61 protein-coding genes (2 of these 61 only partly in view) are annotated in these 53,031 nt (G+C 69.2%); 23 read left to right on the top strand and 38 right to left on the bottom strand.

Going from position 1 to position 53,031, the window contains the following annotated elements; translation table 11 throughout:
* Positions 1–1,843, bottom strand: partial view of an ATP-dependent protease LonB gene (gene lonB / locus NO978_RS07545; protein ID WP_257298937.1) — the 5' portion only. 329 nt of this gene lie to the left of the window's left edge; 1,843 of the gene's 2,172 nt are visible here — the first part of the coding sequence; its start codon is at positions 1,841–1,843; its stop codon lies beyond the left edge, outside the window.
* 166 nt (positions 1,844–2,009) lie between these two features.
* Between lonB and NO978_RS07540 the strand changes: the two genes are divergently transcribed.
* Positions 2,010–2,528: a nicotinamide-nucleotide adenylyltransferase gene (locus NO978_RS07540; RefSeq protein WP_257298936.1), complete on the top strand. Its 519-nt coding sequence runs from the start codon at positions 2,010–2,012 to the stop codon at positions 2,526–2,528.
* Positions 2,529–2,534: 6 nt separating this feature from the next.
* Here the strand turns inward: NO978_RS07540 and NO978_RS07535 are convergent, their stop codons facing one another.
* The gene (locus tag NO978_RS07535) at positions 2,535–3,017 is read right to left on the bottom strand and encodes a hypothetical protein (protein ID WP_257298935.1); all 483 of its coding nucleotides are present in this window, start codon (positions 3,015–3,017) and stop codon (positions 2,535–2,537) included.
* A 115-nt stretch (positions 3,018–3,132) separates the two neighbouring features.
* Between NO978_RS07535 and NO978_RS07530 the strand changes: the two genes are divergently transcribed.
* Together NO978_RS07530 and NO978_RS07525 are read left to right on the top strand one after the other, a co-directional pair.
* Positions 3,133–3,930 carry an S-adenosyl-l-methionine hydroxide adenosyltransferase family protein gene (locus tag NO978_RS07530; protein ID WP_257298933.1) on the top strand — a complete coding sequence of 266 codons (798 nt, stop codon included), beginning with the start codon at positions 3,133–3,135 and terminating at the stop codon, positions 3,928–3,930.
* Positions 3,924–4,535, top strand: coding sequence for a trimeric intracellular cation channel family protein (locus tag NO978_RS07525; protein ID WP_257298932.1), 612 nt, complete (start codon positions 3,924–3,926; stop codon positions 4,533–4,535). The genes NO978_RS07530 and NO978_RS07525 overlap by 7 nt, the downstream gene beginning before the upstream one ends.
* 16 nt (positions 4,536–4,551) lie before the next feature.
* Here NO978_RS07525 and NO978_RS07520 read toward each other — a convergent pair whose 3' ends face one another.
* Positions 4,552–5,889 carry an APC family permease gene (locus tag NO978_RS07520; protein ID WP_257298931.1) on the bottom strand — a complete coding sequence of 446 codons (1,338 nt, stop codon included), beginning with the start codon at positions 5,887–5,889 and terminating at the stop codon, positions 4,552–4,554.
* Positions 5,890–5,987: 98 nt separating this feature from the next.
* On the opposite strand from NO978_RS07520, the gene NO978_RS07515 reads away from it, so the two are divergent.
* The gene (locus NO978_RS07515) at positions 5,988–6,572 is read left to right on the top strand and encodes a TIGR02587 family membrane protein (RefSeq protein WP_257298930.1); all 585 of its coding nucleotides are present in this window, start codon (positions 5,988–5,990) and stop codon (positions 6,570–6,572) included.
* A gap of 78 nt (positions 6,573–6,650) precedes the next feature.
* Here NO978_RS07515 and thsA read toward each other — a convergent pair whose 3' ends face one another.
* Complete coding sequence (thsA, locus tag NO978_RS07510) at positions 6,651–8,213, bottom strand: thermosome subunit alpha (RefSeq protein WP_257299145.1); 1,563 nt, start codon at positions 8,211–8,213, stop codon at positions 6,651–6,653.
* Between the two features lie 281 nt (positions 8,214–8,494).
* Between thsA and NO978_RS07505 the strand changes: the two genes are divergently transcribed.
* Positions 8,495–9,319, top strand: coding sequence for an amidohydrolase family protein (locus tag NO978_RS07505; RefSeq protein ID WP_257298929.1), 825 nt, complete (start codon positions 8,495–8,497; stop codon positions 9,317–9,319).
* Here NO978_RS07505 and NO978_RS07500 read toward each other — a convergent pair.
* Entirely contained in the window at positions 9,316–10,233 is a 918-nt protein-coding gene (locus NO978_RS07500) for a glycosyltransferase family A protein (RefSeq protein ID WP_257298928.1), read from the bottom strand. The genes NO978_RS07505 and NO978_RS07500 overlap by 4 nt on opposite strands.
* Positions 10,234–10,292: 59 nt before the next feature.
* Complete coding sequence (locus NO978_RS07495) at positions 10,293–11,000, bottom strand: class I SAM-dependent methyltransferase (RefSeq protein ID WP_257298927.1); 708 nt, start codon at positions 10,998–11,000, stop codon at positions 10,293–10,295.
* Positions 11,001–11,092: 92 nt separating this feature from the next.
* On the opposite strand from NO978_RS07495, the gene NO978_RS07490 reads away from it, so the two are divergent.
* Positions 11,093–11,236 carry a DUF6510 family protein gene (locus tag NO978_RS07490; protein WP_257298926.1) on the top strand — a complete coding sequence of 48 codons (144 nt, stop codon included), beginning with the start codon at positions 11,093–11,095 and terminating at the stop codon, positions 11,234–11,236.
* A gap of 45 nt (positions 11,237–11,281) precedes the next feature.
* Here NO978_RS07490 and NO978_RS07485 read toward each other — a convergent pair whose 3' ends face one another.
* Positions 11,282–11,683, bottom strand: coding sequence for a PPOX class F420-dependent oxidoreductase (locus NO978_RS07485; RefSeq protein WP_257298925.1), 402 nt, complete (start codon positions 11,681–11,683; stop codon positions 11,282–11,284).
* Between the two features lie 135 nt (positions 11,684–11,818).
* On the opposite strand from NO978_RS07485, the gene NO978_RS07480 reads away from it, so the two are divergent.
* Genes NO978_RS07480 through NO978_RS07465 form a run of 4 tightly spaced genes read left to right on the top strand, consistent with a single transcriptional unit; the run spans position 11,819 to position 13,921 of the window.
* Positions 11,819–12,100: a helix-turn-helix domain-containing protein gene (locus NO978_RS07480; protein WP_089731466.1), complete on the top strand. Its 282-nt coding sequence runs from the start codon at positions 11,819–11,821 to the stop codon at positions 12,098–12,100.
* Between the two features lie 40 nt (positions 12,101–12,140).
* A complete protein-coding gene (locus NO978_RS07475) occupies positions 12,141–12,920 on the top strand; it encodes an MBL fold metallo-hydrolase (RefSeq protein ID WP_369684119.1) in 780 nt (259 codons plus the stop codon).
* Complete coding sequence (locus tag NO978_RS07470; RefSeq protein ID WP_257298924.1) at positions 12,884–13,207, top strand: hypothetical protein; 324 nt, start codon at positions 12,884–12,886, stop codon at positions 13,205–13,207. The genes NO978_RS07475 and NO978_RS07470 overlap by 37 nt, the downstream gene beginning before the upstream one ends.
* Before the next feature lie 51 nt (positions 13,208–13,258).
* Positions 13,259–13,921, top strand: coding sequence for a YkgJ family cysteine cluster protein (locus NO978_RS07465; RefSeq protein ID WP_257298923.1), 663 nt, complete (start codon positions 13,259–13,261; stop codon positions 13,919–13,921).
* Here NO978_RS07465 and NO978_RS07460 read toward each other — a convergent pair.
* The 3 genes from NO978_RS07460 to NO978_RS07450 form a co-directional block, all read right to left on the bottom strand.
* Positions 13,918–14,319 (bottom strand): TRAM domain-containing protein, encoded by a 402-nt coding sequence (locus NO978_RS07460; RefSeq protein ID WP_257298922.1) that lies wholly within the window; start codon positions 14,317–14,319, stop codon positions 13,918–13,920. The two genes, NO978_RS07465 and NO978_RS07460, sit on opposite strands and share 4 nt — an antisense overlap.
* Before the next feature lie 81 nt (positions 14,320–14,400).
* Positions 14,401–16,122: a radical SAM protein gene (locus NO978_RS07455; RefSeq protein WP_257298921.1), complete on the bottom strand. Its 1,722-nt coding sequence runs from the start codon at positions 16,120–16,122 to the stop codon at positions 14,401–14,403.
* A 51-nt stretch (positions 16,123–16,173) separates the two neighbouring features.
* Positions 16,174–17,061, bottom strand: a complete 888-nt coding sequence (locus NO978_RS07450) for a DUF429 domain-containing protein (RefSeq protein WP_257298920.1) — start codon at positions 17,059–17,061, stop codon at positions 16,174–16,176.
* Between the two features lie 150 nt (positions 17,062–17,211).
* On the opposite strand from NO978_RS07450, the gene NO978_RS07445 reads away from it, so the two are divergent.
* From NO978_RS07445 to NO978_RS07430, 4 genes are read left to right on the top strand one after another with little or no spacing between them, the layout of a single operon-like run.
* On the top strand, positions 17,212–17,370 hold the full coding sequence (locus tag NO978_RS07445; RefSeq protein WP_257298919.1) for a hypothetical protein: 159 nt from the start codon (positions 17,212–17,214) through the stop codon (positions 17,368–17,370).
* On the top strand, positions 17,367–17,873 hold the full coding sequence (locus tag NO978_RS07440) for an Hsp20/alpha crystallin family protein (RefSeq protein WP_257298918.1): 507 nt from the start codon (positions 17,367–17,369) through the stop codon (positions 17,871–17,873). The genes NO978_RS07445 and NO978_RS07440 overlap by 4 nt, the downstream gene beginning before the upstream one ends.
* A gap of 59 nt (positions 17,874–17,932) precedes the next feature.
* Positions 17,933–18,799, top strand: coding sequence for a hypothetical protein (locus NO978_RS07435; protein ID WP_257298917.1), 867 nt, complete (start codon positions 17,933–17,935; stop codon positions 18,797–18,799).
* Between the two features lie 54 nt (positions 18,800–18,853).
* Positions 18,854–19,723, top strand: coding sequence for a hypothetical protein (locus NO978_RS07430; RefSeq protein WP_257298916.1), 870 nt, complete (start codon positions 18,854–18,856; stop codon positions 19,721–19,723).
* A gap of 3 nt (positions 19,724–19,726) precedes the next feature.
* Here the strand turns inward: NO978_RS07430 and NO978_RS07425 are convergent, their stop codons facing one another.
* From NO978_RS07425 to NO978_RS07415, 3 genes are read right to left on the bottom strand one after another with little or no spacing between them, the layout of a single operon-like run.
* Positions 19,727–20,902: an FAD-binding oxidoreductase gene (locus NO978_RS07425; protein WP_257298915.1), complete on the bottom strand. Its 1,176-nt coding sequence runs from the start codon at positions 20,900–20,902 to the stop codon at positions 19,727–19,729.
* Entirely contained in the window at positions 20,899–21,654 is a 756-nt protein-coding gene (locus tag NO978_RS07420) for a creatininase family protein (RefSeq protein ID WP_257298914.1), read from the bottom strand. Before NO978_RS07420 ends, NO978_RS07425 begins: the two co-directional genes overlap by 4 nt.
* 21 nt (positions 21,655–21,675) lie before the next feature.
* The gene (locus NO978_RS07415) at positions 21,676–22,458 is read right to left on the bottom strand and encodes a luciferase (RefSeq protein WP_257298913.1); all 783 of its coding nucleotides are present in this window, start codon (positions 22,456–22,458) and stop codon (positions 21,676–21,678) included.
* Between the two features lie 200 nt (positions 22,459–22,658).
* On the opposite strand from NO978_RS07415, the gene NO978_RS07410 reads away from it, so the two are divergent.
* Positions 22,659–23,417, top strand: coding sequence for a creatininase family protein (locus NO978_RS07410; protein ID WP_369684118.1), 759 nt, complete (start codon positions 22,659–22,661; stop codon positions 23,415–23,417).
* A gap of 106 nt (positions 23,418–23,523) precedes the next feature.
* Here NO978_RS07410 and NO978_RS07405 read toward each other — a convergent pair whose 3' ends face one another.
* The 6 genes from NO978_RS07405 to NO978_RS07380 form a co-directional block, all read right to left on the bottom strand.
* Positions 23,524–23,697 carry a hypothetical protein gene (locus NO978_RS07405; protein ID WP_257298911.1) on the bottom strand — a complete coding sequence of 58 codons (174 nt, stop codon included), beginning with the start codon at positions 23,695–23,697 and terminating at the stop codon, positions 23,524–23,526.
* A 42-nt stretch (positions 23,698–23,739) separates the two neighbouring features.
* Positions 23,740–24,315 carry a CoA pyrophosphatase gene (locus NO978_RS07400; protein WP_257298910.1) on the bottom strand — a complete coding sequence of 192 codons (576 nt, stop codon included), beginning with the start codon at positions 24,313–24,315 and terminating at the stop codon, positions 23,740–23,742.
* A gap of 75 nt (positions 24,316–24,390) precedes the next feature.
* Positions 24,391–24,561 (bottom strand): hypothetical protein, encoded by a 171-nt coding sequence (locus tag NO978_RS07395; protein WP_257298909.1) that lies wholly within the window; start codon positions 24,559–24,561, stop codon positions 24,391–24,393.
* A 66-nt stretch (positions 24,562–24,627) separates the two neighbouring features.
* On the bottom strand, positions 24,628–25,089 hold the full coding sequence (locus tag NO978_RS07390) for a hypothetical protein (RefSeq protein ID WP_257298908.1): 462 nt from the start codon (positions 25,087–25,089) through the stop codon (positions 24,628–24,630).
* A 30-nt stretch (positions 25,090–25,119) separates the two neighbouring features.
* Positions 25,120–26,217: a glycosyl transferase family 2 gene (locus NO978_RS07385; RefSeq protein ID WP_257298907.1), complete on the bottom strand. Its 1,098-nt coding sequence runs from the start codon at positions 26,215–26,217 to the stop codon at positions 25,120–25,122.
* A 66-nt stretch (positions 26,218–26,283) separates the two neighbouring features.
* Positions 26,284–27,534, bottom strand: coding sequence for an MFS transporter (locus NO978_RS07380; protein ID WP_369684117.1), 1,251 nt, complete (start codon positions 27,532–27,534; stop codon positions 26,284–26,286).
* Positions 27,535–27,716: 182 nt separating this feature from the next.
* Between NO978_RS07380 and NO978_RS07375 the strand changes: the two genes are divergently transcribed.
* Positions 27,717–27,887 (top strand): HVO_0758 family zinc finger protein, encoded by a 171-nt coding sequence (locus tag NO978_RS07375; RefSeq protein WP_257298906.1) that lies wholly within the window; start codon positions 27,717–27,719, stop codon positions 27,885–27,887.
* Here NO978_RS07375 and NO978_RS07370 read toward each other — a convergent pair whose 3' ends face one another.
* The 11 genes from NO978_RS07370 to NO978_RS07320 form a co-directional block, all read right to left on the bottom strand.
* Positions 27,888–28,976 carry an aldo/keto reductase gene (locus NO978_RS07370; protein ID WP_257298905.1) on the bottom strand — a complete coding sequence of 363 codons (1,089 nt, stop codon included), beginning with the start codon at positions 28,974–28,976 and terminating at the stop codon, positions 27,888–27,890. It lies immediately after the preceding gene.
* A 94-nt stretch (positions 28,977–29,070) separates the two neighbouring features.
* Positions 29,071–30,231, bottom strand: coding sequence for a bifunctional oligoribonuclease/PAP phosphatase NrnA (locus NO978_RS07365; protein WP_257298904.1), 1,161 nt, complete (start codon positions 30,229–30,231; stop codon positions 29,071–29,073).
* Positions 30,232–30,274: 43 nt separating this feature from the next.
* Positions 30,275–31,165 (bottom strand): SDR family oxidoreductase, encoded by an 891-nt coding sequence (locus NO978_RS07360; protein WP_257298903.1) that lies wholly within the window; start codon positions 31,163–31,165, stop codon positions 30,275–30,277.
* A gap of 69 nt (positions 31,166–31,234) precedes the next feature.
* On the bottom strand, positions 31,235–31,666 hold the full coding sequence (locus NO978_RS19935; protein ID WP_369684126.1) for a DUF5791 family protein: 432 nt from the start codon (positions 31,664–31,666) through the stop codon (positions 31,235–31,237).
* Positions 31,667–34,831: 3,165 nt separating this feature from the next.
* Complete coding sequence (locus NO978_RS07350; protein WP_257298901.1) at positions 34,832–35,740, bottom strand: hypothetical protein; 909 nt, start codon at positions 35,738–35,740, stop codon at positions 34,832–34,834.
* The gene (locus NO978_RS07345) at positions 35,737–36,129 is read right to left on the bottom strand and encodes a hypothetical protein (RefSeq protein WP_257298900.1); all 393 of its coding nucleotides are present in this window, start codon (positions 36,127–36,129) and stop codon (positions 35,737–35,739) included. Before NO978_RS07345 ends, NO978_RS07350 begins: the two co-directional genes overlap by 4 nt.
* Complete coding sequence (locus NO978_RS07340) at positions 36,107–36,583, bottom strand: hypothetical protein (protein WP_257298899.1); 477 nt, start codon at positions 36,581–36,583, stop codon at positions 36,107–36,109. Before NO978_RS07340 ends, NO978_RS07345 begins: the two co-directional genes overlap by 23 nt.
* 33 nt (positions 36,584–36,616) lie before the next feature.
* Positions 36,617–38,377 (bottom strand): type II secretion system protein, encoded by a 1,761-nt coding sequence (locus tag NO978_RS07335; protein WP_257298898.1) that lies wholly within the window; start codon positions 38,375–38,377, stop codon positions 36,617–36,619.
* Positions 38,374–40,293: an ATPase, T2SS/T4P/T4SS family gene (locus tag NO978_RS07330; RefSeq protein ID WP_257298897.1), complete on the bottom strand. Its 1,920-nt coding sequence runs from the start codon at positions 40,291–40,293 to the stop codon at positions 38,374–38,376. The genes NO978_RS07335 and NO978_RS07330 overlap by 4 nt, the downstream gene beginning before the upstream one ends.
* Positions 40,294–40,318: 25 nt before the next feature.
* A complete protein-coding gene (locus tag NO978_RS07325; protein ID WP_257298896.1) occupies positions 40,319–40,774 on the bottom strand; it encodes an ABC transporter in 456 nt (151 codons plus the stop codon).
* The gene (locus tag NO978_RS07320; protein WP_257298895.1) at positions 40,771–41,331 is read right to left on the bottom strand and encodes a hypothetical protein; all 561 of its coding nucleotides are present in this window, start codon (positions 41,329–41,331) and stop codon (positions 40,771–40,773) included. The genes NO978_RS07325 and NO978_RS07320 overlap by 4 nt, the downstream gene beginning before the upstream one ends.
* A gap of 76 nt (positions 41,332–41,407) precedes the next feature.
* Here NO978_RS07320 and NO978_RS07315 point away from each other — a divergent pair, with 76 nt between their 5' ends.
* Positions 41,408–42,481 carry a tubulin/FtsZ family protein gene (locus NO978_RS07315; protein WP_257298894.1) on the top strand — a complete coding sequence of 358 codons (1,074 nt, stop codon included), beginning with the start codon at positions 41,408–41,410 and terminating at the stop codon, positions 42,479–42,481.
* 1 nt (position 42,482) lies between these two features.
* On the opposite strand, the gene NO978_RS07310 is transcribed toward NO978_RS07315, so the two are convergent.
* From NO978_RS07310 to NO978_RS07300, 3 genes are all read right to left on the bottom strand, one after another.
* Positions 42,483–42,920 (bottom strand): SHOCT domain-containing protein, encoded by a 438-nt coding sequence (locus tag NO978_RS07310; RefSeq protein ID WP_257298893.1) that lies wholly within the window; start codon positions 42,918–42,920, stop codon positions 42,483–42,485.
* 44 nt (positions 42,921–42,964) lie between these two features.
* Positions 42,965–44,311: an alkaline phosphatase family protein gene (locus NO978_RS07305; RefSeq protein WP_257298892.1), complete on the bottom strand. Its 1,347-nt coding sequence runs from the start codon at positions 44,309–44,311 to the stop codon at positions 42,965–42,967.
* A 362-nt stretch (positions 44,312–44,673) separates the two neighbouring features.
* On the bottom strand, positions 44,674–45,207 hold the full coding sequence (locus tag NO978_RS07300) for an inorganic diphosphatase (RefSeq protein WP_257298891.1): 534 nt from the start codon (positions 45,205–45,207) through the stop codon (positions 44,674–44,676).
* 234 nt (positions 45,208–45,441) lie between these two features.
* Between NO978_RS07300 and NO978_RS07295 the strand changes: the two genes are divergently transcribed.
* A complete protein-coding gene (locus NO978_RS07295) occupies positions 45,442–45,792 on the top strand; it encodes a PadR family transcriptional regulator (protein WP_089731436.1) in 351 nt (116 codons plus the stop codon).
* Positions 45,793–45,832: 40 nt separating this feature from the next.
* Here NO978_RS07295 and NO978_RS07290 read toward each other — a convergent pair whose 3' ends face one another.
* Positions 45,833–46,438: a rnhA operon protein gene (locus NO978_RS07290; RefSeq protein ID WP_257298890.1), complete on the bottom strand. Its 606-nt coding sequence runs from the start codon at positions 46,436–46,438 to the stop codon at positions 45,833–45,835.
* 12 nt (positions 46,439–46,450) lie between these two features.
* Complete coding sequence (rnhA, locus tag NO978_RS07285) at positions 46,451–47,044, bottom strand: ribonuclease HI (protein ID WP_257298889.1); 594 nt, start codon at positions 47,042–47,044, stop codon at positions 46,451–46,453.
* A 175-nt stretch (positions 47,045–47,219) separates the two neighbouring features.
* Here rnhA and NO978_RS07280 point away from each other — a divergent pair, with 175 nt between their 5' ends.
* From NO978_RS07280 to nreA, 4 genes are all read left to right on the top strand, one after another.
* Positions 47,220–48,182, top strand: coding sequence for a transcription initiation factor IIB family protein (locus NO978_RS07280; protein ID WP_257298888.1), 963 nt, complete (start codon positions 47,220–47,222; stop codon positions 48,180–48,182).
* A gap of 106 nt (positions 48,183–48,288) precedes the next feature.
* Positions 48,289–48,720 carry a hypothetical protein gene (locus tag NO978_RS07275; RefSeq protein WP_257298887.1) on the top strand — a complete coding sequence of 144 codons (432 nt, stop codon included), beginning with the start codon at positions 48,289–48,291 and terminating at the stop codon, positions 48,718–48,720.
* Entirely contained in the window at positions 48,654–49,214 is a 561-nt protein-coding gene (locus NO978_RS07270) for a hypothetical protein (protein ID WP_257298886.1), read from the top strand. The genes NO978_RS07275 and NO978_RS07270 overlap by 67 nt, the downstream gene beginning before the upstream one ends.
* A gap of 140 nt (positions 49,215–49,354) precedes the next feature.
* Positions 49,355–50,659 (top strand): DNA repair protein NreA, encoded by a 1,305-nt coding sequence (gene nreA, locus NO978_RS07265; protein ID WP_257298885.1) that lies wholly within the window; start codon positions 49,355–49,357, stop codon positions 50,657–50,659.
* Positions 50,660–50,683: 24 nt separating this feature from the next.
* Here nreA and NO978_RS07260 read toward each other — a convergent pair whose 3' ends face one another.
* From NO978_RS07260 to NO978_RS07250, 3 genes are all read right to left on the bottom strand, one after another.
* Complete coding sequence (locus NO978_RS07260; protein ID WP_257298884.1) at positions 50,684–51,148, bottom strand: DUF302 domain-containing protein; 465 nt, start codon at positions 51,146–51,148, stop codon at positions 50,684–50,686.
* 36 nt (positions 51,149–51,184) lie between these two features.
* Positions 51,185–51,784, bottom strand: a complete 600-nt coding sequence (locus NO978_RS07255; protein WP_369684125.1) for a CPBP family intramembrane glutamic endopeptidase — start codon at positions 51,782–51,784, stop codon at positions 51,185–51,187.
* 139 nt (positions 51,785–51,923) lie between these two features.
* On the bottom strand, positions 51,924–52,214 hold the full coding sequence (locus NO978_RS07250) for a DUF5789 family protein (protein WP_257298882.1): 291 nt from the start codon (positions 52,212–52,214) through the stop codon (positions 51,924–51,926).
* Between the two features lie 93 nt (positions 52,215–52,307).
* On the opposite strand from NO978_RS07250, the gene NO978_RS07245 reads away from it, so the two are divergent.
* Positions 52,308–53,031: the 5' portion of a hypothetical protein gene (locus NO978_RS07245; RefSeq protein ID WP_257298881.1), read on the top strand. The gene runs 239 nt beyond the window's last position; only the first 724 of its 963 coding nucleotides appear in the window; the start codon lies at positions 52,308–52,310; the stop codon falls past the right edge of the window.

Raw genomic sequence — 53,031 nt, 5'->3', positions numbered from 1 at the left:
GCATGTCCTCCAGCGCGGAGATGACGGCGGTCGCGACCGTGATGGACGCGGAGTCGCCGTCGACGCCCTGCTGGCCCGCCTGCACGAACTGGATGTGGATGTCCTTCTCAGAGATGTCCTCGTCGGAGAACTTCTTGATGATGGCGGAGACGTTCTGGACTGCCTCCTCGGCCATCTCCTGCAGCTTCCCGGTGGCGATGACCTGTCCGGGGCCCTGCGAGGGTGCGACCTCGGCCATGACGGGGAGGACGATACCGGAGTCCTCGCCCATGACCGCGAGACCGTTGACGCGGCCGACCACGTCGCCCTCGGAGACGGTCATCTCGTAGTCCTTGCGGCGCTCGATGTAGTTGTCGGCGAGCTGCTGCTCGATGCCACGGGAGCGACGCTTGGCCTGGATGACGTCGTCGCGCGTGGTCTCCTCGCGGTTCTCGCCGCGGGCGATGTCGCCGGCGACGCGGACGAGTCCGCCGAGGCTGCGGAGTTCGAGCGTGAGGTGGCCCTTCCGGCCCGAGCGACGCTTCGCTTCGAGGATGACCTCCTCTGCCGCGTCGCGGGTGAAGTGCGGGAGCCGCCCGTCGTTCTCGACCTCCTGTGCGATGAACCGGGTGTACTTCCGGCGCATCTCGGGGGTGTCCTCGATGGTGTCGTCCATGTACACCTCGTACCCGTAACCCTTGATACGGCTGCGGAGCGCGGGGTGCATGTTCTCCATCGCGTCGAGGTTCCCGGCCGCGACCATCACGAAGTCACAGGGGACCGGCTCGGTCTGGACCATCGCGCCCGAGGAGCGCTCGGACTGGCCGGTGATGCCGAACTCGCCCTCCTGGATGGCCGTCATCAGCTTCTGCTGGCTGCGGACGTCGAGCGTGTTGATCTCGTCGACGAACAGCACGCCCTTGTTGGCCTTGTGGATGGCACCGGGCTCGACGCGGTCGTGGCTCGGCGTCTCCATCCCACCGGACTGGAACGGGTCGTGCCGAACGTCGCCCAGCAGCGCGCCGGCGTGTGCGCCCGTCGCGTCCTCGAACCGCGCGGTCTGCTGCTCGGCGTTGTTCACGATGAGGTTCGGAATCATCGAGTCCGTCGAGCGGCCGGAGTAGCGGAACGCGAGGTATACCACACCGGCCGCGAGGATACCCAGCAGGAGGCTGCGGGTGACCACGGCGTAGACGAGGACCACTGCCATGATGATGAGCATCAGGAACGAGCGCATCTGGTTGCGCTTCCTGGCCTCGTCCTTGTACGCCTCGATGATCTGGTCGCCCTTGCCCGCGGGGACCGTGCGGACCTTCGGCTCGTTGCCGTCGTCCGGGTTGTGGTAGACGAGGATGTCCTGAAGGTCCTCCTTCGGGAGGAGCTGCGACATCGCCTTCGCGAGCATCGACTTCCCGGTACCCGGGGAGCCGATCATCATCACGTGACGGCGCTGCTTGGCCGCCTTCTTGACGATGTCGCGGGCGTCGTCCTGCCCGATGACCTGGTCGACGAGGCGGTCGGGCACTTCGATCCCGTCCGTGGAGTCGACTTTCAGGCCGCCGAGGAGGTCGTCTTCGGCGATATCCTCGTCGATTTCTGCTCCCAGGTCGACCTCGACGTCGCTACCGAGGCGGTCGATGTCGGGACCCTCGTCGTCGAGTGTCCCGTCGTCGTCGGTGCCATCCTCGATGGTCACGTCGTGGAGGCCACCGTCGTCCGGCGACCCATCGTCCTGCGGAGCCACCGGCTCGAACCCCTCTTCGTCGTCGGGGGCGTGGGAATCGTCACTTTCGGGCTCCCGCTCGCCGACTGTCTCTTCGACCGTCGGCGGGGGGCCGTCGTTGGGGTCACTATCGTTACTCATGAAACGAGTTGCTACCTGAATTCTGGTGTTTTGTACTGATATACTTTCCCCCTTCTGAAGTCGTCGACGCACGACCGAAAACAGCAGACTCAGCCCTCGAGAAGCGCTGATACGGCGTCGGGGATGTCTCGCCACCCTTATAAACAAACGGGCCGACGGGTTCGCCATGAGGCGGGGATTCTACATCGGCCGGTTCCAGCCGTACCACAACGGCCACCACAGCATGGTCGAGACCATCGCCGACGAGGTCGACGAGCTCGTCCTCGGCATCGGGAGCGCGGGCGACTCCCACTCCGAGCACGACCCGTTCACCGCTGGCGAGCGCATCATGATGCTCAGGAAGTCGCTCGTCGACTCGGACCTCGTCACCTACGCCGTCCCAATCGAGGACCTGGAGCGCAACTCCGTCTGGGTGAGCCACGTCCAGAGCATGTCCCCGACGTTCGACGTGGCGTACTCGAACAACCCGCTCGTCATCAGACTGTTCGAGGAGGCCGGTATCGAGGTGCGCCAGTCGCCGATGTTCAACCGTGACGTGCTGGAGGGCTCGGAGGTCCGCGAACGCATGGTCGAGGGCGACGACTGGGAGTCGCTCGTCCCCGACGCCTGCGAGGAGGTCATCCGCGAGATCGACGGCGTCGGTCGTATCCAGATGGTCGCCGACTCGGACACGAACGGGGAGTAGTCGCAGTCACGGCGGGCCGAGCCGTTCGGTCGCGTTGCTGAAGTTGAGAACCCGTTCTTCGCTTGCTGTGGTCGGACCCTCATTTCGGCAACGTTCGTCCGTCTCGGGATCGAACTCCCAGTCCTCGTCGACGTCGTCGTAGATCCCGACTCTCACCCTGTGGGTGCCGTTCAGCGTTCTGTCGAGTTCGAAGTCGATATAATCCGCGGCGACGCCGTACTCGTCGGTCGATTCTGGTTGGACAGCGACCGGCGACCCGTCGACGAACAGTACGACGACGACGTCGTTCTCGGGTTGGATAGCGTAGTTGACGAAGACGCTGGACGGGGACCCGTCGTCGGCACCGACGATGCCGATTGGATACAGCCCCTCGGTGCAACCGTCGTCCGTGGTGGTGGGTGTTCGCGTCTCCGTCGCCGACTCGCCCAGCGAACCGCACCCGGCGAGCAGGACGCAGGCGACGAGGACGAGTGCGGGGACCCGGTGCATGGACGGTGATTCTACACCGAGGTACAAAAAATTCGGCTGGGAGATCTCTGTACGGAATTCCTGACCGTCGCCGACACCACCACAGTTATTCTCCCGCGTCGGCCAGAGTTGACCGATGATAACGCTCTCGTCGGACTTCGGCTCGCCGTACCCCGCGGCGATGCGCGGCGTCATCCTCGACCGCTGCGACGCGCGGCTGGTCGACGTGAGCCACGAGTTCCCGCGCCACGACGTGCGCGCGACGGCGTTCTGGCTGCGAGAGACGCTGCCGTACTTCCCGCCGGCGGTCCACTGCGTCGTTGTCGACCCCGGCGTCGGGACGGACCGCGACGCCATCGTGGTCCGTGTAGGGCGACACGCCCTCGTCGCGCCGGACAACGGGGTCGTGCTGCCCGTGGCGCGGGCGCTCGCCGGCCTCGACCCCGGCGAGTCGCTCGCGGACGCGACGCACCAGACGGTCGAGGCGTACATCGTCGACGACGCCGACGCTGCCTCCAGCACGTTCCACGGGCGAGACGTGTTCGCGCCGGCAGTGGCGCGGGTTCACGAGGTCGGCGTCGCCGCAGTCGGCGGGATGGCGGGCGTCGAGACTGCCGACCTCGACGCGCTCGTGGACTGCGAGCTGCCGGCCGCGACCGTCGAGGGTGACCGTGCCGAGGGGGAGGTGCTGGTCGTGGACGACTTCGGTAACGCGGTGACGAACGTCCCCGGCGGCTTCCTCGCGGACGCGGACGCGGTGACAGTGAACGGCGAGCGCGTCCCGGCCGGCGAGACGTTCGCGGCGGTTCCCGAGGGCACACAGCTGGTCACGGTCGGGAGCCACGGCAACGTCGAGTGCGACGTGAACCGCGGGCGGGGCGACGAGGCGTTCGGACTCGCGCCGGGCGACGAGGTGACCGTCGAGCGATGCTGACGCCCTTCGCGGCGATGAACGCCATCGGCACGGTCGCGTTCGGCGTCGCCGGCGCGTCGAAGGGCGTCGACGCCGACCTCGACTACCTCGGCGTGACCGTGCTCGGCGTGGTGACGGCGCTGGGAGGTGGTATTACCCGCGACCTGCTGGTCGGACGCGTCCCCTCGGCGCTGACAGCCGAGACGGACGTGCTGCTCGCGCTCGCCGGCGTCGGATTCGCCATCGCGCTCGTCCGGGCCGAGCGAGGGAGCATCGCGGACTCGCCGCTGCTGACGATTCCGGACGCCATCGGGCTGGCGGCGTTCACCGCGACCGGGGCCATCGTCGGGGTCGAGAGCGGCCTGTCCCCGTTCGGCGTCGTCGTCTGTGCGACGCTGACCGGCGTCGGTGGCGGGGCACTCCGTGACCTGCTCGCCCAGGAGGTCCCGTTCGTCCTCCACGAGGACTTCTACGCGACGTGTGCTATCGCGGGCGGCACCGTGTTCTGGGTGCTCTGGACTGTCGAGGTCGCCCCGCCGTGGCCGACCGCCGCCTGCGTCGCCGTCGCACTCGGGCTCCGACTCGTCGCGATGCGGCGGGGCTGGTCGCTGCCGACGGTCGACTGAACGTCGCCGACGAGCCCTACACGAGCGATTCGACCATTGCGGCCTCCTCCTCGACCAGGTCACGCTCGAAGTACAGCAGTTCGAGCCCCAGCACGACGACCGCGAGCACGAGCACCAGCCAGAACGTCGGTCGTTCCGCCCGGAAGAGGTGATAGAACAGCAGCGGGAGGAAGCTGGCCGCGCCGACCAGCCCGAGCGCGGGCGGAACCGGGTTGACGGCGTCGCGGTCGCGCTCGGAGAATGCGATGGCGGACACCACCCCGAACACCGCGATGAACGCCAGCGAGGCGAACGAGGTGACCGCGCCGAGCCCGCCGGAGGCCGCGAACGCGGCGGTCACCGCGCCGAGGACGAGGACGGTCCGGGTCGGGACGCCGTCGGCGTCGCCGTCGCCGATGCGGTCCGGGAGCAGGTCCTCGCTCAACAGCCCCTTCGCGAAGTGCGCCGAGGAGAACAGCGTCGCGTTGATTGCACTCCCGGTCGACAGCAGCGCCGACAGCGAGATGACGACGTAGCCCACCGCGGAGAGTCCCACGGGGCCGAGCATCCGTTCGGCGGCCTTCGCCAGCGCCACGTGGGGGCTCTGCTGGAGTGCCTGCGGTGCGACGTTGACCGTCACCACGGCGACGAGGACGTAGACCAGCACGGCGACCGGGATGGAGATGTACACCGACTCGCGGACCGTGCTGACGGGGTCCTCGATGCTGTCCTGGTCGTAGAACAGCAGCTGCCAGCCCTGGAACGCGACGAACGAGACGGCGGCCGCCATCACCGGGCCGGTCCCGGCGAGCTCGGCGACGCCCGTTTTGACGGGCTGGGGCTCCCACACGCCGAGGAAGACGAGGCCGACGACCCCGAACGCGAACAGGATGGCGACCTTGGCGGCGACGAGTACGACCTCGGTCGTCCCGGTCGCCTGCGCGCCGAGCAGGTTCAGACCGACGAAGCCGGCGACCGCGAGGACGGCAACGACGGGCCGCAGCGAGAGTCCGACGAGCGAGCCGGGAACGACCGCGAAGCCGACGGTGAACTCCGCGAACGCGGAGGCGTACATCGCCATCGACCCCACGTAGCCGAACAGGAGCGTCCAGCCGACCATCCCCGCCGCGGTGTGGTTCCCGACGAACGCCTGGACGAACGTCACGGAGCCGCCGCTGTCGTCGACAATGCTGTTCAGCGCGTTGAACGAGTACGCAGCACAGGTGGCGACCGCTCCAGCGAGGACGAACGCGGCCCAGGTCGCCGGGCCGGTGAGGCGAGCGACCACGCCGAAGACGGCGTAGATACCGCCACCGATCATGCCACCGAGAGCTATAGCGATCGCTCCGGTGCGTTCGAGTTTGGACGCCGACATACCATCGGGAACTAGGACGACTCGTCGGGTAAAAGCCGGGCGTACACACGTTGGCTCGGGGGCAGAGGCTTAACTCCCAGCACCCGTTCGTCCCGGGTATGGGTACGACGGACGACGGTGGAGGTTCGAACGAGGCGGCCCCTGATCCACCGGAGATAGAGACGGTGTTCGAGGAACTCGAGGAACTGGAGGAGCTCGTCGACACCGAGGCGGAGCGCGACCAGGTCAGACAGACGATGCGCACGCTCCGCCGCGCGCGTCAGCCGCGGGTGTTCGGCCGATTCCGTTCCTCATTCGGCCTCCAGGACGCGGGGGAGGCACTGGTCGGGAGCTTCGTCTTCGGCATCCCCATGATCGTCGAAGAGGGCACCTTCGAGATCGCCCAGTACCTCTCGACGCGGCTGCCAGTGCTCGGCGTGACGCTGCTCGTCGGCGTCGCGCTGGTCCTCGGTGTTCTCTACGCGGCGGGGTTCGAGGAGGTCGAGTCGGACCGGCTGTTCGGGGTCGTTCCGGCCCGACTGTTCGGGGTGCTCGGCATCGCGACGGTGACGTCTGTCGTGCTGATGACGGCCTGGGGACGTGTCGACTGGACGACGCCGTGGGTCGCGACGAGCGCCACGGGGCTCACCGCCGTCGTGATGGCGGTCGGGGCGGCGCTCGGGGACGTGGTCTCCGAACCCTGAGGAAGCTCTGGCCGGGCACGCCCCCCATCGCGCGAGCGCTGGCGGTGGTCGTCGCCGAAAAAACGGGTGGTCCGTCGCTCAGTTCGCGGCGATGACGTCGTCGATGCGGAGGATCATCGTCGCGGCCTCGGTGGCGGACTCGACGGCCTCGCGCTTCACGTCGGCGGGGTCGATGATGCCGTAGGCGAGGGGGTCGTCGACGCGGCCGGTCTCACCTTCGCTGATGAGGCCGACGACGTCGCCGTCCTCGTGGCGGGCGCGCAGCGAGACGAGCGCGTCGATTGGGTCCATACCGGTGTTCTCTGCGAGCGTGCGCGGGATGACGTCGATGGCGTCCGCGAACGCCTCGACGGCGAGCTGCTCGCGGCCCTCGATGCCGGCAGCCGCGTCGCGGACCGCGGCGGCGATGGCGAGTTCGGACGCGCCTGCACCGGGGAGGACTTCGCCGGACTCGACGGCGACGCTGACCACGTCGAGCGCATCCTCGAGTGTGCGTTCGAGCTCGTCGACGACGTGCTCGGTGCCGCCGCGGACGAAGACGGTCACGGAGCTTGCGGCCGCGCCGCCCTCGACGAAGGTGAGCTGATCGTCGCCGACACGGCGCACGTCGATGGCCTCGACGTGCCCGAAGTCGGCGTCCGCGAGGTCGTCGAGCGCGCCGACGCGGCGTGCCCCGGTCGCGGTCGCGATGGCGCGGGCGTCGCTGTTCGAGAGGCCCTCGAAGGCGAGGACACCCTCCTCGGCGAGGAACGAGGCGACGCGGCCGTCGATGTCGTCGGTGGAGAAGACGACGTCGACGTCGGCCTCGGCGATGGTCTTCGCGTATTTCCTGAGTTCGGCCTCCTCGGCGTCCATCGCGGCGGTGAGCTGGTCGACGGAGGTGACCTGGTACTCGGCGTCGATGTCGGCCGTACGGACGTCGAGTTCGAGGTCGAGGACGAGCACGTTCGCGTCGGTGACGTGCGTGGGCATCTCGTCGTGGACCGGCTCCTCGTCGACGATGATACCCTCGACGAGCTCGGTCGCGTTCGAGGACGCGCCGACCTTCGTGGTCACGCGCACGTCGTCGCGGCTCACCGTGCCGTCGTCGTCCTCGACGTGGCGGATGGCCGAGACGACCGTCTCCGCGAGCTGGTCGGCGGTCAGGCCGCCGGTCCCCTTGCCGGTCATGCTGGACTCGGCGACCTTGCGGAGCGTGCCGTCGTCGACCGCCGCATCGAGCACCTCGCCGTCGATGGCCTCGAGGGCGATGCGTGCGGCCTCGTGGTAGCCCTCGACGACGGTGGTCGGGTGCACGTCGTTCTCCAGCAGGTCCTCAGCCTGTGCGAGGAGCCGGCCCGCGAGGACGGCCGCGGTGGTGGTGCCGTCGCCGACGGCCTCCTCCTGGCTCTCGGCGACCTCGACGAGCATCTGCGCCGCCGGATGCTCGATGTCCATCTCGGTCAGGATGGTCGCACCGTCGTTCGTGATGACGACGTCGCCGGTCGAGTCGACGAGCATCTTGTCCATGCCGCGCGGTCCGAGCGTGGTCCGTACGGCCTCGGCGACCGCCTTGCCGGCGGTGATGTTCGAGGACTGGGCGTCCCGGCCCTGTGTACGTTGGGAGTCCTCGGCCAGGATGAACGTCGGTCGGTTGCCCATGCCCCGCTGTGCGAAATCTGCTGATGACATGCTGTGAAACCTCGACAGTAGATTGTTTCTTCTTCTATATAATTGTTGTGTATCTATGGCTACGCCTGCTTGCGATTGGCACAAACCTACCAGACGGTATACCGATACCTCGTCGGGTCGGCTGGGCGTTCGGCGGTTGTCGTCCCCAGTGCAGTCAAACTCTTGGGGGACTCGTTCCGCAGTCCGAACCGCGGCAGCGGCCCACCCGCTGACCGGTATCAAGAAATACGAGGGGCCGCAACGGACGGTAGATGCTGGAGCTGGAGCACCGCTTTCGCGTGGTCGACGTCCACGTCCAGCTGCCGACTGACAAGTACGGCTCGGCGGGCCCACACACCACACCGGAGACCGTCGAGCGCGAGATGCAGCAGGCGGGCGTCGTCCGGTCGGTGACGTTCCCGGAGCCGCGACCGGAGGAGGGGCCGTACCTGACCGCGAACAACGCCGTGGCGCGCCACAGCGTCGAGCGGCCGTTCCTCGCGTTCGCGCGGCTGGCGGGGCCGCGTGACCCGGGGTCGAGCGCGTCCAGCCAGCTGCGGAACCTGATGGCGTCGCGCGAGGAGTACCACGCTGGACCGGAAGACGTCGAGCAGTACGCCTACGACGACCGGTTCCACGGCTTCGTCGTCGACCCGCTGCACGACGGGCTCCCGGACGAGTCGGTCGTCGAGGTGCTCGGCGAGGTCGGACTGCCCGTGCTGGTCCGGGCCGGCACGGAGTTCCCACCGGATGCCGTGGCCCAGACGCTGCTCGGTCGCGGCTTCCCGGTCATCCTCGCACACTTCGGCGGCTACCCGCTGGACCGTGAGGCGACCGACCGAACCATCGAGCTGCTCGCGAGCCACGACGACGTGTACGTCGACACGAGCTTCGTCCGGTTCCGCGAGCCGATGGAGCGCGCGCTACTGGAACACCCCGACCGCGTGCTGTTCGGCTCCGGTGCGCCCGCAGTTCACCCGAACGTGGGCGTGATGGAGCTGCTGACGCTGGACGTCTCGGAGGACAAGATGCGTCGTGCGTTCTCGAAGAACGCGGTCCGCGTGGTCGACGGGCTCGCGCCGGAGGCGACGGATTAGTCGGCGCTGCCGGCGACGTCGTACCGACAGACAGCCCGGTCCGCACGCGTGGAGACGCCGTTCGGGTTCCGCCGGGGCGAACGGTCTGCCTTCCGTGCGGCGAGGCCGTCCTTCCCACCGACGACGAGACCTTTCGCGACGGCCCGGCCGCTGCCCAGCCACTCGGACGGTCGTCGGCCCCCGGTGACGACGTCGCGGAGCGACGAGAACCCGTCACCCAGCGCGTCGGCGAGGGTTCGACGCGCCACCGTGGGTCGGATGCCGTAGTTCTTCACCATGCGATATGCGAGCGCACGGTACTTCCACTGCCAGTCCTCGGGTTCGCGCCCGCCGTCGGTCTCGTACTCGCCGCGGACGCACATGTCGCTGTGCCAGTCCACGTCGTACCGCATCACCGCGATCCGGTGGGCGGCGTCGCGGGCACCCCCGGTCTGCAGGTACTCGTCGAAGCCGTCGAGTGCGGTGAGCGCACCGCGCCGGAACGCGGCGTTGTCGCCGTTGAAGTAGGTGATGGAGCGGCCGGCGATGCTGCGTCGCTCCTCGGTCTCGGTGGTCATGCCGGCGGGGACGGTCCGGTGGGTCGGGCCGGTGACGACGTCGGCACCGTCGTCGAACGCCGCGACGAGCCCGTCGTGCCACGACTCCTCGACAGTGAGGTCGTAGCTGACGAACGCGACGACGTCGCCGGTCGCGACCTCGAAGCCCGCGTTCCGTGCGACGTTGATGTTACGCTCGCTGATCTCGACGAGCGTGTCGACGTCGTTCCGTGCCCTGACCATCCCGGTCGTGCCGTCGGACGAGGGGCCGTTGACGACCACGACCTCGGCCGACGGGGCGACGCTCGAGAGCGCGTCGAGCGAGGTGTGGAGTCGGTCCCGACCGTTCAGGGTCGGAACGACCACCGAGAGGTCCATGTTCGACCCATACCGTACCGATAGTTAAAAACAGGTATGACGCCCAGCCAATCTGTCTTTCATTCGACTCTCGACTTCCAGTACGAAACGGAGGCGAGACGCTCGACACCCGGTACGCCCAGGAGACTCGTGTCGGCGGAACGGAACGCCCTTGCGACGCTGCCGGGGATCTGGCGGTAGAATCCGTACGGGAGCACGAAGTCGTGGTTGTCCTGTGCGAGCCGGAGGCCCGCACCCTCCAGCAGGGACTCGACCTCGCCACGGGAGTAGAGCCGCGACCCCATCGGCAGCGCCCAGTTGTAGATACTCCGCGTCGAGAAGCGGTTGAACGTGTCGAAGAACACCAGATCCTTCGAGACGCGCTGCATCTCGGCGAGGAACGACGCCGGCGTGTCGGCGAGATGGAAGAAACGCATCGCCATCACGGCGTCGAAGTGGTCGTCGGGGAACGGCAGGCGCGCGGCGTCGCCGCGCATGAACTCCAGGTGGTCCGCGACCCCGGCGGCCTGGGCCTTCTTCCGACCCTGCTGTAACATCTCGGCGGAGATATCGAGGCCGACGATGTCGGCCCCGCGTTCGGCCAGCATGACGGTGAACCGACCGGTCCCGCAGGCGATCTCGAGCACGTCTTTCCCATCGACCGGGCCGATAGCTTCGAGGACTGCCCGCTTCTCGCGGCGGTCGATGAGGCGACCACCGCCGGAGAAGCGCTTCTCCTCGTACTCCTCGGCGACCTCGGCGGTCTGGTACCACTCCTGGCCCTTCACACTGTCAATTGCTACTTCCTCGGTGGGATAAAACGATGTTGGAGTCGTCCGACAGCACAACTGTCTTGGTTCTTGTGAACATACCACATTGTATGCCCACCTGTGGACACTGCGGCCAGGAGACGCCGGTCGAATCCCTCGTCAGGCACGAGCACGAGACGGGCGTCGTGGTCCACTGCCCCGACTGTAACTGCGTGCTCGGCCGGTACCGCGACCCGAGCGTGCGCTCGCGCTGAGCACTGCAGCCGTCGACCGGCGGGCTGTCGTCTCTCTTTCCAGGCTCAGTTCGCGATGACCGTGTCCGGCCTGATGCGGATGATCACGCGCTCACCGACCTCCTCGCCGCGATTCGGGTACTCGTCGAGGTCCATGTACCGGCCAGCGAGCTCGTCGGCGTGTGCGTCCGCACCCTCGGTCGAGACCGACGCCACCTCACCCTGTACGGAGAGGTACCGGTACGGGTCGTCCGGGTCGGTCATCTCGATGCCGACCTTCGGATTCCGGACCACGTTCCGCTCCTTCTGCCGACCGCGCGCCGTGTTCACGAGCACGTGGTCCGTCTCGGCGTCGTAGTCGACCCAGACCGGCGTCACCTGCGGTGTGCCTTCGGGCATCAGCGTCGCGAAGTGTGCGAACGTCTCCTTCTCGAACAGGTCACGATGTGAGGACGGTATCTCGGCCATACCTCGCGTTCGTCGTGCCGGTGGAAAAGAAGCCGTGTTACAGGCCACCATGACATATTATCACTTAATATTCTCTCAACAATACCTACCCACCTATAGCCAACCCTTAACACGTGGTTCGCGCCTTCGATGTGTATGAGCATGAGTACCGCCGACGACCGTGCAGACGATTCCGAAGAACTCCTCTCCGACGCGGAGTACCGGGAGCGGCTCCGCGAGCTCCCGCCGAGCGCGAAGCTCGTCTCCAAGGTCCTGGAAACGGAGTCGCCGCTCTCACAGGGACAGCTCGCCGAGGAGTCCCTGCTCCCCGACCGCACGGTCCGGTACGCGCTCAACCGGCTCGAGGAGGCCGGCCTCGTCAGCTCGCGGTACAGCTTCCAGGACGCCCGGAAGCAAGTCTACTTCCTCAACTGCTGAGGCCGACTGCTTTTATCGACTGCGGTCCTTCTCACCCGACGTGAGCGACATCGCAACCATTCCGGTCGAGGTGTCGACGCGCGCGCCATCCGGCCGGACGAACACGTATCTGGTCGGCGACGACCCTGCCGTCCTCGTCGACCCTGCTGCGCGGAGCGACGAACTCGACGCTGCCGTCGCGGAGCGCTCGGTCGGGCACATCGTCGTCACACACACGCACCGCGACCACGTCGGCGGGGTCGCCGAGTACGCCGACGAGACGGATGCGACGGTGTGGGCACGCCACGGTCGCACGGACCGGTTCGTCGAGACGACCGGCGTCACGCCCGACGGCACGCTCCGCGACGAGGAGACGCTCCCGGCAACCGACGTGACCGCGGTCGAGACGCCCGGCCACGCAGCCGAACATCTCGCCTTCGAGACCGGCGCGGGCCTCGTCTGTGGCGACCTCGCGGTCGCCGAGGGCAGCGTCGTCGTCGGGCGACCGGAGGGGGACCTCCGTGCGTACCTCGGGAGCCTCCGGCGGGTGTGTGCGCGCGAACCAGACCGGCTCTTTCCGGGACACGGCCCAGCCATCGACGACCCGCCGGCGACCTGCGAGCGACTCATCCAGCACCGACTCGACCGCGAGGAGCGCGTGCTGGCGGCCGTCGAGAGCGGGGCGACCCGTCTCGAATCCGTCCTCGACGCCGCCTACGACAAGGACCTCACCGGCGTCCGCGACCTCGCGCTCCGGACCGTCGAATGCCACCTCTGGAAGCTCACCGTCGAGGGCCGGATTCGGTGGGACGGACGGGAGATCGAGCCCGCCAGCGACTGACAGGTGGACTGATTCCCTCCACCGTCGCATCAATTGAAACACCAATTGGGCCAGGCGAACGACGGACAACGGCCGCAGAAGCGGTCATCGTCCTGCTCTCGTTCGTCGCCCTGCTGGCAATCGTCATCGTGCCGATGCTCTGGGTCTCCCGCGACGCCAGGGTGAACAGCACCCAGAGTGGCGGGATGTGGGCCGCCGTCGCCTTCTTCGCCTGGCCGCTCGTCGTGCTCGTGCTGTCCCTCGTCTTTGCCCGCGAGAAGGGCACTGGCTACCGGAGCCAGCACTAGTGACCGAGCGGCAGTCTTTTCTCCGCGACGCACCGACCATCCGACGACCGGATGGACTCCCTCGAATCGGAACTCGACCGCGCCCGCGACCTCTCGGTCGCCGACCTCGCCGACGCCATCGCCGAGATCGGCTTCGAGTGCACGCGCTGTGGGGCCTGCTGCACTGCCGAGGACGACGACCCCCACACCGCGACGGTGTTCCCGGACGAGGTTCGCGAGCTTCAGGCCGCCACCGACTACGACTTCCGCGACGTGGCCCGGCCGATGCCGTACGGCCTCTCGGAGACCGACGACGGCGTCGTCGAGGGCGAGACGTTCGAGTGGGCGCTCCAGACGGATTCCTGTGGCGACTGCAGCTTCTACGCGGAGGACGACGACGGCATCGGCGCCTGTACCGTCCACGAGGACCGGCCGCTCGTCTGCCAGACGTACCCGTTCAGCGTCGCACTCGCCGGTACGAGCCAGCCGATGGGCGAGGCCGTCGACGAGGCGGGGCTGGTCCGCGCCCACGAGTGCGAGGGGCTCGGGCGCGACATCTCGCGCGAGGACGCCGAGGCGATGGCGGCGACGCTGAAGGAACGGGCGATTCGAGAGCTGGAAGAAGCCATCGGCGTCCGAGACGAGTACGAACCCGCCCAACCACGCTCTGGCGAGGTGGTCGTCCACGACAGCGAGGGTGCAAAACGGCCGGATGGGTCGGCCTACGAGCGCTAGAAGGTGTCCTCGATGATCTCGCCGACCGCAAAGTTGGACTTGACCTCGGTGACCTCTATCTTCACGCGCTCGCCGACGTCCGCACCCGGGACGATGATGACGTAGCCGCGCTCGACGCGGGCGATGCCGTCGCCCTGCTTGCCGATGTCCTCGATCTCGACGTAGCGCGTCTCGCCGATCTCGACCGGCGGCTGCGGCTCCGAGGGGGCCGAATCATGGCTCTCGGTCTCCTGGGTGCTCTCCTCTCGTTCCCGTTCGATGAGGGCGACGCGATACGTCTCGCCGGGCTCCACCGACCCGGTGTCGACCTCCTGGCGCGGTACTTCGACGACGTAGGAACCGTCCTCGACCTCGACCTCCGCACTGAACAGACACAGTAGCTTATCAGATATTTCCACAGTGAACCTCCACCAGAGTACTGGAACGGGTGGGTATTAGAATTACCGTTGCCGAGCGGAATCAAACGGTACGTACCGCACTCAATCAGCGTCGGAGCCGGACAGGCCGCCCGCGTACTTCCGCAGGTCCACGTCGGCGGACACCTCGTCGGGGGAGCCGTACGGTCGGTCGACGACGATGTCGCCCGCGGTCCCCTTCCCGATGCCGGGGATGGCGGTCAGTTCCTTCAGTGACGCCTCGTTGAAGTCGAGCGGGTACGGCACGCCCGTCACGGACCGGTAGCCGTGGCCCACGACGGCCACGTCGATGGTACGGCCGAGTTCGCGCTCGCCCGGCAGGCCCACGAGCAGCGGGTAGGTGCCGAGCTGTCGCCCGAACGTCGTGCCGTCCTCGTGGTACTCGAGGTGGACGTCCGGAAGCACGGTGCCCGGCGGGGCGAGCCGCTGGAGCATCGGGTTGTCGATCTCCTCGCGCACCTGCTGCTTGTAGCGCTTGAACAGCGACTTGTGCTCGTGGGCGATGTGTGCCCCCTCGCTGTTCATCTCCGTCCCCGCGAACGTCATCACCTGCCGGATGTTCACACGGCGGAGCATCAGCCCCGCGTCGTAGACGCGCTGGAGGAACTGCTGGTTCAGCTCGTACGTCTCCTCGCGCTCGTCTTTCAGCCCGTGCAGGAGGTTGATTCCGGGGAGGAGCTTCGGGAGCCGACGCGGCGCGTCCGGGCCGGTCGACGGGCCGGTGCCGGGCTCGTCGCCCGGTCGCCAGCCACCCTCCTCGTTGACGATGCGGACAGCTTCGAAACACTCCTCCGCGGTGACGTTCAGATTGTTCGCCTCCTGTACGACGGGGTCGGCGGATTCGAGCCCGAACGCCGCCGTGTCCCCCGGTGTGTTGTGCTTCGCGATGACGCGGATCCCCTCCCGCGAGAGCTCCGGCCACTCGACAACCGTGATTGGATTCATGTTGTCGAGGTGGAGCGTGCCCAGGTCGGGCGCGACCTCGCGGATGCCGCCGTACAGCTCGCGGAGGGCGTCCGGCTTCGGCTTCTCGCCGTCGCCGCCGTAGGCGAGTATGTCGGCCTGCCGCCCGAGCCGGAAGTGGCGTGCGCCACGGTCGTACAGCTCTCCGACCTCGCGCACGACGGACTCGGGTGGCCGGAACGACGGGTCGCCGTACAGCGGCTCCGTGCAGAAGGAGCAGCGGTAGGGACAGCCCCGCGAGGTCTCCATCTCGCAGATCAGGTACTCGGGGTGGTTCGGGTGCTGCTCGACGACGAACGCGCCCTTCGACCCCCAGCGGTCGATCTCCCGGTTGTCCCGCATCCGGTTGTTGAACCCCTCCAGCCCCGAATCGACGAGGTCGTACGCCGCGGCCTCCACGTCGCCCTTGGCCACGAAGTCGTAGTCGAGGTCGTCGCGCTCGGTCTCGGTCGCGCCGGCGTTCTCGTCGCCCACGCCGAACTTGACGGGGCCGCCCATCAGCGTCGTCCCGTCTGCGGTCCAGGCGATCTCGCGCACCTCGTCCGGCTCGGCGGGCTTCCCGCCGACGTAGCTCCCCGGGACGGTCATCCCGCCCAGGTAGCAGACGAGGTCGGCGTCGGCCACGTCCGCCCAGAGCATCCGGTCGTCGCGCAGCTCGTCGATGGTGTGGTACGTGATTCGCTCCTCGGGGACCCCAGCGTCGACGAGCGCCCCGGCAGTGTACCGGGGGTACGTCGAGATGTACGGCGGTACCCCGAAATGTGCCGGCTCGTCGACGTAGCCGTCGACGATGGTCACGTCGAGCGTGGCGGGGTCAGTCATGGGCCGAGATTGCGTCTCGACGGGGAAGAAGTTGACTACACGCGGTCGGCGTTAGACGTAGATGTAGCCCTCGACGGGGTCGTACTGCTTCTCGTCGGGCTCAAGTGCATCGGCGGAGCGAGTCGCCCGGTGCGTCGCGACCGCGGCGACGACGGCGTCGAGGGCGTCGCCGCCGGGGTTCTCGACGGCCGAATCTCTGACATCGTCGTCGATCCGTACATCCCCGAACTGTACGAGTCCGTCGAGGTTCCGTTCCCGCCGTCGGTCGGCGTTCGTCCCGTCCTTGTATCCCTCACGGCAGAGCCCGAGGCGGTCCAGTGTTCCAGCCGGGTACGCCTCGAGTACGAGTGGTCCATCCGGGTCCCCGAACTCCTCGACCTGCATCGGTGCGACAGTCACGTCGTCCTCAGCAGCCAGCGGTGCGATGACGTTCCCGAGACCGTGGTACGTGATCGACTTCCCGATGATGCCGTACGGGGGCTGTGCGCCGTGTTCCTCGTCGGTGAGGCGCTTACAGTGGACACAGTCCGCAGCTTCGTCTCTGGCGCGCTGGCTCCCCCATGCGCTCAGGTCGTCCGCGGAGCTGATCTCGTTCGGCAGGTCGTCGTCGTCCCAGTCGGGAACCGTGAGCTTGCTGGGGAAGTCCTCGACGTAGCCGTCCCACCTTTGCTCGTCGAGCACGACGCCGGGTAATCCGAACGGGAAGTCGAGGCCGATTGCCGAACTGGCGTCGAGTTCGGTCTGGACGAACGTCACCAACGCCTCGTGTGCCGAATCGCGATCGCTGTCACAGTCCAGTTTCTCGACTAACCGTTCACACGACTCCACGACGGGTGTGTCGTCCTCGACCGTCGCCGTCGCAATCCACGTCTTCTCACCCGCGGTGTCCGCGGCTGACCCGAAGTCCACCCCGTACACCGTCGACGCTGGCCCAGTCATCGCAGACCTCGCCGGAACAGGCCGAGGCTCGCAACGATGGGCAGTGCGGCGGTCCGTGGCGGCGTCTGAATTGTATTCACTTTCTATCAGCAGTACAAAAGGGTTCCGCCCTCCGAAAACTGTTTTCCCCTGACGGCCCAAGGTCCGCTCATGCCCGCGACGATGGAGGTCAGGTGTACGGATACCGACTGCGAGCTCGACATGTTCGAGCTGCACTACACCTACGACATGCCGGACGACGTGACCGTCGAGGAATTCACCTGCCCGTACTGTGGGACGACCGCCGCTCTGGAGGAGATCGAGCTATGACGATCCGCGAGTTCGGGCGCTCGGTCAGCAACAGCGTCCTGCACCAGATCGGACGGGCGTCCTCGCAAGTACAGGAGAACCGCCCGCTCCCGACGGACCTGCTGGAGAGCGACGACGCCTACCTGGCCGTCTTCGACGCCCCGGGGGCGACACACGCCGACATCCAGGTCCGCTACGACGACGGCGCGGTGAAGGTCCGACTCGACCGCTTCCGGGAGTTCTACGAGGGGTTCGACATGCGCATCCCCGGCCGGGGGATGGCGCTCGACGGCCAGGTCCGGCTCCCGACCGACGCGCTGGTCGACGCCGAGTCCGCCACCGCGACGCTCCGCAAGAACGGCACGCTGGAGGTCGAGGTCCCCAAGGCCGTCCCCGACGGGGACGAGGCCGACGACGGCGGCGACACCGTGACCATCGCCGAACCGGACGACGGGACTGACGACTCGAACGACGACAGCGACGGTGGGCCGGAGACGAGCGCGGACGACGCTGCCGAATCGTGAACTCCGCGGGCGACGACGCTTCGGGGGACCGGCCGTTTCTACGGACGAGACGGGGCACGATGCGACGAGCCGCCGGCACGGCGCTCCTCGGGAGCCTCGCCTCGGTCGCCGGCTGCCTCGGCGGCTCCGGTGGCGGCACGTGGGACGCCGACCGCGACGGGAGCCTCCAGCCCTGGCTCTACGACCCCGCGAGCTACCGCGAGGACGTGACCGACTACGTCGTCGGCTACTGGGAGCCCGCGACGTTCGCGGCCAGCCAGGACTCGCTCGGCGAGAGCGCCAGCAGGGTCCAGCGCTACCACGCCGCAGCCCCCGAGGACGTCGAGTTCACGGTCGAACTCGGCGGCGCTAGCGACTCGGGCGGGCTCCCGTACGTCCTCGTCTCGCGGGGGACGTTCGACGCGGAGACGGTCCGGTCGTCGCTCACGAGCGAGTTCGAACGCGTCGGCAGCGTCGACGACCGGCCGCTCTACGGCGACGGCACGGACGCCTTCGCGGTCGTCGCGGACGGCGAGCTGGTGTTCGTCCGCGGTCTCTCGCGTGCCGACGCCGAGACGTACGTCACGGGCTCGCGCTCGTTCGCCAGCGACGACGAACGCCTCGCGACCTTCTTCGACACTGTCGGGGTCGGCGCGAACGCCGGGTTCCGGCTCAGCACCGACGAGTCGGGGACGCCGACGCTGCACGGCCACGCCTACCGCGTCGACGGCGGGACGACGGACGCCCGGGCGATGCGTGTCCCGGGGGTCAGCGAGACTCGCGGCGAGGAGCTTGAATCCTACCTGGGACAGGTCCAGTCGTCGGTGGACCGACTCCGCTCGACCGCGGTCGAGTACGACGACGAGCGCGTGCTACTCGACCTCGAGTTCGCCACCTCGCAGGCCCCTTTCGGCGTCGACCCGCTGTCGAACTTCGGCGTGCGCTGAACGGCACGGTCGACCCGAAGAGTTTTCATCTCGCTGTAGAGAGTCGAATCCAACATGGCAGGGAGACGGGATGTGTTGCGGCTCGCGGGGGCGGCGACTACCGGTGGTCTCGCGGCGGCACTCGCCGGCTGTAGTGAACGGGTGACCAGCGAAGCGCCGGAAGAGCGGTGGAGTACGTGGGCGTACGACCCAGAGACGTACGGGGAGGACTGGCAGGAGTACCAGCTGCAGTACTTCGAGCCGACGACCATGTCGCGGAACCGGATGTACTTCACCGAGGACCAGCGCAGCCAGCACTTCTTCTCCGTCCCGTGGGCCGACTTCGGCGATCTCGACTACTACCTGGAGCTGGCTGCTGGGGGCGGGAACGACCCCTATCCCACGGTGACCGTGGTCGAGGGGTCGTTCGGCGTCGACGACGTCCGGCGGAACCTCGCAGAACAGTTGACCAGAGAAGGAACAGTTGCCGGGCGCGAACTGTACGGCAGTCAGCGCGAGTACCGCTACGCGATCGACCAGGGTGAACTCGTCGTCATGGCGAACAGCACTCGGAGCGAACTGGAGGCGTACCTGCGCGACTCGGACCGTTCGTTCGTGGGGGACACACCCGCGTTCGGTCAGTTCTTCGACCGCGTCGGCGTCGGCGCGTCCACGAGGATGCGGCTCTCCGGTGACGGTATCGAAGGGTTCAGCTACAACATCGACGGCCCGACGACGACGGTGAAGGCGATGGTCCCGGGGTCGCCCGCGCTGGCGGAACGACGACAGTTCGAACGACGGGTCTCGGAGGTCGGGGCGCGGTTGGGGTATCCGGACGCGGCGACCGTCGAGTTCGAGGACAGGTCTCTGTTTCTGGAGCTCCGGATGGAGACGCGCGAAGCACCCTTCGGCCGAAGTCCGTTCTCGGTGCTCGCCGAGCGGTGACGCCTACCCGTCGACGACCATCCCCTCGACGACCGCGAACGACTCGTCGCCGTCGAACCGTGTGGGCGCGAACGGCTCGATGCCATCGCCACCCAGCATCTCCGCAGCGACCGCCTCGCCCAGCGCCGGCGCGCGCATGAAGCCGTGCCCTTGGAACCCGGTCGCGACGTAGAGCCCGTCGTCGAGTTCGCCCGCGAGCGGGTCGCGGTCGGGCGTCGCCGTGCAGAGCCCGGCCCAGGCGCGCTCGACCGAGGGTTCCCGGCCGGTGCGCTCTGCGACTGCCGTGACCGCGCCGTCGACGAACCAGTCGTCGGCCGCCCGCCGCCAGTCGTCGGGGTCGGCCTCGCGCTCCTCGGTGCCGTCACCGACGAGCAGGCCGTCGGGATGGGGGCGGAGATAGACCCCGGCGGTCGCGTCGTAGCAGACGGGCACGTTCCGGTCGAAGCTGGCGGTCAGTGCCTGCACGCGGTAGGGCTTCATCGCGATGGGAATCCCGGCGTCAGCGAGCAGCCGCTTCGTGTGCGCGCCGGCGGCGACGAGGACGGCGCCGAACGCCTGCCGCTCGCCGTCGTCGTGGAGGACGGCTGGCCCGTGTTGCCCGTCGCCGTCGAGCGCCACCCGGACCGGCGTCGCCTCCCGGACCGTCGCGCCCTCGTCGGCGGCCAGCGACGCGAGCAGCGGCGGGTAGGTCGCGGGGTCGACCACGCCGGCGTCCCGCGCCACGGCGGCGACCGCCACGTCGTCGGTCCGCAGGGTCGGGAACTCCGTCGCGAGGTCATCGGCGTCGAGCAGTGCCACGTCACGGTCGTTGGCGCGCATCCTGGGCACCTGCTCGCGGATGGCGTCGGCGCGGCGGTCGTCGCCCGTGCGGGCCAGCCAGACGTACGGCGTCTCCTCGAAGTCGAAGTCGCCGTGCCCGTCGAACGCGCGGAACCGCTCGACCGCGCGCGCCGCGACCCGGGCGTCCACGTCCTCGGCGAAGGCGTCGTAGCAGATACCCGCCGCGCGGCCGCTGCTCCCGCCCGCGACGTGTCCGGCCTCGAACAGCGTCACATCGACGTCGTGGCGAGCGAGGTCGTAGGCGGCCGTCGCACCGACCGCGCCGCCGCCGACGACGGCGACGGTGTCGGGCCCACCGTCGGTGTGCAGGTCACGGTCAGCCGGAATCCCGTCGCTCATCGGTGGGCCTCCGGCAGCAGCGCCTCGAAGGGCTGGTCGACCAGCCAGTCCACCAGCGCGTCCAGTTCGGCCGTCGCCTGCTCGAACAGCCGAGCGCCCGCCTCGGCCGAGCCGCGGGTCGGCTGGCCCACGGCACCGGAGTCCGAGAAGTCGGCGGTGTCGAAGCCGACGCTCGCGCCGTGGACGGACTTCCCCCACGAGTCGGCAGCGCCCGCCTCGGCCTCCGCCAGCCGCCCCTCGCGGACGAGGTCGGGGGCGACGTGGGCGACCATGCTCGTCTCCAGCTCGTCCGCGTGACCGATGCCGGCCTCGCCGAACAGCTCCTCGTCGAGGCCGTCGAGGTTCGACCACCAGGCCCACGGCGCGGCGAAGGCCAGCTCCTCCTGGCGGAGTCGGCGCGCCGCACGGGTGATCGCGTCCGTGTTCCCGCCGTGGCCGTTGACGACGACGGCCTTCCGGACGCCGTGGCTGGCGACGCTCGCGAGCGTGTCGGCCACGTAGTCCTCGAACGTCTCCGGAGCGGTCCAGAGCGTCCCGTCGAACTGGCGATGGTGCTCGCTCACGCCGACCGGCAGGGTCGGGAGAACGAGCGTATCGTCACGGTCCGCGACGGTGTCGGCCACCGCCTCGGCGGCCATGAAGTCCGTGCCGAGTGGCAGTGCTGGCCCGTGCTGTTCGACGCTGCCGACGGGGAGGACGGCGACCGCTGGTCCGTCACCGAGGCTCGCCGTCGTCTGGTTTGCGAGGCGCATAGCCGGGAGTGCGCCCGGCGTTCAGTTAAAGAACTCGTCCAGCCCACGGGCGGGGTAGCCGACGACGTGGTCGGCGCCGAGCTCGTGGAGCTCGTCGACCCGCTCGCGGACCGTCGCGGCGTCGCCGACGAGCGCGAAGTCGCGGCTCGCCTTCAGCAGGACCTCGCGGGCACGGCCGGTCGCCGAGGCGTCGGTCGCGCAGTCGTCGGGGAGTGCGCGGGCGACGCTGCCACGCCGGCTGATGTAGCCGCCGACCCCGTCGAGGATGGCGTCGTCGTCGCTGGCGAGCACCGTGGGCGCGTAGACGGCTATCTCGCCGTCGTAGCCGGCCGCGCGCAACGACTTCAGGTCGCGGTCGGTCGACCGTGAGAGCAGGTCGAACTGCGTGCCGCCGGCCGCGAGGGCGACGCGTTCGACGCCTTCGGTGCCGACCCAGGCGTCGTCCGCGACCTTCCGAGCGGCCCCGAGTCGGGGTGCGATGGCGCGGCCCGTCTCGCGCTCGGTCAGGTACGCGCCGTGCCCGGCGACCAGCACGCGCCCGATGCCGTCGGGCAGCTCGCGCGCCAGCGAGTCGTCGCCGAGCGGGTCGAACCCGTCGGCGCGGACGGGCGTCGTCACCCGGACCGTCGACGTGTCGGCGAGCTCGCGAAGGACGCTCGCGTCGGGCAGATGTTCTCGACCCTCGTAGTCGACGACGAGCAGGTCGGCGTCGAGGTGGACGGCGTCGGCGATGTCGACCTCGGCGGGCTTGAGTGCGATACCGTCGAGCCCCGTGCGGGCGACGGTCGCGCCGCTGGTCAACATCGGCGATCACCTCGAACGACGTCGATACCGCTCAGGAGAAGTAGGCTATCGGTCGAATGGAACGCGACCCATCGTCTTGTGGACCATGTACTCACTCCCAGGTTTCGACACGGCATAAACGTGTCGGAGGCCGCGAAACAGTGCGGTGGGTCGGCTCAGTGTGAAAGAATTTTAGACTACGGGGGAGCGACACTATCCGTATGCCTTCTCGCGGGTCAGTACGTCTTGAGGAGATGGTATGGCCAGAGGTCGAAGCGGCGCTCGAAGACGGGACACGGACCGCGATCGTCTCCGTCGGTTCGATCGAACAGCACGGTCCCCACCTGCCGTTGAACATGGACACACTGGACGGTGACGAGCTCTCGCGGCGGATAGCGGCGCAGCTGGGAGACGCAGTCGCCGCGCCGACGATCCGACCCGGCTGTTCGGGACATCACATGGCGTTCCCGGGGACGATCAGCATCCCACCGGAGACGCTGATGGACGTAATCCGGGGGTACTGCCGGTCGCTCGACGAACACGGTTTCGAACACGTCGTCCTCGTCCCGACTCACGGCGGGAACTTCGGCCCGGTCAGAACTGTGGCACCCGACGTCGCCCGACAAATCGACGCCACGGTGATTCCTCTCGCCGACCTCGACGAGCACATGCAGTTGCTGAACGAAGGCCTGAACGATGCGGGTATCGACTACGAGCAAGATGTGATCCACGCCGGCGCGGCCGAGACGGCGGTGGTGTTGGCGGTTGACGAGGAGCTCGTCAGACTGGAGGACATCGAGTCCGGTCCTGAAGGGGACATCTCCACTGCTCGCCTTCTGAGTGAGGGATTCAAAACGATCACCGAAAACGGCGTGCTCGGTGACCCGACCGAGGCGACCGCCGAAGCTGGCGAAACGATCATCCAACACGTGGTTGACACCTACGTCGACCACATCGAGCGGGAACGTCGGTCGGTCTGAGCTCGAGCCCTGGCCCGGGGCTGGCTGACGTATACCCTCGTCTGACGGAGCTTGCAGCGCCGGCCGTGTCGGTTGGACGAGGGTTCGACAGGGCCCCGTCCGCAGGTCAGCCGGGGGGCCACTCGCAGCAGGCCCCCGTCGTCAGAGCCGCCTCGTCGATATGGGCTGCGAGGCAGGTGTAGTTGCAGAACGCCCGTTCCTCGTCGTCACCGGCGTCCCGGACGTAGACCGGGTCGTGGCGCTCGACGCGGCTGTCACAGTACACACAGGGAGTCGCCATGACTGTCGGTACGGGTCACAGCGGCAAGAACGGACCCGCTTCTCACACCCGACGGTTCACGCGCTCGGGGGCGCGCCAGTCCGTCGTCAGCTCGAGCAGCTGGACGAGGATGCGGCCGGTCGCGCCCCAGACGGTGTAGCCGTCGACGGTGAAGTAGTGGATGACGATGTCCCCGTAGTACGGGTGGTCGCGGCGCTCGTAGCGGTAGTTCTCGGAGTCGAGCAGCGCGTCGACGGCGAGCATGGCGACCTCGGCGACCTCGCGCTCGTCGGGGTGGTACTCGCGGTCCGGGACGTAGCCGACGAACGGCGTGACGGCGTACTCCGTAATCGTGCGGATGTCGTCGAGGCGACCGACGAGTTCGACCTCTTCGGGGAGCAGGCCGATCTCCTCGTAGGCCTCGCGCAGTGCGGTCTCCTCGATGTCGGCGTCGCCGGGCTCGTAGCCCCCGCCGGGGAAGCTCATCTGTCCGGCGTGCTTGCCGAGGTCCTCGGAGCGCTTGGTGAAGATGAGGAACAGCCGGTCGTCGCGCTCGACGACCGGAATGAGTACGCCGGCGTCCCGCGGCTCGTCGTCGAGGGAACGTGGCGTGAACTCGGCGACACGGCGCAGGTCCATCGTCGACGGCTACGGCCTGTGGCCCTAAAGCGTTCACTCTCCGCGTCGGCCCGCCACCGCGGTCTCACCGCCGCGCTACCACTGGAAGTAGTCGGCCACGAGCAGCACGACGAGCGTCGCCACGAGGACCGCCGCCGACGGAACGATGCCGTCGGTGACGGTTGCGGTGACGACGCCGGCGAGCAGTGCAACGACGAACAGTCCACCCGTCCGCCAGGTGAACAACCGTTCGACCTGAAGGTCCATATCGGAACGACGATGCCGACGCTCAAAAGTGTGCCAGCTACTCCGCGACCCGACCGCCCGCCAGGGCTACAGTCGCGCGTCCAGCCGGCTCCGGACGTCCGTACAGTCGACGGGTGCCCACGCCTCCAGGTCGTAGGTCACGTCGAGCAGCTCGTGGGCGCGTTCCTCGTTCCCCCCGGCGAGTGCGGCGGTCGCTTCCTCGGCCAGCCGCCCGCGGACCTGCTCGCCGAGTGCCGCGCGGTCGACCTGCCGGGGCTCGACGTCCATGATATGCGGGAGGTCCTCGCCGTGGGGAGGTTCCTCGGGGAACGCCCGCGGCCCTGCGACGTACAGGGTGCGCTCGCCGTCGTCGTAGGCGACGATGTGGTACGCTTCGGTCGCGTCGTCGACCCACTCCTGGACGGTCCCGGCGTCGACGTCTTCGCCGGCACGGAACGCGACCTCCTCGACCGCCCGCCGCAGCTCCTCGCGGGTCAGGCCGCCGAAGGTGTCAACGACGCCGGCGAGCTCGTCCTCACTCAGGCGCATGTCGGGTGGCACGGGCGACGGGGTAAAGACTCATTCGACCAGCTCGTCGCTGGCGTCGCGTGCGGTCGCGGCCACGTCTCCCGGCGTGAACGCCACGTCGTCCCAGGCGGGGAGCCGCGTGTCGGTACGCGGAGCCTTGACGGAGTCCGCGTAGGCCGCGACCTGCTCGCGCTCGCCGGCCACGTCGTAGTCGAGACCGTTGAACCGCGCGTCGGCGGCGTACTGTCGGACCAGCGCGTCGGCGGTCTCCCGGTAGCGGCCGGGCAGCGTCTCGAAGTCGGGTTCCAGTCCGTGGTCGTCGAGCGCGTTGAACAGCGCCTGCCCGACCTGGTCGGCCATGTCCGAGAGCCCCGTCGGCCCCGACACCGAGCGGTGGTCGTGCTCGTGTTTCCCGAGGTCGACCTGCGCCGTGCCGCCGAAGCCGGCGTGCTCGTACGCGTCCGAGAGCATCCCGACCTCAAGCCCGAAGGCGCGCTGGGCGCGCACCTTGCGGGCGAGGTCGGCGGTCATCGCGAACTCGCCGGCGAGCGCGTAGCGGAAGGCGTCGAGGTAGTCGAGGAACGGGTGGGCGTGGGCGTCGTCGAGCGCACGCACCAGCGGCGTGAAGAACAGCCGGAACAGCCGGCCGTAGAGCTGGTTGTTCTCGACGCGGGCGTAGTAGCCCTTCGAGAACTCGAACTCGCCGGCGACCGGCCCGAGCAGCCGCGGCACGTGCCGTTCGGAGTAGGTCTTCGCGTCCGCGTCGTGGACGACGACGTACTCGGCCCGCTCGGCAGCGACGCCGAGCGCGAGCCACACGTCCCGGCCCTTGCCGAAGCCGTTGTCGAGCCCGTGGTTCGCCAGCAGCTCGGTCACGCGGTCGGCCGAACACCAGAGCAGCTCCACGTCGAGGTCGAACGAGCCGAGCCACTCGTGGAAGTCCGGGACACGCTCCGGGGGCGCGCGCAACGGCACGACGACCGCGGCGGGGTCCACCTCGGCGAGCGCCGTCAGCACGCGCTCGGCGGCCAGCCCGGCGTACTCCCGTTCGGTCATCGGGACGACGACGGCCGCGCGGTCGGTCGGCGCGTCCGGCGTCGGGTCGGTGAGGTCGTGCAGCGTGGCGACCCGTTCCTGGACGTACTCCATCGGCCGAGAGTCAGGACCACAGTCCTAAAACGGCCCCGACTGGGGAACGAGTTACCGGCGACCGGCTCACGTCTCGGCCCCGGACGGGAGCCGGTCGAGCAGGTAGAGGCCGACGAGCCCGGCCAGCACGAGCACGAGCACCGCCGCGAACCCCTGGAACGCGGCGTCGTACCCGATGCCCGCGTCGACGAGCAGGCCGACGGCGACGCTGCCGGTCGCCTGCACGAGCATCATCGACCCGGAGTAGAGCGCGTACGCCGACGCCCGGTTCTCGTCGGGGAGCGAGTCCAGCATGAACGTGTCCATCGCGGGGAACGTGCTGTGGACGATGTAGCCGAGCACGAGCGTCACCCCGACGAGCGGGAGGAAGCCCCCGACGACCGTGAGTCCGAGCAGCGAGAGGATGAACCCGCCAAGCAGCGCGAGTAGCAGCGGGACGTGGGACACCCGGTCCGCGAGGTCGCCGGTGAGCAGGAACGCCGGCACGCCCGCGAGGAAGACGAGCGTCAGCAGCGTGCGTCCCTGCGCCGCCGACAGGTCCTTGGTGACGGTCATGTACCGCACGTAGAAGTTGAACACGCCGTTCCAGACGAACCCCGTCGCGCCGAGGATGGCGAGCCCGGTGAGGATGATCTTCCACTGCCGCCGGAGCGCCGAGAGCAGGTCGCGGTCCTCCGAGCCCGCCACCGGCATCGTCGTCCGCCGCGCGACGACGTAGAAGGCAGCTGTGGTGACCGCTGTCACAGCGGCGATGGCGACGAAGACGACACGCCAGGCCTCCGTCTGCCCGAGCATCGGCACCCACCACTGGTTCCGGGCGAGCACCAGCCCGACGAACGATGGCGCGGCGACCGCCGCGAGCTGGCTCGACATGCCGTGGACGCCGATTGCGCGGCCGACCCGTCGGGGGAACAGCTCGCTCACCAGCGGGTTCGCCGCGATGAAGTACGCGCCGCTGGCGAGTCCCATACAGAGCGCGCCGACGTACAACATCGTCAGCGAGGTCGCCGCGGCGGTGAACGCGGCCGACCCGGTCAACACGATTCCGGTCCAGCCGACGACGCGGTGCCGGGGGACGCGGGTCAGCACGTAGCCCGTCGGGATGCGTGGGAGCGCGCTGCCGATCCACGCCAGCGTCGCGATGAGCCCGACCGCCCCCTCGGTGCCGATACCGAACTGCAGACGGAAGGTGTCGAGCAACGGCGCGAAGACGACCCGTGCGAAGTTCACGAGGAACACCATCGTGCAGAGCGAGCCGAACACGCCGAGTCGGCCGCCTCGTCGGTGCTCGGACTCGTTCCGTGGCTGTTCCGTCACGAACCGTGCTACTCTCGGGGTCCGTTCAAACTTTTCGAACCGAAACAGAATTGCCGCTCGTTCACGCAGCCGTGCCACCGGTGTCGACCGACCGGTATCCCCGCCGCGTCCCCCTTCTTGCCAGCGATGTGCCCGTGAGGACACCCCGGCCTTTTTGCCGCCCCCCCTCGTATCGTCGGGACATGAAATCGGTCAGGAAGGCCCTCAGGGACGGGACACTGGAGAAGGACACGTACGAGCGGCTCAACTGCACCGAGTGCAAGAAGACGCTCAAGACGAAAAACGACCCGGACGAAGTGGGCACGGTGCGGGTCTGTCCCGACTGCGGCGGCGAGTGGAAGGAGATCGGGTAGTCACTCGAACGTCCCGTCGAACGCGTCCGCACCCAGCGGCTCGAACCGTCCCGCGTCCACGTTCTCGGCGACGTGCTCGGTTCGGCTCGCGCCCACCAGCGAGGAGGTCACGCCTGGCGCCGACCGAGCGAAGTTTATCGCGCGCTGTACCGCAGTCTCGCCAGCGACGCGTGCATTCACGTCCTCGGGGAGTCCGTCTGCGAGGTCCCCCTGCAGGATGGACGCACTCGTGAACACGTCGAGGTCGGCCTCGTGTGCCAGCCGGAGCGTGCTCACTGGGCCGTCCGCGGCGGGCTGTGACTCCACGGTGAACGCGTCTGCCATGTGGACGTTGAACGGGAGCTGTATCGCCCGGAAATGCGTCGCCGCGTTCCCCGCTGCCTTCGCCGCCGACCGTGCCCGAGCGATGACCGCCGCCAGCGAGAGATAGGAGTCGTGGTCCGCCGGCACCCGGAAGCACTCCCACGACGCCACTCCGTAGTGGTCGATGTCGCCCGCCGCCGCTCGCTCCTCCAGCCGCTCGAACGCCGCCTCCAATCGGTCGTACACCGTCTCGCGGTCGTGCTCCGCGAGCTGTGTCTCCGGGTTGTGGACGTAGTAGAGGTCGATCGTATCGAGGTCGAGGTTCGCCAGCGACCGGTCCAGCTGGTCGTCGAGGAACGCCGGCGCCATGCAGTGGCTCCCCCGGACCAGCTCGTCCGGGTCGACGATGCCCGTGTCGACGTACTCAGACTGGATGTACGCGCCCGGGTCCGCCGGCCGCGAGCCGTCGAACGGGACGAATCCGCCCTTCGTCGAGACGAGGACGGCGTCGCGGTCCACGTCCGAGTCGGCGAGCGCCCGCCCGACAACCCGCTCCGAGCGCTGACACCGGTAGTTGATCGCCGTGTCGACGACGTTCACGCCCGTTGCCAGCGCCTCCACGATGGCGTCGTGGTACCGCTCGTCCACCTCGTCGGTCGGGTCGCCGAGGTACGTGCCGACGCCGATGCTCGAGACCAGACCATCACCGAACCGCCGGTAGAACGTCCGCGCGAAGGCGTCGTGGAACTCGTCGCGGTAGGCCCACGACGCATTGCTGGTGACCATGCGTGGGTGTTGTCGTGTGGCGGTGAAAAGGAGCGCGTTCGATCTCGGACGTCGGTGGCCTTCGGTACCCGTCGCTCTGGGGAGGATCAGCCAGCTACCCTCTCGACCCGGCCATCGCGTCGAACAGCCGGCGCTTGAAGTCGTCGCGGGAGACGCCGTCGGAGGGGCCGAGGCCCTCCATGTGCTCCTTCGAGAGCTGACCGCCGCCCATTCGGGCGTGGCCCCCGGCGTCCGCCATCGGGATGTCCGCGACGACCGAGCGCAGCGCCTCGCCCATGTGGATGCGGTCGTCGCGCGACCGACCGGACATGTGGACGGTGCCGTCCTGCTCGCCGAAGACGACGACGGCGCTGACACCTTCCAGATGCATCAGCTCGTCGGCGGCCTGCGGAATGGCGTCGACGTTCGGGATGGGCCCGAGGTCGCAGACGGCGAAGGGGCCGTCGACGTCCTTCTCGACGATGGCCTTCGCCTTCGTCTTGAGCACCTCGTCGGGGACCTGCGGGTTGGCGATGCGGTCGAGCAGGTCCTCGTTGACGGCCGGGTAGAGGTACCCGCTGGCGTCGAACTCGGCGGCCGAGCAGCCCTTCGTCAGGTCGTTCGTGTCGGAGAGGATGCCGTAGACGAGTCCGGTGGCGGTCTTCGACTCGAGCGCGAGGCCCTCGTCGCCGTTGCCGTGGCTAGCGTCGAGATCCTCGAAGTACTCCGCGAAGACGGTCGCACACGCGCCGTAGTCGGTCCGGATGTCGGTGTGGTCGGTGCCGGCGCCGTTGCCGGGATGGTGGTCGACGACGGCGTACGGTTCGACGCTCTGGGCACCCTGGAACCCACGTGCCGTGTTGTGGTCCACGAGAACGACCGTGTCCGATGCGAGGTCGCCAGCGGTCTCGATCTGCTCGAGTTCGAGGTCGAGAACGGTGCGGAACGCGCGGTTCTCCTGATGGCGAATCTCGCCCGGATACTGGAGGGAGGCGTCTGCGCCCGCGTGCTCACAGAGGTCTGCGGCGGCCATCCCGGCAGCCATCGCGTCCGGGTCCGGGTTCGGGTGCAGCAGTATCGACACCTCGTCGACACCACGGATAGCGCGCTCGAATCGCTCGCCGGGCGACCGACGAAGCCGCTGGACGCCGACCAGTCCCGCGCCGGCCCCCAGAACCACCGCGAGCAGCACACCGGCAGCCATCATCGGGTCGTTCGTGGCTGCGTCGACGGCGTTGGCGGCGGTTACCGAGGCCGGGGTGACAGCGAACCCCATATCCCACGTCTCACAACCGATGAGTAAGAAGGTTCCCACTCGTTCACTCTGCCCGATACCCCTCGACAGCAGCGCGATAGCCGTCCCGAAACGTCGGATATCGGAACTCGTAGCCGAGCTCGCGGAGCCGCTCGTTCGCGCAGCGCTTCGACGTCCGGATGCGTCGGCTGGCCGCGTCGGAGAGTCCGGGGTCGGCCAGTCGGTCCGCCTTGGTCTGCTTCGGCGGCTCCGGGACGCTACACTGCGTTGCGAGCCAGTCTGCGAACGCCCACTTCGAGACGGGTTCGTCGTCGACGACCTGCACGACCGAACCACGCGCGAGCTCTTCCTCCAGCAGGAAGCGGACCGAGCCGGCCGCGTCGTCCCGATGTACCATGTTGAGGTAGCCCTCCGTGACCGGGCCGGAAAGGTAGCGCTCCAGCCGGTACCGGTCGGGACCGTACAGCCCGGCGAAGCGCGCGACGGTACCGTCGATGCCGTAGGAATCCGCCGCACCGAGCGCCAGCTCCTCGGCCTCGACCAGCACCTCGGTCTTCGCCGTCGTCGGGTCGAGCGGCGTCGACTCGTCCACCCAGTCGCCGTCGTGGTCGCCGTGGACGCCCGTGCTGGAGGTGTAGACGAGGCGGTCCGGGGGCGACTCGCGGGCAGCGAAGTGGTCGAGGGCGGTCCGCAGCCCGTCGACGTAGATGTGCCGCGCAGCGTCGGCACCACGTCCGCCGGTACTCGCGGCGAACACGACTGCGTCCGCGTCGGGGACGGTCGCAAGGCTCTCGTCGTCGGTGATGTCGGCCTCGACCGCGTCGAACCCTGCCGCGTCGATGGCTGCCAGCCCGTCGGCCGAGCGCCTGACGCCGACCACGTCGTGGCCCGCCGCTGTCAGCTGTCGTCCCAGTTCGATACCGACGTAGCCGCAGCCGAGAATCGCGACGCGCATGCCCGTCGGTAGGGCGGGCGAGCGGTTAGGCGATTCGGTGTCGGGCACTGTCGTCTGCAGCCGGCCCAGCTACGGCTGGTGCGTCGCGATGACGTACTGGATGTGGACGAACTCGCGGAACGTCATCGGGGCGCGGCGCTCGATCTTCTGCTGGACCTCCGTGGCCTCCAGCTTCAGCGGCAGCTCCGCGGTCACGGCGTCGATGTCGAGGACGCCGGTCGTCATCCCGAGCAGGAGGTGCTCGCAGGCCATCTCGTGGACGGTGTCGGCGTCGGCGACGCCGTCGGCCAGCGCCTGGACCGCCGCGGCCTGCTCCAGTGTCAGCTCGTCCGGAATCTCCTTGTGAGCGAGGGACTCGACGAGCGCCCGGTCCAGGTCGGTCTCCTCGACGACGGCGTCCACGCCGTGGTCCTCGACGATGGCGGCGAGGGCGGCCGCGTACTCGGCTTCCAGCTCGGGTGGCGACTGTCCCGACACGTCGGTCCGGTGTTCGTGGAACATGGTGGTCCGTTCGGCCCGGCGTGTACAAGTCAGTGCTGCAATCGGACGCGTTTTCAGCTCCCTCCGTGCCGGTCGCCTCCGGCCAGCGGTCGGGACTGGGACAGGGCCAGCCACCGGTGTGCTCGTCCGCGACGCCGTTCCGGTCCCCGACACCCTGTTTGCCGGGTGGCACCCCGATGACGACGGCGACGCTGTTCTCGAACGCGACGCGGTCGGCGTGGCCGACTCGCTCGGCGGTGCCGTCGCCGTTCACGTCGAACGCGACCGGAGCACCGTCCCGGCTGTAGTCGAACCCGCCCGGCGTCGCTGGCGTCCCCCTATCCGCTCGCACGGCGAACCGCGGGTAGGTCCCGCGGACCTCGACCACCCAGACGTTCGTCGTGACGACCCACGAGTACACTGGGACCAGCGGGACGCCCGAGAACGCGTGTGGCACCTCCTCGTCGCTGCTGCCGTTCAGATACCCCTCGACGCCGTTCTGGAGGGCCGACTGTGCACCGGCCGAGACGAGGCTCCGTTGTCGGTCGCGGAGGAAGCGGCTCGCGTCCCCGACCGGGCCCTGCGGCAGCCGCGCGGCTTCGGACTGCCTGGCGGTACGGAGCGCGGTCCTCGTCCTGAGACGGAGCTCGTCGCGCTGTCGGGCGCTCGGAGCCGCCCCACCGCCGCCGCCGGCCGCTATTCGGTCCGCGGCCTCGCGGGCGATGTGGGGCACCAGCGACCCGTTCACGACTGCCTCCGCTCGCTCTGCGTCCGTCGAATACCGCCCGTACGCGGCGACGACGGCGGCGTCCGCCTCGGGGTACGCGAGCGCGGTACTGGTCGCGAGGTCGGTCGCGACCTGCGCTCGGACGCTCGCCAGCGACCTGCCGACCGCGTCACGGAGCCGCGCCCGGCGCTGACGTGCACTGGCGTTCTCGGCGACACGGCCGGCGTGCTCCATCGCGGCGAGTACCGGACTCCCGGTCGCGAGCGCGACCCGGTCGCCGCTGGCCCCCTCGTCGACCTGTCGAGTCACGGTGTCGGCGGCCTCGCCGTACGGCACTGTGAACAGGTTCAGGTTGCGTGCGGCAAGCGGTGCGGAGCCGTCCGCCCGTACTGCTCGCGCACGGTCGGTGTCGAGCTCGCTCGTGACGAGGTACGACGGGGCAGCAGCCACCTCGAACGAGAGCTGACCCGCCGGCCCGTCGCTCCCCACGGCCGGGGCAGCCCGGTTGCTGGTGTTCGCGCTCGCGTCCATCGTCGCGTCGGCCTCGGCGAGCGAGTGGCCGTGGTCCGAGAGGGCCTCGTCCGCCCCGTCGCGGCTCCGGGCGGTCGCGTCGGCACGCGATTCGAGTTCGTCGTGGAGCCGGTCGAGGTAGGCGACCCGGGCGGCGGTCCGGAGCCGGGCCGAGACACTCCGATACGGGTCGGCCGCCGAGACGAGTTCGGGACGGTCGGCCGCGATGCCGTCGGCCAACGAGGCGGCCGGGGTCGCGGTCGTCACGAGGTCGCCACGCGTCGTCGTCACCGAGCGGTTCCGCGTCCGGTCCCGCAGCGCCGCCGCAGCGAGATACGCCGTCTCGGTAGCGTCTTCAGACGGGGTACCGAAGACCACCGTCTGCGACTCGTCGAGTTGGCCCCTCGCGGCCGCGGCGGCGACGGCGTCCGGGCCGCCGCGGTCGGCGACGACCGACCGCACGCGCTGGCGGACCGCTGACGGTGTCTCCCCGCCGAGCACGCCGCCCGGCTCGAACGCACCCGCGACGCGGCCATCGGAGCCCGGTGCGAGCGCGGCGGGTGCCGCGTCGACGGCGACGCCGATCCGGTACGTCCGGTTCGACGTACGCTCGGTCTCGGTGCGGTTCCCGCCCCGGACCCAGACCGTGGTCGTCGTCTCGGTGACAGTAACGACTCGCTCGAACGTCAGGAACCGCGTCGACCCAGAGGCGCGCGGGGGAACCGGTGCGGAGCCGGTGTCGACCGTCACCGCTCGGGTGCTGCGACGCCCTCGTCGCTCCCAGCCCTGCCCGGGTGGTATCGCGGGTAGCGCTGGCTCCGCGGCTACCTGCCTCGAAGCCGCGTGGACCCGCACCGACGCGCTGTAGGTCCGTCGGACGACCTGTTCGAGGGTCGGCCCGTCCTCGCCGTCGAGCAGCCGGCGGAAGGCCTGTGGCGCACTTTCGTTCACCCCGACCGTCACGGGGTCATCGTGCGTCGTCGGTGGGGTACCCGTCTCGGGGACCGGAGACACGTCGGGGGTTGCGTCGCCGAACGAGCCGTCCGGCTCCCCGAGGACGAGATCGGTCCACTGGGCCGGACTGATGCCGGTCTCGCCCGGTGTCTGATCGAGCGCCTCCTGTGCCAGCAGCCGGCCGCGGGCACGGCCGAGGGCCCGTCGTCCGGCATCGTCGCTCGTGCCGAAGACGCCGCGCTGGGTGGCGAGTGCGGCCTCGTTCGCCGACAGCGAGACGTGCCGGTTCCCCAGGACGTTGTCGACCGGGAGGCCGCCGAACTGTGCGTAGCCGCGGGCCCACGTCCAGGCGTACAGCCGCGAGGCGAACTGCCGTCCGAGCCCACGTCCCTCGGTCGGGCCGCGGTTCAGCCGTTGCTGGTACTCGGTCACCCGGTCGTGGGCGACCAGCACCGGCGTTGAGCCCGTGAACCGGACCGTCCTCGTGCGGCGGTCGACGAAGCGGTCGTGCCGCCAGAGCGACACCGAGACGTTCGCGATGGCCACGGAGACCGTCCCGTTGCCAGTCCGAGCGAGCGAGACACGTTCGATGGCGGCCCGCGCGTCGGCCGGCCCACCGATTGCCGGGAGGTCGGCCGTCACCCGTGCGTCCCCGGCGCTGGCATCGACGCCGGCGAGCGCCCGGCGTGCCTGCAGGTACACCCGGAGTTCGAGCGCGTCACGGAACGCCCGCGACTCGTTCAGCACCCGTCCGTACGTCGTGTTCGCGGGAGTGACGACCGGATCGGCGGCCGCGTTCCGGGCCGCGCGGTCGACCGCCGCCCGGAGGGCCGTCGTCACAGCGGCGTCGGCGCGCTCCATCGCGGCGTCGCCGTCGGCCTCGGCACCGCCGGACGGCCGCGTGAGGAACGTCGTCGCGAGCGTCGCGCTACTCACGAGCAGCAGCACGCCGACGATGGCGAACGGGACGCGTGCCCGTTCGTCGTCCGCGAGTCTCACGCGGACCACGTCCTGACGGTGACCGTGGCAGTCTCGACCGAGACCAGCGCCGTGGCGTCGGCGGGTTCGTCGGTTCTCGCGTCGAGGTCGCCCGCGTATCGTGCTGCGAGCGCCTCGACGAGGATACCGTTCGCCCGCCTGACCGAGCCGTCGCCCACAGCACCGTCGAGTCCGACACCCAGTGTGGCCGCAGTCCGGCGATACCGTCCGGCAGTCCGGCGGTCTGCCGGCGAGCCGGCCACGAGTGCGAGTCGGGTCGGTTCGGGCGGGAACAGGCGTGTGACCGTCGCGCTCGCGGCTCGCCGTGCGACTGCATCGACGGTCCCTGCGTCCCCATCGGCGCGAGCACGGGGGGTCCCCTCCGCAACGGGCACGCGGAGCGTCGCGGTGTGGGCGTCGATGCCCGGTGGCGGGTCGTCGCCGACCGTCACGCGCCCACCGAGCGGTGCGTCGGGGTACGCCCGCCACGTGACGACGACCTGCCAGGCGGCGTGGATTCCCGCGAGGCGATGCCGGGTCGCGTTCCGGATGCCCTGCTCGAACTGGGAGGGGTCCGTGCTCTCGTTGTCGGCCACGTCGGCGACTGCGGCACGGGCGAGGAGGTCCGCGACGGTCCCGTGGGCGGTTCGACAGCCATCGGGCCGCGTCTCGCCGGTGGCCGGTCGACACGCGGCGGTCGCGCGTTCGGGGGTGGTGCCACCACCCCCACTCGTCCCGTAATGCACCGTCGCGGTCGTCGTTCCGAGCAACGAGGCCGCGTGGTCGGCGCTGTTCGAGTCGTCCGGGACCGGTCGGTCGCCCGTCGTGAGGACGCCGACGGCGGCGGTGACGAACAGCAGGCAGACCGCCACGTCGAGCACCGTGCTGACGGCGCGAGCATCGCCGCTGTCGGTGGGGCGACTCACGACCACACCTCCACGCGGAGCCGGCCCGACACGACCACGCCCGCCGCGATACGGACGCTGACCGGGCGCGCGGCGGTCGCAGCGGTCGGCGGGGCTGCCGGGCCCACGCGCCAGCGTTCGCCGTCGGCTGCGAGCGTCACCGCGACGTGGTAGCCGTCCGGGCCGGCCGCGAGCGTATCGGACAGCTCGGCGGGATCGGCGACACCGCTCGCGGTCAGCGACTCGTGGACACGCGAGAGCGTTGGCTCCGCGACCCGGCGCGAGTCCTCGGCGGCAGGGAGTGAGTCGAGCGCGCCGGCGTACAGAGTGAGCCCGACCGCGACGGCGAAGACGGCGACGAGTGCGGCGGTCGGCTCGACCTGCGCCCTACGCGTCGACCAGTGTGACATCCACGTCACCCCATTCGAGATGTCTGACGACGAGTCGGTCGGCCGCAGGACGCCAGCCGGCGGCGCTCCCACGCTCTCTTGCGGTCTCGATGGCCGCCTCGAAGGCGGTCAGCGAGGCGAACGCCCGCCCCGGGGGGACGCCACGCGCGACTCGAGCGAGCGCGGGATCGTCGCCGACGGGGACGACGGGCCCGAACGCGAACGTCGCGTGGCTCGTCTCGCCGTCGGTCCGGAGCGCGAGCCGCTGCGGGCGGAGCCGGACCCGGTCTGCGTCGAGGGGATGCTCGGCGGCGCTCGCGTAGGTCGAGCCGGCGACGGCGTCGACGGTGTTCGCGGCGGCGGCCGCGTCAGGTGCGGGCTGGCTGGGCAGGTCCGTCGCGACGCCGGTGACGGCGACGCTGGCGAGCGCGACGGCGACACAGGTGTACCAGGCGTCGGGTGGTGCGTCGAACATGCCGACTCTGGCCGCGTGTTCGTACTTGAACCCTCAGACGAGGACGCCCGCAGCGACGACGCTTCCGACGTAGACGCAGACGGCGGTCGGGAGCGCGCGGCCGACGTGATGGCCGACGAGGGCGCGGTCGAGACCGTGGCGGAGTCCGGTCGAGAGAACGGTGAGGACGACCGCCAGCAGACAGACGTATATCCCGACGACCAGGCCGAGCTCGGCCGTCGGGAGCGGCGGGACGCCTGTGGCACTGCTCGCTGTTCCTCCACCTCGGCCACCGAGTCCTGCCGCAGCTCCCCCGCCGGCGTCGCCGCCCATCCCCGCCGCCAGGGCGACGGTCGCACCGGCGACGAGCGGGCCGAACGTCGTCGCCGTGCTGGCGAGCGTGCCCGTCACGCGGGCGAGGTCGTGCCGGCACTCGCGTTCGAGCGCCTGCAGGTCGGCGAGGTGGTCGGCCATCGAGACGAGTGCCCGCCCCGCCGGCGCGCCCTCCTCGCTAGCGAGGCCGAGCAGGGTGGCGGTCCCCCTCGCCCGTGGACTCGGTACGTCCGCGAGCGCGCCGTGGTCGCCGAGGAACGCGCGCTCGACGCCGACGCGGAGCTGGCGCTGGCGGTCGGCGGCCGTGGCGAAGGTCGCACCGGTTTCGCCCTCGACCTCCGCGGCGGCCCGTTCGACGGCCGACTCGACGGCGGTCCCCTCGCTCACGCGTCGGCCGACGAGGTAGAGTGCATCGACGAGGCCCGCCTCGACGGCCCGCGCGTGGTCCCTGACCGCCGCGATGGGGCGATAGCGGACGAGGAGTGTGACGCCGGCCCCCATCGCGACGCCGACCAGCGGTGGCGCCCACGCCGGTGCGACGACAGCTGCCAGCGCCGCGCTCGCGAGGCCGGCACCGAGTCCGACGGCGACCGCGCGCCCTGGATGGTCGGGCACGTCGGGGTGCGAGCGCGGCACCGACGGTGGCGGAAACGCCACCGGACGACGGGTGAACAGCCAGCCGCTCGCGGCGAGCAGGCACCCGGGGAGCGCCACGTCGTAAACCAGTACCAGCGCGCCGACGGTGACCGGGACGCCGGCGACCCGTGCTGCGGGGAGCACGGCGACGAGCGCGAGCGGCAGGAGCACGCCGAAAGCGTAGAGCCCGGTCGCTGGCCCCTGGATGCGGGCACCGAACTCGGCCATCCGGTCGCGGGTCCCGCGCGTGACGGCGGTCATCGCCCGGTCGAGGCTCCGTCCTCGCTCCCCCGACGGCGCGTCGGCGGCCGCGTCGACGAGGTGGAGGGCTCGACGGAGCGCGGGGAACTCCTCGCCCCACTCGTCAGCGAAGCTGCCGAGCCCGGAGCCGGGCCCGCCGCGGGCACCTCGAACGTGGGCCGCGAGGCTCCGCGCCAACGGCCCGTCGTCGGTCTCGGCGGCGAAGGCGGCGGCACGCTCGGCGGCCGGTTCGACGTGCATCCGCAGGACGGCACGCCCGACGAGGCCCGGTGCATCGCCGAGAGCTGCCGTCCGGCGAGCCCTGGCCAGTGCTCCCGGGGTAGCGTGGACGACGTGTGTCGCTGCGAGCCCGGAGGCGGCGGCCACCAGCGGGACGGTCATCGACGCGAGCGAGAGCACGACTGCGGCGGCGGTGCCGGCGAGTGCCGCCAGCGTGCCGGCGACGTAGCCCGCCCGGACGACCGTCGCGGCGTCGAGGTCGCTTCCGACAAAGCCGAGTGCTCGAGTGAGGTCGTCGCTCGGCTCGACCGGCCACGGGTAGCCACGGGCCAGCGCTCGAACGGCTGCGGCGACCAGGGTGCTCACGGCCGTCCACCCGCTACAGGTGCCATCGCTTCGGGACCGGTCCGCCCGTCCTCGGCCAGCGAGGCGATGGCGTCGGCGCGCTTTACCACCTGCGTTCGCACGTCTGCGTAGGATTCGCCGGGACGAGCGAGCGTCGCGACGAGTTGGCTCTCGCCACGGTCGATGCGCCCCGTGGATTCGAGCGTGCGGCCGTCGAGTTCGAACAGCGGCGCGAAGGTGACGCCGTCGTCCCCGACGGCGCGGACCTCCTCGATGCGGCAGACGCGCCGAACGCTTCCATCAGGAGTGTCGAGCGGCCGGAGCGTGACGACGAGGTCGGTGACGGCGAACGAGGACACCGGCACGCCGAGGTCCGAGACGACGCGTTCTCGGACGTCCGCGCCGCCGTCGCCGTGGATGGTCCCCAGCACCGCACTCCCGCTCGCGCCGACGCGCATCGCCTCGTACAGCACCTGGGCCTCCTCGCCGCGGACCTCGCCGACGACGAGGGCACCCTCCCCCAGTCGGAGTGCGGTCCGGAGTGCCTCGTCCGGGGCGACGCTCGGCCCGTCGTCAGTCGCGGTCCGGAGTGCCTGCACGTCCCGGCCGTGTGTCTGCAGGCTCGCGACGGGGAGTTCGGGCGTGTCCTCGATGACGACGGTTCTCGTCTCGACGGGCAGCTCCCAGAGCAGCGCGCCGAGGGTCGTGGTCTTGCCAGCGCCGCGGGTCCCGGCGACGAGCGTCGCGGCAGCACGCTCGACGGCCAGCGAGAGCACCGCGGCGGCTCGCGGCGTCACCGAGTCGACCGCGACGAGCCGTGGAAGCGTCCACGCCTCGGTCCCCGAGCGCCGGAATGCGAAGCCGTAGCCGTCGCTCACCGGCTCGGTGACCCCCGCGACCCTGACCTGGGTGCCGGCGACGGTCGCCGTCGCGTCGAGCGTCGGGCTGGCTCTGGAGAACGCGCGGCCGCTCTCGCGACGGAAGCGCGAGGCGAGCGCCGCCGCGCCGTCCGCGGTCAGTCGGACGTTCGTCGGCATCGTGTGGCCGTCGGCCGTGACCCGGAGCGGTGTCCCGGTGACCGGCGCGGAGGCGAACACGTCCGAGACCGCGTCGTCGGCGAAGCAGTCGGTCAGCACGCCGTAGCCACGGGTGTGCTTCCGCAGGACCGCCGAGAGCGTCTCGACCGGGTCGTCGTCCCCTGCGACGGTACGAACGGCCCGTCCCGGTGCCCGCTGGCCGCCTCCGTCCGTCTCCCGGGTGCCCGACGCGAGCCGTTCGTAGGCGGCGTCGAGCGTCCGGAGGCTCGCACCGTCCAGCCGGTGCTCGGCGGGCTCGACGTGGTAGCGACGTCGTCCGGCTGTATCCTCGTACTCGCGGACCGCTGCGTCCGTGTCCGTCTCGCGGGCTCCGAGCAGCGTCGCGCCCGGTGGTGGCGTCGCAGCGACCCTGGCACGGGCCAGTGACGGGCCGACGTACGGCCGGAGGACTGCCTCGTACGGGCTGTGCTCCGAATCTGTCGACGTAAACTCGCGGGCACGCTCTGCGGCGAGTGCGAGGCCCGTCTCGGCGGCCGCATCGGCGACCTGGCCGGTGCGAGCCTCCGCGTCAGCTGCCGCACGGAGGGGGTCCCGTTCCGCCCGTTCGGCCAGGGCCGGGTCGCGGTGGGCGACGGTCTCGGCGAAGCGCCCGGCGGCGACGAGCAGCGCCGCGGCGTCGTCCTCGTAGGCGCGGTCCAGGCCGTCGGCCCGACAGACAACGCGGTCGGCGTCGCGCGAGGCGAGAGCGCCGACGACGGTGGCGCGGCAGTCCTGCTCGGTCGCGAGGTCCCCCCGCCCGTCGCAGTCGCTCGCGTCGACCAGCAGCCGGTCGGGCTCGAACGTGGGCCGGCAGCCACAGCGCTCCTGATCGTCGGTCAGCAGCGAACGGAGTACTTCCATGCCGACTCTGGCCGCCCGTTCCGGTTTAAACTCCAGTTCGCTGGACACGGACCCCGTTCGGCGCGAGCGACAGTCGGAGTTCGTGGTGCCCGCCGCCCTCTAGCACGAGCGGCCCCTCGCCGCCGGTGCGGAGCGGGAACGGGAGCTCGATAGTTCGAGGCTCGCCGCCGGTGACCGCGTACGCGACGAGGTGCGGGTCGGGGGTCGCGGAGCCGGGCCGGCCGCCGAGTGCGACCCAGTCGACGCGCGCCGTCGTCCAGCTCTCGCCCGGCACCCGGAGCGTGACGAATCGGCGTGCGCCGGTCGCTGGGTCCGGCGTCGGGTCCTCCCTGTCGAGCAGTGCCGTCCCGGCGCGTTCGAGGGTCGTCAGCTCCGTGGCGACGACGCGGTCGCTCCGGTACTCGCGGGCCTCGGCTGCGGCGGGGGCGGCGACGGCGAACAGGGCGAGCGTGACGGCGACCGCGAGGACGACTCGCGTCACAGCCGCTCCCGGAGCCGGGCGAGCACCCCCGGGGTCGGGTCGCTGTCGTCCTCGCGTTCGAAGCGCGGTGCGGGCGAGGTCGGCCACCCGGCGTCGAGCGTCCGCTCGCGTCGACCCCCGGCTGGCGGCTCCTCGGCTTGCGGGCCGTCGTCGCGCTGGCCACTACAGTGGGGACAGGGTTCGTCGCGACCGGCGTCCCGGCGTTCTGGCACCGGCGTCGACGCCGACTCCAACTCGTCGACGCGGTTCTCCAACGTCTCGACCGCGGCGAGCGCAGCGTCGGCACGCTCCTCGACCCGCTCGTCGACCGACCGGACCTTGCCGGCGTAGCCACGGAGCGCCTGGACCGCGGCTTCGAGGTCCGCGATGGCCGTCTCGGCTGCGTCGAGGCGCGACTCGAGGTCGTCGAACTGGTCGCCGTCTCTCGCGTGTGGCGGTGCCGACTGCCGAGGGGTGCTCGCCTCGTCAGGCGGTGTCGTCACGCTCGCGGCACGGTCGTCTGAGCCGTCCAGCGCACGTTCGACGGCGCGGAGCCTGTCGTCGAGGGCGTCGGGCATGACCGCTCTGGCCGCGGCATCCCACAAAAACGATTCGTCGGAACGTTTACACCCGTCGTCCACGGAGAGTTCCGACATGAAAGTCGTCCTGATTGGTGTCGGCCAGGCCGGCGGGAAGCTCACACAGGCCCTGGCCGAGTTCGACTACGAGATGGACTTCGACGCCGTCCGCGGTGCGCTCGCGGTGAACACGGCCGAGACGGACCTCCAGACGCTCGACATCGAGACACAGCTCATCGGCCAGGACCGCGTGCGCGGTCACGGCGTCGGCGGTGACAACGAGCTCGGGGCCGAGGTGATGCAGGAGGACGCCATCGAGGTGATGGACGGCCTCGACGGGAAGATCACTGCGGAGGCCGAGGCGATCTTCGTCGTCGCCGGGCTCGGCGGCGGCACCGGGTCCGGCGGCGCGCCCGTGCTCGTCCGCGAGTTGAAACGTGTCTACGACGTCCCCGTCTACACGCTCGGCGTCCTCCCCGGGCGCGGCGAGGGCTCGATGTATCAGGCCAACGCCGGGCGCTCGCTGAAGACCATCGTCCGTGAGGCCGACTCGACCATCCTCGTCGACAACGACGCCTGGCACGACGCCGGTGAGTCCGTCGAGGCCGCCTTCGACACCATCAACCGGAACATCGCCCAGCGCATCGGCCTGCTGTTCGCCTCCGGGGAGAACGTCGAGGGCGTCGGCGAGTCCGTCGTCGACTCCTCGGAGATCATCAACACGCTGCGCGAGGGCGGCATCGCCTGCGTCGGCTACGCCAGCGCGGCCGGCGGCGAGGACGCCGAGGACAACATCAACGCGGTAACGAGCATCACGCGCTCGGCGCTGTTCACCGGGACGAGCCTCCCCGACGCGGTGACGGCGGACGCGGCCCTCCTCGTCGTCGCCGGTCGGCCGGACGCCATCCCCCGCAAGGGCGTCGAGCGCGCCCGGAGCTGGGTCGAGGACCAGACCGGCAGCCTCCAGGTCCGCGGCGGTGACTTCCCGCTCGACTCCGACCGCATCGCCGCGCTGGTGCTGCTCGGCGGCGTCGAACGCTCCCCGCGCATCGACGAGTTCATGGAGCGCGCGAGGGAGGCACAGGAGGAACAGGAGCAGGTCGACCACACCGCAGCCTTCCAGAACGACGAGCTCGACGACCTGTTCTGAGCTACTCGCGTTCGAGCTCGCGGTCGTCGTTCGGTCGCGCCTCGCCAGTGCGGTCGATTCTGGCACGGGCGTCCTCCAGCGTCTCCGTCTCGAGCAGGTTCTCGAGCTTGTTCTCGAACTGCTCCTCGGAGAGTTCGCCCTGCGCGTAGCGCTGCCGGAGCGTCTCGAGCGCGTCGCGCTTCGAGTCGGGCACTCGCTCGTCGGTCCGTCCGTTCGGCGTGTTCGCCGTCCGACGGTCGGTCTCGTCGAGCACCTCGGTCCCGTCGTCCTCGTCGAAGAGGATAGCGACGATGGGGAGGACGACGGTGTAGCCGATGACGAAGATGAGCCACCAGTTCGGCACGCCGAGGAAGAGGCCGAGCAATCCCGCTCCGAGGACGAGCAGCGAGGTTATCGCGGAGGCGTTTCCCTGGGAGTCACTGTCGTCGCCCGGCGCCATGACCGTTCGTTGGTGGAATCGTCGCAAAAACGTTCCGACAGGGCTCAGGCGAGCGAGCCGCCGTCGAACTCGCTGCGCTCGTAGTCGACGTCCATCAGGTCGAGGATGGTCGGGGTGATGTCGTAGAGGTCCGCGTCGGTGATGCTCACGTCGGCGTCGTCGGCGAACAGCGCGGCGTTGTCGAAGCTGTGCATCCCGTTGCGCGCCTCCTTCCCGAACACGTCGTCGTGGCCCTTGAACCCGGCCTTGAGGTCGAAGCCGTGGTTCGGGATGACGACGAGGTCGGGCGCGATGGCGTCGTGGTCGCCGCGGAACGCCTGCTCCTTCTCGACGACGCGCTCGGCGACCGGCTCGCCGTTCGGTCCCTCCAGGGCTTCGAGCTCGGCCTTGAGCTCGTCGCGGACCGCCTCGTACTCCTCTTCGGGGACGCTGCCGCGCGGCTCGCGCCCCTCGAGGTTGAGATAGACGCGGCCGGGGATGAACGAGTAGGCGCGCGTCTCGTCGCTGATGTCGTCGAGCGCTCCGGGCTCGTCGCTGTCGAAGGAGAGCCAGCCCTCGCGGCGGAGCCACTCGTTGAGGTGGACCTCGTGGTCGAGGGTGGTGAAGCCGTGGTCGGACGCGACGAGCATCGTCACGTCGTCGGGGAGCGCGTCGCGGAGCTTCCCGATGTACTCGTCGACCGTGCGGTAGAACTCGAGGAACTCCTCGCTGTACTCGCCGTCGCGTTCGTAGTGCTCGAACAGGAAGTGGTTGATCCGGTCGGTCGTCATGAACACGCCGAAGAAGAGGTCCCAGTCGTCCTTCTGGACGTAGTGTTCGAACGCCTCGAAGCGCTTCTCGAGCGTCTCGTGGGCGTTCTCGACGAACGCGGACTTGTCGTCGTCGTGGCCGAGCTTGGCGTTCACGTCGAGGTTGTAGTCGATGGAGTCGAGGTACTCCTGTAGCTCCTCGGGCTGTGCCGCCTTCGTCATATCGTCGACGGAGAGGAAGCCGGATACCTGCCGCTGGACGTTCCGCTGTGGCGGGAACGTCACGGGGACGTTCAGGACGGTCGCGTCGCGGCCGTCCTCCTGGACGCGATCCCAGAGCCGTTTCGCCTGCACGTCGTCGCCCATCGGCACGTACGTGTCGTAGGTACCGGTCTCGCGGTCCTGGAAGCCGTAGACACCCGTCTCACCGGGGTTGACGCCGGTGGTCAGCGACGGCCAGCACGCACTCGACTCCGGCGGAACGATGCTCTCGATGGCAGCGGCGCTGCCCTCGCGAGCGATCTGGTTGAGGTTCGGGAACACGTCCTCGTTGTCGGCGACGAGGCTGTACGGCACGCCGTCGATACCGAAGAAAGCGACGCGTGGGGCGTCGTCACCGCGCAACCTATCGAAGAGACCCATAGCTCACCGTACTGGTGATGGATACAAGAAGCTTCTTTTCACCTGTAGCGCCGCCGGCGCTCGTCGATGGCGGCAAGAACGGCTACCGGTCGTCCCGCTCGAAGTTCGTGGGAACGACTGTGACGTGCGAGAGCCCGACCGTCGCGTCCTCGTCGTCGTCCTCGTGGTGGTCGGTCGTGGGAGTCGTGGTGTTGGTAGCCATCACGGGTGGAGTTACGGCAGGAACCCGGATAAGATTACCCATGCTCATAATTTATCGTGCGATAGCCTCGCATAACCGGTGTGTATCCCGCGGGGGTCGCGCCGCTTCCTGGTCGTCCGATACACCGGTGAAACCAAGAACTGTGTCGGCCTCGGTGTCGTTACTGGAACTCGTCCTCGTAGAGGTCCATCGCGTGCTCGATGGCCTCCTTCGCGGCGGCCTTGTCCTCCCAGCCCAGCGTCTCGACTTCCTTGCCCTCCTCGAGGTTCTTGTAGGTCGCGAAGAACTCGTCTATCTCGTCGAGCTGCTGCTGCGGGATGTCCTCGAGATCCTCGATGTGGTCGTAGCGCGGGTCCTCCGTCGGGACCGCGATGACCTTGTCGTCCTGCTCGCCGTCGTCGTCCATCTTCATCAGGGCGACCGGGCGCGCCTCGACGATGCAGCCGGGGAACGTCTGGTCCTCCACGAGGACGAGGACGTCGAACGGGTCCTCGTCGTCGTAGTACGACTGCGGGATGAAACCGTAGTCGGAGGGGTAGTGGACGTTGCTGTGGAGGACTCGGTCGAGGACGACGCCAGGGACGTCCTTGTCGTACTCGTACTTGTTCCGCTCGCCCTTCAGACACTCGACGACCGCGTAGATCTCTTCCGGCGGGTTCGGACCCGTCTCGAGGTCTTCCCAGAGGTTCGTCATACGTTCCGGCGTGGGACTGGCCGGGTCAAAGTCCTTTCGTCTCGATATCGTAGGTCCGTTTCGCACGGTTTCGGCCGGAACGTGGGGCTCTCACCGACCCCCTAATCACCGTTCGCACCTTCGATCCGAACTGGACGCTGTCTGATTCTTTACTCACTACAACTAAACGTAAATAGCTGCGAATACAACGAATAGTTGAGAAGTGTTAAATAGCTCGATGACATTAATGTAACCATGTCAGAGGCACAAACAGTCACCGGTCAGCAGGGCATTGCACGCGAACTCACCGCGTTCCAGCACAATATCCTCGTGATTCTGGCGAAGGAGCCCATGTACGGGCTCGCGATCAAGCGGGAGCTGGAGGAGTACTACGGCACCGAGGTCAACCACGGCCGCCTGTACCCCAACCTCGACGAACTCGTCGGGCTCGGGCTCATCGACAAGAGCGAACTGGACAAGCGCACGAACCAGTACGAGCTGACCGAGGACGGCTACGACGCGGTCATGGACCAGGTCGAGTGGACACTCGAGAACATTGCGACCGAAGAAGAGCGTGCGGACGACATCCGGGCCATCCTCGAGTAACGACCGAACTGCGGCTCTTGCGGTCGACGCGGGAGGCGGACTACGACCCGGGCACCCGTTCTCCTGCCGTCTCGTACACCAGTTCGAGCGACCGCTCCACGACTTCTGTCTGTTCCTCGCTGGGCCACGCGTTGCGCGGGAAGTACTCGTCGAGGAACTCCTCCATCTCCGTCTCGGTGAGTGACTCGACGGGCTTCGCGTAGTGGTTCCCGGCGAAGTCGGCGAACGCCGTCGCGTTCCGCCCGTGTACCTCGCCGTGGTCCTCGCGGACCTGCTCGACGAGCTCTCGGTTGTGCCGGTCGACAGCGCGCCACTCGTCGGGGTCTCCGGGCCCGGAGAGTGGAATCTCCACCGCACGGTCGGTGTCCTCGATTCGGTCCATCTGCACGACGCCGTCCTCGAGCCATTCCTGGGGATGGCAGACGAGCGTCGCCTCGTCGTCGTGCCGGACGCGCGCTGCGTAGTCGAACTCGTCCACGAGCTCGGCCCGCCGTTCGCGGTACGCCTCGGCCTCCGCGTCGTCGACGGTCTCTCGCGCGAGGCGGGACAGCCGCTCGGCCTGCTCGACGACCGACCGGGGAAGTTCGGTTCCGTGCTGCTCGTCCGCCGCTATGTCACCACTCGAAGTGTTATCTTTCTCTGACATTGGCACGTCTTCTCAGGCTTCGTCGAGAGCCTCGTTGGCCAGTTCGTCCGCGCGCTCGTTAATCTCACGGGGGACGTGGCTGATGGTCCAGGAGTCGAAATTCGACAGCAGTTCGTGGACCGAGACCCGCTTCTCCCGGAGCGTCGGGTCGTTCGCGTTGTACTCTCCGCGCACCTGCTTGACGATGAGTTCGGAGTCTCCACGGATCTCGACCTCGTCGTAGCCGTAGTCTACGGCGACCTCGAGCACCCGCAGGAGCGCCTCGTACTCGGCCTGGTTGTTCGTCGCGTTCCCGATACGCTCGCCACCCTCGGCGGCGATACCGTCGCTCGTCACGACGACCCAGCCGACGGCGGCCGGACCGGGGTTCCCGCGTGACGCACCGTCGAAGTAGCAGTGGGCGCGGCCGCTCCCGTCAGTGAGGAGGGCCTCGATGTCCGCCGGGCGGCCCCCCTGGATGACGACCTTTTCGTCGTACGCGACGGCGGAGGCATCCCCGTACTCCGCCCGCCAGCGCTCGTGGTCGGTGTTCCCCTCGGTGACCGTGGCCCCGGCAGCCTCCAGGGTCTCGCGGGCCGCCTCGACGTCGCACTCGATGACCGGCATTGACCGAAGGTCACCGAACCTCGGGTATAACGGTTCTGATTCCGATTTTGTGTCAGATAAAACCACATCACGCAGTCGTGCGATTACTTTCGTTCCACCGGGTTGTGTCCCCGTAACAGCCGACAGATATCCACCGAGGGTTTAAGTGTTTGGGATATACTACTATAAAAGTGCGATGACACGGTCCACCCGCCAGCGGGAGCGAGAAACCGAGACCGAGACGTCGGACGAGCAGGAGGGAGTGAGGGAGTGTCCCGAATGCAGTTCCGAGAACCTGGTCAAGAGTTCCGACAGGGGCGAACTCGTCTGCGACGACTGCGGGCTCGTCGTCGAGGAGGAGAAGATCGACCCCGGTCCGGAGTGGCGAGCGTTCAACCACCAGGAGCGCCAGGAGAAGTCTCGCGTCGGAGCCCCGACAACGCAGACGATGCACGACAAGGGGTTGACGACGACCATCGACTGGAAAGACAAGGACGCGTACGGCCGTTCTATCTCCTCGAAGAAGCGGAGCCAGATGCACCGGCTCCGCAAGTGGCAGGAACGCATCAGAACCAAGGACGCGGGGGAGCGGAACCTGCAGTTCGCGCTCAGCGAGATCGACCGGATGGCCAGCGCACTGGGCGTCCCACGCTCGGTCCGCGAGGTCGCGTCGGTCATCTACCGGCGTGCGCTCAACGAGGACCTCATCCGTGGCCGCTCCATCGAAGGCGTCGCGACGAGCGCCCTCTACGCCGCCTGCCGAAAGGAGGGTATCCCGCGCAGTCTCGAGGAGATTTCGGAGGTCTCGCGGGTAGAGCGGAAGGAGATCGGGCGCACGTACCGATACATCTCCCAGGAACTCGGCCTGGAGATGCGCCCCGTCGACCCGAAGAAGTACGTCCCCCGTTTCTGCTCCGAACTCGAACTCTCCGAAGAAGTACAGACCAAGGCCAACGAGATTATCGAGACGACCGCCGAGAAGGGGTTGCTCTCCGGCAAGTCGCCGACCGGCTACGCCGCCGCCGCGATCTACGCGGCCTCGCTGCTGTGCAACGAGAAGAAGACGCAGCGCGAAGTCGCCGACGTGGCACAGGTGACGGAGGTCACGATCCGGAACCGCTACCAGGAGCAGATCGAAGCGATGGGTATCCACAGCTAGGCCCACACCGCCACCTGCCCGTTCTTTCGACCACCACGCCGGCAGCCCCGACTGACCGGACCCTGCGACACAACGCTTACCGAGTGGCCGACCGATGTTCTCCACGATGGTGCTACTCGTCGGAACCTTCGACGGCCTCTTCGCCCTCAACGAGGACGGGACGGGTCCGGAGCGACAGCTGGACGCGACCATCCATCGGCTTCACGCGGTCGAGGACGGCTGTATCGCGGCCACCGAGACCGGGCTCTACCGGACGACGGACGGCCGCACCTGGGACCACGTCGCCGAGTTCCCGGGTGCCGTGGTCGCGACGGCAGTCAGCCCCGACAGTGACCGGTGGTACGTGGGGACCGACCACGCTGCCGTCCACCTCTCCACCGACGATGGTGCGAGCTCGACGCCCTCCAGTCGCTCCCCGACCGCGAGCGCTGGCGCGACCGTGCGCCCGGTGACGACGCGAGCGTCCGGACGATGGCGGTCCATCAGGACGCACCCGAGCGGCTCGCCGTCGGTATCGAGCCCGGCGGCGTCTACCTGAGTGTCGACGGCGGCGAGACTTGGTCTGCCCGCTCCGCGGGCGTCCACGACGACGTCCACCACCTGCTCGCGCTCGGAGCAGACGAGTACGTCGCCGCCTGTGGGAACGGGCTCTATCGGACTGACGACGCCGGTCGCACCTGGCTCAGGCAGGACACCGACTTCCGCGACTTCTGGTTCAACTACTTCCGTGAGAGTCACAGCCACGAGGGGACGCTCTACGCGAGCGCCAACGGGTGGGGCCCCGTGGCCCCGGGTGGCGCGCTGTTCGAGGTGGCCGACGACGGGACCGTCGAGCGGTACCCGTACCCCGGCGAGAACGAGTCGTTCGTCATCTCGTGGGCTGTGCAGGACGGGACAGTGTACGCCGGCACGATGGACGTCCGAGACGGCTTCGGCCAGTACGAGCCGGCCCGCATCCTGCGCCGGGAGGAGCGTGGCTGGTTCGAGTCCGGAACGGTCCCCGCGGGGGCGCGGACCCTCGCGACGGTTTAACTGCGATGGCGGGGTCACCCCCGGCGTGTCCTGATCACGGACCGACTGCGGAAAGCGACTGTGCGACACGTCGCAGTCGGGCGGTTTTCGGTGTCGCCTGTCCGCCAGATTGAAGCGCGTCCTCGCCGTATCTTCCTCGAATGCGGCTCGACGACTACATCGAGGGGATGGAACCCGACGAGTCGGCCCGCCGTCGGCAGCTCGCCGAGGAGAAGTCCTACGCCATCACCGAGTACCTGGAGGACTTCCAGTCGCGGTTCGAGGAGACGGTACAGGGCGACTCGCTGTACGGAGCGACGGCACCCTCCATCTTCGTCGGCCGGACGAACTACCCCAACGTCTCGACCGGACTGCTCTCGCCCGTCGCGGAGGGCGACCCGACCGACTTCGTCACCGACGGTCAGTGGTACCAGCAGGGCCTCGGCGTCGGTGACGTCGTCGAGCGGCGCACCGGCCTGCTCAACTCCCGTCGGCGCGCGAACGTCAACGTCGAGGACGTCTGGGACGGCTTCGTCGGCGTCCAGCGCGAGGTCGCCATCGCGGGCGACCCCGTGGACGTCGAGATCGGCCTCGACGGCAAACTCGACCTCGACCTCGACGTAGGCGAGGGCGTGGCGACGCCGACCGGCCCGAGCGCCAGCGCCACCTCCGTCGACCTCACCGAGAACCCCTACGTCCCCCGTCCGGTGAAGAAGACGCTGGAGGACGACGACTGGCAGGCCCAGGGGGCGATGACGTACCTCTACCGGCGCGGCCTCGACGTGTACGACATCAACCGCGTCCTCTCCGCTGGCGCGCTCGGCCAGGGCGAGAACCGCCGGCTCGTCCCGACGCGCTGGTCCATCACGGCGGTCGACGACACCATCGGCCAGTACCTCCGCGGTCAGCTCCGGCACGCCCCGAGCGTCGACAGCGTCGAGGTCCGGATGAACGAGTACATGGGCAACCGCTTCTGGGTCGTCCTCGCGCCCGGGCAGTGGGAGTTCGAACTCGTCGAGATGAAGGCGCCGGGGAGCGTCTGGAACCCCGACCCGACCGGCGACATCTGGATGGGGAGTGCCTCGGAGGGATACGAGGGCCGCACCGGCTACGTCGACGAGACCGCCGGTGCGTACTACGCCAGCCGCCTCGGCGTCCTCGAACACCTCGCAGAGCGCGGCCGGCAGGCGAAATGCCTCGTGCTCCGGGAGGTCAGCGACGACTACTGGGCGCCCGTCGGCGTCTGGCAGGTGCGCGAGAGCGTCCGGAACGCCTTCGACGGGACGCCGTGGCACAGTGTCGACGAGGACGCCCTGGACGACTCGCTCGCCGGCGAGCACGGCGAGGCGGAGACGTTCCACGGTGCGGTCCGCACCATCGCACAGCGGCTCCCCGTCTCATACAACCGGCTCCGCCGGAAGTCGGACCTCGTCGCCGGCGTCCAGAGTTCGCTGGGTGACTTCTAGAAGAGCGACTCGCGACGACCGCGCTCAGGCGCTGTCGAGGTTCTCGAACGCGGCCTCGACGAGCTCGCCGGTGTCGGCGATCAGCTCCTCCCAGTCTTCGTCCTGTGGCGCCATCCCCAGCAGCGGCGCGATCTTCATGATCGAGACGTGGTAGACGTGCTGTCGACCGGGCTCCGCCTCCCAGACGACGACGTTACACGGCATCAGTCCGCCGAGCTCCGGGCTCATGTCGAGCCCGCGGTCGGCCATCTCCGGGTTGCAGGCCCCGAGGACGTAGTACGGGTCGCGGTCGGCACCGATCTTCTCGGCGAGCATGTCGGAGACGGAGAACTCGACCGCGACGCCGAAACCAGCCTCGGCGAACGCCTCGCGGACGTGCTCGATGGCCTCCTCGTGTCCCATCTCGAGTGTGGCCTGCTTCTTGCCGATCTCGTCGTCGCTCGGAGTCTGGAGTTCGACGTCGCTGTCGTCGTTGGATTCGAGTGCCATAGTTCGACAGGCGGTGCGGACGGACAAAAACGTATGCTACAGCGCGAAGGGCAACCACTCCAGCCAGCTGGACACCGTCTCCGGCGGGATGACCGGGTCGTGGATGACCAGCCAGTCGAGCAGCACCAGCCCGGCCCCGTGGGCGAAGACCGAGGGCAAGATGGAGCCGCTCTTGTAGTCGACCGCGCCGAACAGCACGTCCGTCGGCCCGGAGAGTAGCAGCTCTATCGGGGGTTTGGCGATGTGATGTACCGCGTAGATCACGGGGCTGATGAACGCGGCCTTGATGCCGAATCGTTCGCCGACGCCCACACAGAGCAAGCCACGGTAGTACGTCTCGACGGCGACGACGAGCGCGAACTGCTTGGCGGCGTGGGCGGCAAAGGCCCCGGGCTCGCGGAGTTCGGCGGCCGTCGCCCACATCGGATAGTACGCACGGATCGACGGCAGCGACGAGCCGACGAGGTAGAACGGGAAGACGAACAGCGCGAGCAGTGCGGCGTTTCGCACCGCGGTGCGGTCGATACGGTAGCCGATGTCCTTGCCGTAGTACGCCGCGAGGGCCATCGGCCCGCAGAAGAAGATGAGACCGTCGACGACGAGCCGCTGGTCCAGCCCGGGCTGGTGGAACGTCATCCAGAGTATCGAGAGGGCCGCGCCGACGACGAGCGACTTCGCGGTCCAGGAGAGACGCGACCAGCGCAGGGACGCCAGTCTGGGACGGAGCCAGTCGACGGCCGTGGTGACGATACCGGCGTCCTGGCTCGACACGGCTCTACTCGTCCGCGGTCGCGACGGGGCCGCGACCGACGACGTCGCGGACGGCTTCCTCGAACTCCTGGCGCTTCTCGAAGTACGTGATGTCCACGTCTTCGAGCGCCGCGGAGAGTTCGGTCGGCCCGTCGGGCGTCCGGATGACGGCGTCGCCCTCGAGGGTCTCCAGTCGGCTCTTCTTGATGGGCCAGGTCAGGCGGGACGTGACTCGTGCGAGCGGTGCGCCCTCGACGGGCTGGCCCTCGCCGAGCTCGACGGCGGGTTCTGCGTCTGCTTCCTCCTCGTCAGCCATGGTCGGGGCTTTGCAACCGCGTCGATTCAACCTTTCGCTTCCGACCCCGATGTCTGACGTACTGTTTTGTGGTGGGAGGCCCAACACGGGTCCATGACCAGTCTCGCGGACGTGTACGAAGACAACGTCGGGGAGGTCGACGACCTCCGGCGTTTCTACCTGGGGGTCGCGCTGTTCGCGGCCGGGGCGTTGCTCACGGTGGTGGGCATCCTCGTCGGGGGAACCGACCTGCTCGGTGCGGTCGGCGTGGGCGTCTACGACGCCCGGAAGGTCGCCGGGGTGCTCGGCGGGCTCGGCGTCCCGGCGGTGCTCGTGGGCGTGTTCACCGTCCTGCCGGCGAGCAAACGCATCCGGGCTGCCGCGGCCATCGGGGCGAGCCTCTGCGTGCTCGGCGTCGCGCTGTTCTGGTACGCCTACCCGGCGTACTGGGTGACGGGCCCGCAGGAGCGCACGGGACTCACCCTGCTCGTCGCGGCGGTGTACTCCTTCGGCGTCTTCGCCTCCATCGGCTGCCTGTTCAGTGCCGTCGTGACGTTCAAGACGCGCAACGACCCGGGCGGCACCGTCACGATGGAGGTCACTCGCGAGGGCGAGACCCGCGTCGTCGAGGTACCGGCCGAGCACGCCGAGCAGGCGGCCCGGGGTGGCGTCGGGATGTTCGGCGCGGACCCCGACGGCTCGGTCGAGACGCAGACGAACCAGCCCGCGTCGGGCCCGGCATCGTCGTCAGCGAGTGGGACAGGCGGGGCTCCGAACGCCACGTCCCGAGCGTCTCCCGGTGCTTCCTCGCCCGGACTCGGTGCCGGGGGCACGGCGA

The sequence above is a fragment of the Haloarchaeobius sp. FL176 genome, assembly GCF_024609245.1.
Classification (GTDB): domain Archaea; phylum Halobacteriota; class Halobacteria; order Halobacteriales; family Natrialbaceae; genus Haloarchaeobius.
Note: the sequence above shows the minus strand (reverse complement) of the source record. Positions and strands in the feature narration are given on the sequence as shown.

What these genes read in the sequence shown, in the direction of transcription:
- NO978_RS07540 (WP_257298936.1), top strand. Translation starts at nt 2,010, where the DNA reads ATGAGGCGGGGATTCTACATCGGCCGGTTCCAGCCGTACCACAACGGC.
- NO978_RS07535 (WP_257298935.1), bottom strand. Translation starts at nt 3,017, where the DNA reads ATGCACCGGGTCCCCGCACTCGTCCTCGTCGCCTGCGTCCTGCTCGCC.
- NO978_RS07530 (WP_257298933.1), top strand. Translation starts at nt 3,133, where the DNA reads ATGATAACGCTCTCGTCGGACTTCGGCTCGCCGTACCCCGCGGCGATG.
- NO978_RS07525 (WP_257298932.1), top strand. Translation starts at nt 3,924, where the DNA reads ATGCTGACGCCCTTCGCGGCGATGAACGCCATCGGCACGGTCGCGTTC.
- NO978_RS07520 (WP_257298931.1), bottom strand. Translation starts at nt 5,889, where the DNA reads ATGTCGGCGTCCAAACTCGAACGCACCGGAGCGATCGCTATAGCTCTC.
- NO978_RS07515 (WP_257298930.1), top strand. Translation starts at nt 5,988, where the DNA reads ATGGGTACGACGGACGACGGTGGAGGTTCGAACGAGGCGGCCCCTGAT.
- thsA (WP_257299145.1), bottom strand. Translation starts at nt 8,213, where the DNA reads ATGGGCAACCGACCGACGTTCATCCTGGCCGAGGACTCCCAACGTACA.
- NO978_RS07505 (WP_257298929.1), top strand. Translation starts at nt 8,495, where the DNA reads ATGCTGGAGCTGGAGCACCGCTTTCGCGTGGTCGACGTCCACGTCCAG.
- NO978_RS07500 (WP_257298928.1), bottom strand. Translation starts at nt 10,233, where the DNA reads ATGGACCTCTCGGTGGTCGTTCCGACCCTGAACGGTCGGGACCGACTC.
- NO978_RS07490 (WP_257298926.1), top strand. Translation starts at nt 11,093, where the DNA reads ATGCCCACCTGTGGACACTGCGGCCAGGAGACGCCGGTCGAATCCCTC.
- NO978_RS07485 (WP_257298925.1), bottom strand. Translation starts at nt 11,683, where the DNA reads ATGGCCGAGATACCGTCCTCACATCGTGACCTGTTCGAGAAGGAGACG.
- NO978_RS07480 (WP_089731466.1), top strand. Translation starts at nt 11,819, where the DNA reads ATGAGCATGAGTACCGCCGACGACCGTGCAGACGATTCCGAAGAACTC.
- NO978_RS07465 (WP_257298923.1), top strand. Translation starts at nt 13,259, where the DNA reads ATGGACTCCCTCGAATCGGAACTCGACCGCGCCCGCGACCTCTCGGTC.
- NO978_RS07455 (WP_257298921.1), bottom strand. Translation starts at nt 16,122, where the DNA reads ATGACTGACCCCGCCACGCTCGACGTGACCATCGTCGACGGCTACGTC.
- NO978_RS07450 (WP_257298920.1), bottom strand. Translation starts at nt 17,061, where the DNA reads ATGACTGGGCCAGCGTCGACGGTGTACGGGGTGGACTTCGGGTCAGCC.
- NO978_RS07445 (WP_257298919.1), top strand. Translation starts at nt 17,212, where the DNA reads ATGCCCGCGACGATGGAGGTCAGGTGTACGGATACCGACTGCGAGCTC.
- NO978_RS07440 (WP_257298918.1), top strand. Translation starts at nt 17,367, where the DNA reads ATGACGATCCGCGAGTTCGGGCGCTCGGTCAGCAACAGCGTCCTGCAC.
- NO978_RS07435 (WP_257298917.1), top strand. Translation starts at nt 17,933, where the DNA reads ATGCGACGAGCCGCCGGCACGGCGCTCCTCGGGAGCCTCGCCTCGGTC.
- NO978_RS07430 (WP_257298916.1), top strand. Translation starts at nt 18,854, where the DNA reads ATGGCAGGGAGACGGGATGTGTTGCGGCTCGCGGGGGCGGCGACTACC.
- NO978_RS07425 (WP_257298915.1), bottom strand. Translation starts at nt 20,902, where the DNA reads ATGAGCGACGGGATTCCGGCTGACCGTGACCTGCACACCGACGGTGGG.
- NO978_RS07420 (WP_257298914.1), bottom strand. Translation starts at nt 21,654, where the DNA reads ATGCGCCTCGCAAACCAGACGACGGCGAGCCTCGGTGACGGACCAGCG.
- NO978_RS07415 (WP_257298913.1), bottom strand. Translation starts at nt 22,458, where the DNA reads ATGTTGACCAGCGGCGCGACCGTCGCCCGCACGGGGCTCGACGGTATC.
- NO978_RS07410 (WP_369684118.1), top strand. Translation starts at nt 22,659, where the DNA reads ATGCCTTCTCGCGGGTCAGTACGTCTTGAGGAGATGGTATGGCCAGAG.
- NO978_RS07405 (WP_257298911.1), bottom strand. Translation starts at nt 23,697, where the DNA reads ATGGCGACTCCCTGTGTGTACTGTGACAGCCGCGTCGAGCGCCACGAC.
- NO978_RS07400 (WP_257298910.1), bottom strand. Translation starts at nt 24,315, where the DNA reads ATGGACCTGCGCCGTGTCGCCGAGTTCACGCCACGTTCCCTCGACGAC.
- NO978_RS07395 (WP_257298909.1), bottom strand. Translation starts at nt 24,561, where the DNA reads ATGGACCTTCAGGTCGAACGGTTGTTCACCTGGCGGACGGGTGGACTG.
- NO978_RS07390 (WP_257298908.1), bottom strand. Translation starts at nt 25,089, where the DNA reads ATGCGCCTGAGTGAGGACGAGCTCGCCGGCGTCGTTGACACCTTCGGC.
- NO978_RS07385 (WP_257298907.1), bottom strand. Translation starts at nt 26,217, where the DNA reads ATGGAGTACGTCCAGGAACGGGTCGCCACGCTGCACGACCTCACCGAC.
- NO978_RS07375 (WP_257298906.1), top strand. Translation starts at nt 27,717, where the DNA reads ATGAAATCGGTCAGGAAGGCCCTCAGGGACGGGACACTGGAGAAGGAC.
- NO978_RS07370 (WP_257298905.1), bottom strand. Translation starts at nt 28,976, where the DNA reads ATGGTCACCAGCAATGCGTCGTGGGCCTACCGCGACGAGTTCCACGAC.
- NO978_RS07365 (WP_257298904.1), bottom strand. Translation starts at nt 30,231, where the DNA reads ATGGGGTTCGCTGTCACCCCGGCCTCGGTAACCGCCGCCAACGCCGTC.
- NO978_RS07360 (WP_257298903.1), bottom strand. Translation starts at nt 31,165, where the DNA reads ATGCGCGTCGCGATTCTCGGCTGCGGCTACGTCGGTATCGAACTGGGA.
- NO978_RS19935 (WP_369684126.1), bottom strand. Translation starts at nt 31,666, where the DNA reads ATGTTCCACGAACACCGGACCGACGTGTCGGGACAGTCGCCACCCGAG.
- NO978_RS07345 (WP_257298900.1), bottom strand. Translation starts at nt 36,129, where the DNA reads ATGTCACACTGGTCGACGCGTAGGGCGCAGGTCGAGCCGACCGCCGCA.
- NO978_RS07340 (WP_257298899.1), bottom strand. Translation starts at nt 36,583, where the DNA reads ATGTTCGACGCACCACCCGACGCCTGGTACACCTGTGTCGCCGTCGCG.
- NO978_RS07330 (WP_257298897.1), bottom strand. Translation starts at nt 40,293, where the DNA reads ATGGAAGTACTCCGTTCGCTGCTGACCGACGATCAGGAGCGCTGTGGC.
- NO978_RS07320 (WP_257298895.1), bottom strand. Translation starts at nt 41,331, where the DNA reads ATGCCCGACGCCCTCGACGACAGGCTCCGCGCCGTCGAACGTGCGCTG.
- NO978_RS07315 (WP_257298894.1), top strand. Translation starts at nt 41,408, where the DNA reads ATGAAAGTCGTCCTGATTGGTGTCGGCCAGGCCGGCGGGAAGCTCACA.
- NO978_RS07310 (WP_257298893.1), bottom strand. Translation starts at nt 42,920, where the DNA reads ATGGCGCCGGGCGACGACAGTGACTCCCAGGGAAACGCCTCCGCGATA.
- NO978_RS07305 (WP_257298892.1), bottom strand. Translation starts at nt 44,311, where the DNA reads ATGGGTCTCTTCGATAGGTTGCGCGGTGACGACGCCCCACGCGTCGCT.
- NO978_RS07300 (WP_257298891.1), bottom strand. Translation starts at nt 45,207, where the DNA reads ATGACGAACCTCTGGGAAGACCTCGAGACGGGTCCGAACCCGCCGGAA.
- NO978_RS07295 (WP_089731436.1), top strand. Translation starts at nt 45,442, where the DNA reads ATGTCAGAGGCACAAACAGTCACCGGTCAGCAGGGCATTGCACGCGAA.
- NO978_RS07290 (WP_257298890.1), bottom strand. Translation starts at nt 46,438, where the DNA reads ATGTCAGAGAAAGATAACACTTCGAGTGGTGACATAGCGGCGGACGAG.
- rnhA (WP_257298889.1), bottom strand. Translation starts at nt 47,044, where the DNA reads ATGCCGGTCATCGAGTGCGACGTCGAGGCGGCCCGCGAGACCCTGGAG.
- NO978_RS07280 (WP_257298888.1), top strand. Translation starts at nt 47,220, where the DNA reads ATGACACGGTCCACCCGCCAGCGGGAGCGAGAAACCGAGACCGAGACG.
- NO978_RS07275 (WP_257298887.1), top strand. Translation starts at nt 48,289, where the DNA reads ATGGTGCTACTCGTCGGAACCTTCGACGGCCTCTTCGCCCTCAACGAG.
- NO978_RS07270 (WP_257298886.1), top strand. Translation starts at nt 48,654, where the DNA reads ATGGCGGTCCATCAGGACGCACCCGAGCGGCTCGCCGTCGGTATCGAG.
- nreA (WP_257298885.1), top strand. Translation starts at nt 49,355, where the DNA reads ATGCGGCTCGACGACTACATCGAGGGGATGGAACCCGACGAGTCGGCC.
- NO978_RS07260 (WP_257298884.1), bottom strand. Translation starts at nt 51,148, where the DNA reads ATGGCACTCGAATCCAACGACGACAGCGACGTCGAACTCCAGACTCCG.
- NO978_RS07255 (WP_369684125.1), bottom strand. Translation starts at nt 51,784, where the DNA reads ATGACGTTCCACCAGCCCGGGCTGGACCAGCGGCTCGTCGTCGACGGT.
- NO978_RS07250 (WP_257298882.1), bottom strand. Translation starts at nt 52,214, where the DNA reads ATGGCTGACGAGGAGGAAGCAGACGCAGAACCCGCCGTCGAGCTCGGC.